Genomic DNA, 56181 nt, shown 5'->3' with positions numbered 1-56181 from the left:
TGCGGGGTGCGGGAGCCGGGGCGGGTGCGGGGGCGGGGCCGGGTCCGGCGGCGGGCGGGCGGCACGTGGCGGTCGCCGGAGCGGGGGACGGGGTAGGACTGCCGGGTGCGGCCGCCGTTCGCCGGGTTCCTGACGTCGGCCTGGCCGCCCATCACCATGAGCGGGTCGAACATCACGATCACGCCCGCCAGGAGCAGGAAGGCGAGCGGCCCGATCATCATCGGCGCGAGGATCTCGGCGGGCGAGTCGCCGGGCGGCGCGGCGTCCGAGCCGTGCAGGTGGACGCTGAGCCCCGCCATGCCCATGTAGTGCATGCCGCTCACGGCCAGGCCCATGACGAGGCTCGCGCCCAGGCTCCACACGAAGCCCCTGACCTGCCCGGCCGCCCAGAGCGCGGCGGTCGCGGCGACCATGGCGATCACCACGGAGGCGGCGACGGTCAGGGTGTTGTACTCCAGCGTCCCGCGAAGACGCATACCGGCCATTCCCAGGTAGTGCATGGAGGCGACGCCGAGACCCGTCACCGTGCCGCCGGTGAAGAGGGCTGTGCCGGTCGCGCCGCGGTAGCCGACGATGAAGATCCCGATGCCGACCATGAGGATGGCGACGGCGAGGCTCGCGAAGGTCAGCGCCTTGTCGTAGTGGATCGGGGCCTCCTCCACGGTGAAGCCCATCATCGCCACGAAGTGCATGGTCCAGATCCCGGACCCGATCGCGGCCGAGCCGAGCGCCAGCCAGCCGGGCCGCCAGGAGTGTGCGACGAGCAGTGATCTGGTCGTGCAGCGCAGTCCGAGCGCCCCTCCCAGACAGGCCATGACGTAGGCCACCACCGGTGTGACGACTCCGTAGCTGAACCCGTCGACCGTGCCCTGCATGCGCGGTAGCCCTTCCGCCTGTTGTGACCAAAAGCCCTGAAAACGTTCCATACACCCCCGGTCGGCGGCCATCTGAAAGGCCGTCGGCTGAGGCAGAGAGTAAAGCTCACGCCGGAACGCACGAACGATTTTCCGGCAAAGAATCGCGTTCCCCACGCGCGGGGTCCTCGACTTTGACGGCTTCGTTCAACCTGTGGCCATCCTGCACCTGTCTCCCGTTGGCCGCTGACTGTCACTCTCGACCGGTCCGCGATCTCACGACGCGAGGAGTACCCGTGTACGCACGCGCTGCCGCCACCACTGTCGCCCTCCTCGGAGCAGGTGCGCTCGTCCTGCCCACCGCCTCCGCCACCGCGCGGCCCCACCCGGCATCGAGCGCCGCCGAGCACCACAGCCCCGTGGTCGTCGCCCACCGCGGCGCCTCCGCCTACGCGCCCGAGAACACGTTCGCGGCGATAGACAAGGCCCGCGACATGGGCTTCCGGTGGGTGGAGAACGACGTCCAGCGAACCAAGGACGGCGAGCTGGTGATCGTGCACGACGACACCCTGAAGCGGACGACGAACGTCGAGGAGGTCTACCCCGACCGGGCCCCGTGGAAGGTCTCGGACTTCACCGCGGCGGAGATCGCCAAGCTCGACGCGGGCAGCTGGTTCAGTAAGAAGTACGCCGGTCAGCGCGTGCCGACGCTGAAGCAGTACATGCGGCGGGTGTCGCACAACCACCAGAAGCTGGTCTTCGAGTTCAAGAAGCCCGAGCTGTACCCGGGCATCGAGAAGCAGGGCCTGCGGGTCCTGCGCGACACGGGCTGGCTCGACAAGCACCACGTCAAGAGCAAGCTGGTCATCCAGAGCTTCAGCGCGGACAGTGTGAAGACCGTGCACGCCCTGCGGCCCGATGTGAAGACCGGCTTCCTCGGCACGCCCGCGGTCGCCGAGCTGCCCGCGTACGCGCGGTTCGCCGATCAGATCAACGCCTCGCACACCACCATCTCGGCCGGTTACGTCTCCGCGCTGCACGCCGTGAAGGGGCCGCACGGCAAGCCGCTGGAGATCTTCACGTGGACCGTCAACGACGCCCCGAGCACGGTGCGCGCGGCGGGCTTCGGCGTGGACGGGATCATCACCAATACGCCCGACGTCGTGCGCAGGGCGCTGCGCGACAGCTGACGCGCGGCCCACTTCCCGGCGGCCCCTTCCCGGCGGCCCCTTCCCGGCCGGTCGCGTTGTCAGTGGCCGCCCGTACCGTGGTCGGCATGAACGCCACTGCGCAGGACCAGCGTGCCGCCGTGTGGACCGTCGTCGACAGCGACATCGGCCCGCTGCTGCTCGCCGCGACCGGCGAAGGCCTGGTCACCGTGGTCTTCCACGCCACCGACGCGGTACGGACGAAGGCCCTGGACCGGCTCGGCTCCCGACTGGGCGCCGAGCCGGTCCACGCGCCGGACTCGCCCCTGCTCGCCGAGCCGATACGCCAGTTCGCGGAGTACTTCGCGGCCGGGCGGCGCGACTTCGAGCTGCCGCTCGACTGGTCCCTGATCTCCGGATTCAACCGCCAGGTGCTGCGCGAGCTCCTCTCCGGCGTGCCGTACGGCTCAGTGGTGGGCTATGGAGACCTGGCCCGCCGCGTCGGCCAGCCGGGCGCGGCCCAGGCCGTGGGCCTCGCGATGGGCGCCAACCCGCTGCCGGTCGTGGTGCCCTGCCACCGCGTGGTGGAGCGCGACGGCGGAATCGGCGGCTTCGGGGGCGGCCTGGAGACCAAGCGCCACCTGCTCGCCCTGGAGGGGGTGCTTCCGCAGCCGCTGTTCTGACCGGAGCCCCGTTCCGGATCTGCCCCGGAGCCCCGTTCCGGGGCAGACCCGGAGCCCTGTTCCGGGCGGGCGACGCCCTGGCACACTGCGTCAGTGACTTCGACCGTCGACGCCCCTGACATACCCACGCCGGAGGCGCTGCCCGCCCTGCGCCGTCGTACGAACGCGGTACTGATCGCCGGCCAGATACTGGGCGGCCTCGGAGTGCCGATCGGCATCACCCTGGCTCCGGCCCTCGCGACCGACGTGAGCGGGACGGAGGCGCTGTCCGGCCTCGCGTCGACCGCTTCCGTGGCGGGCACGGCCGTGCTCTCGCTGCCGCTCGCCGCGCTCATGAACACGCGCGGGCGGCGTGCGGGACTCGTCCTCGCCTATGTGATCGGCGCACTGGGCGCGGGGCTCGTCGTGCTCGCCTCGGTCGCTGGCAGCTTCCCCCTGCTGCTGCTCGGCATGGCTGCCTACGGGGCGGGCTCACTGGCCACGCTGCAGGCGCGGTTCGCGGCGGCCGACCTCGTCGAGCCCGACCGGCGCGGGCGGGCCATCGCGCACGTCATCTGGGCCACGACCATCGGCTCCGTCCTCGGCCCGAACATCTCGGCGCCGGCCAGCCGCGTCTTCACCGACACCGCCATCTCCGAGGAGGCCGGTCCCTTCCTCTTCGCCGCCGGGATCTTCGCGGTCGCCGCGCTGGTGGTGGCGGTGCTGCTGCGGCCCGACCCGCTGCTCACGGCCCGCGCGCTGGCCCCGCAGGAGAGCGGCTCCGCGCAGAGCCGCTCGCTGAAGGCCGGTATCGCCGCGGTGGCCGCATCGCCGATGGCCCGTCTCGCCCTGGTGACGGTGGCCGCCTCGCACACGGTGATGGTCTCGATCATGGTGATGACCCCCGTCGACCTGGGGCACCACGGCGCGAGCCTGCAACTGATCGGCCTGGTCATCAGCGGCCACATCGCGGGCATGTACGCGTTCTCGCCGGTCATGGGGTGGCTCGCCGACCGGTTCGGCCGACTCTCCGTGATCGGCCTCGCGGTGGGGCTGCTCTGCTGCGCCGCGCTGCTCGCCGGCACCGCGGGGGCGAGCCACGGCCAGACGGCAGCGGGCCTCTTCGTCCTCGGCCTCGGCTGGTCCGCGGGCCTGGTCTCCGGCTCCGCGCTGCTCACCGACTCGGTGCCGCAGCCCGCCCGGGCCGCCGTGCAGGGCCTGTCGGACCTGACGATGAACGCGGCGGCGGGCATCGGCGGCGCCGCGGCGGGCCTGATCGTGGCGCGGGCGAGCTACGGCTGGCTCAACCTCGTCGGCGTCTGCGTGCTGCTGCCGATGGCCGCGCTCGCGGTCCGCAGGGCGGTCAAGAAGGCCTGACCGCGCGGCGCGGGCGGGGCTCACGTACTTCCCGATACAGGATCTCAGGGAAGCGTGATGTGGTACGCCTTGCGCAGCGTCTCGTGGACGGTCCAGGTGGTGCGGTCGCCCTCGCGCAGCACGGCGGCGTCGCCCGGACCGATCTCCAGGGTGTCGCCGCCCTCGACCTCGACGGTGGCGCGGCCGCTGACGACCACGAAGAGCTCGTTGGCCTCGGTGTCGGTGACCACACCCGGCGTGATCTGCCAGATGCCGCGCACCTGCTTACCGTCGGCGGACTCCCAGAGCACCTTGCCGGTCACCACCGGGTCGCCGGAGACGATCTGCGCCGGGTCGAGCGGCTCGGCCTCCAGCTCAACGTCCGGAATGTGCACGGCAAAAGACGCAACAGTCTGATCATTCGTGGTCATGGCCGGTCACCCTAGCCGGGGGCCGGGCGACCCCTCGGCGGGGGGCACGTTCGTCTCCACCATTCGTCTCCAGGCCCTCCATGGGTTTGACGGGGCGCGCGGCCCGCCAGGGATGAGGGGGACGGGGGACCCGACAGGACCGTCAGACCCGACAGGCAGGAGGCAGGCCCGTGCTGGTGGTGTCCGACGAGGTGCAGACGGCTGTCGCGGAGCGGCGCCCCGTGGTGGCCCTGGAGTCCACGATCATCGCGCACGGCCTTCCGCGCCCGCGCAACCTCCAGGTGGCCGAGGAACTCGAAGCGCTCGTACGGGACGAGGGCGCCGTACCCGCGACGATCGCCGTCCTGGACGGCGTCCCGCATGTCGGCCTGGACAAGGAGCAGTTGGACCGGGTCGCGAACGAGGACGGCATCCGAAAACTGGGCCACCGCGATCTGCCGCTCGCCGTCGCGACGGGCGCGAGCGGCGCGACGACGGTCTCGGCGACGGCACTGCTCGCCGCGCGCGCGGGCGTACGGGTCTTCGCCACGGGCGGGCTCGGCGGAGTGCACCGGCAGTGGACACGGGCGCAGGACGAGTCGGCCGACCTGGGGTTGCTCGCCCGCACCAGGATCACGGTGGTCTGCGCGGGCGTGAAGTCGATACTCGACGTACCGGCGACGCTGGAGCGCCTGGAGACGCTGGGCGTCGCGGTCGCGGGGTTCGGGACCGACCGCTTCCCGGGCTTCTACCTCGCCGACTCCGGCCACCCGGTGGACTGGACGCTGCGCACGCCGGACGAGGCCGCCGAGGTGATGCGCGGTCAGGACGCGCTCGGCGGCCCCGAGTCGGCGCTGATCGTGGCCAACCCGGTCCCCCGGGGCGAGCAGCTCGAACCCGCCCTCCACGCGCGCGTGCTCGCCGAAGCCCTTGAGGAGTGCGAGGAGCGGGGCATCACGGGGCAGGCCATCACGCCGTTCCTGCTGGAGCAGCTCGTACGGGGCACCGGAGGCGCGTCCCTTGAGGCCAACCTCGCCGCGGTCCGCGGCAACGCGCGCCTCGCGGGACGGATCGCGACGGCCTGGGCCACCGGACGGTGAGGGCGCGGAGCGGTGGCCCGGCCGAGGGAACGGGCGGGCGTCCCGGTGCCCTGCTGGTGGTCGGCGACGTCGTGACGGACATCGTGGCCCGGCACCGCAGGTCACTCGCGCCCGGCACCGACACGGCCGCCGCCATCCGTACCGTGCCGGGCGGCGCGGGCGCCAACGTCGCCTGCTGGGCGGCGCATCGGGGCCGGGCGGACGTACGGCTCCTCGGCCGGGTCGGCGCCGACGCGGCGGCGTGGCACGAGGCCGCGCTCACGCGCGCGGGTGTGCGGCCACGCCTCGTCGTCGATGCCGAGGCGCCGACGGGGACGGTGATCTGCCTGGTGGACGGGGGCGCGGGGGCCGAGCGCACGTTCCTCACGGACAGCGGTGCCGCGCTGCGGCTCTCCCCCGCCGACTGGTCGCCCGACCTGCTCGACGGCGTGGCGCTGCTGCACCTGTCCGGCTACCTGTTCTTCACCGAGCCGAGCCGGGCGACCGCTCGCGCCGCGCTGGCGGCGGCCCGCGCGCGGGGGGTGCCGGTGACCGTGGATCCCGCGTCGGCGGGGTTCCTCGCGGAGACGGGCGTGGAGCGGTTCCTCTCGGCGGTGGACGGGGTGGCCGCGCTGCTGCCGAGCCGGGACGAGGCGGAGCTGCTCACCGGGCTGCCCGACCCGGCGGACGCGGCGTCGAAGCTGAGTCACCGCTTCCCGGCCGTGGTGGTCAAGCTCGGCGCCGAGGGGGCGTTGGTGGCGCGGGACGGGCAGGTCCTCGGCCGGGTCCTCGCGGAGCCCGCGCGGGTGCGTGACTCGACGGGGGCGGGCGACGCGTTCACCGGCGCGTTCCTCGCCGCACGCCTTGGCGGCGCGGGGCTCTGCGAGGCGGCGGCACAGGGGTGCGGGGCGGGGGCGCGGGCCGTGGAGCAGATCGGCGGCAGGCCACCGGCCCCGCCCGCGGTGGCATGACGCCGAGCGGGCGGGCCCGCCCACGGATCGCCGACGGATCGCCCAGGGATCGCCCTGGGATCGCCCACGGGCCGCCACGGACCCCTCCCAGCCGCGTTACGCCTTCCTCCCCCACGTGGAGATCAGCGGCGGCGCCGCCAGGTCCAAGGTGCCCGTCGCCGCGTCCGCCACATGGCGGTCGATGTCCTCGGCCGTGGCGAGGCCCGCCGCGACCAGGTCCGGCCGTAGCTGCTTGAGCGTCGCCGTCTCCAGCTCCGCGCAGGCCGGGGAGGTGAGCGGGAAGTAGACGTCGGACTCCACCCGGCGCAGGCCCGCCTCGCGCAGCAGCCGCGGCAGGCTGCGCCCGTACGCGACGTCCGCCCCGCGCTCCGCGAGCAGCGAGCGCACCCCGTGGCGCAGCCGGTTCGCCAACTCCTGGGCGTGGCCGTACTCGTCGGGGCAGGCCAGCGACTGGAGCGCCAGGTCGGGCTCCTCGATCAGCAGCCTGCCGCCGGGCCGCAGCGCCTTGAGCATCGATGCCAGGGCCCGCTCCCGGTCACTGACGTCGGCGAGGACGAGCCGCGCGTGCACGAGGTCGAAGCCTCCGCCGGGCGGCGGCTCGGTGGCGACGTCGTGGATCCGCACTTCGAGGGGCGAGCGCGCGGCCCGCGTCTGCCATGACGTGTCGATGTCGGTCGCCAGGACCCGGCCCGTCGGGCCGACCCGCTTGGCGAGCCAGGAGATCACGGAGGTGCCGCCCGCCCCGACCTCCCAGCAGCGCCAGCCGGGGCCGATGCCGAGACGTTCGACGTGCCCGAACGTCGTGGGGTCGAAGAGGGCGGCGAAGGCGTCGGAGCGCGACCGCGCCAGGGACTGTCGGGAGTCGGAGAGCTGCCGGGAGTCGGAGAGCTGCCGGTGGTCGGAGAGCTCCCGGGGACCGGCGTACTGCCGGGGGTCGAGGAGATGACCGTCGATTTGCGTCATGCCGCGATCATCCCAGTTGTCCCGCTTGCTCCCGGGAGGCAGAACCGAGCAATCCGGAACGGAGTCCTCCGTTCCCCCAGGCCTTGCCAGGGCGCGGGACCGTCCTGGCAGACTGGCACGCCACGTCCACGGTGCGAGGAGCCCACATGTCGATGGCAGGCAATCTGCGCAAGGTCACCAGCCTGCGCAAGGTCGGTGGCCTGCGCCGGGTCGGCGGTCTCCGCAGGGTCGCCCGCCTGGGCCGCCGCAGCACCCGCGTCGACCTGAGCCATCCGTCCCGCTCCCCGCTCGGCTCCTCGGTGGTGAACTGCGTGACGTACCGGGAGGGGGTCCGTCAACCGCCGCGCCCCAACCTGGTCGAGGCGGTGGAGCGGGTCCGCAGGAGCGGCGACGGCTTCGTCTGGCTGGGGCTGCACGAGCCGACGGAGGAGGAGTTCGCCGACGTCGCCGACCTCTTCGGACTGCACCCCCTCGCGGTCGAGGACGCGGTCCACGCCCACCAGCGCCCGAAGGTGGAGCGGTACGACCAGACGCTCTTCGCCGTGTTCAAGACCGTCTGCTACGTGGAACACACCGAACTGACCGCGACCAGCGAGGTGGTGGACACCGGCGAGATCATGGTCTTCGTCGGCCGGGAGTTCGTCATCACCGTGCGGCACGGCCGGCACGGCTCGCTCGGCCCGCTGCGCGAGGAGCTCGAGGCGTCGCCCGAACAGCTCGCGCAGGGCCCCGCCGCGGTGCTGCACGCCATCGCGGACCAGGTCGTCGACGACTACCTCGCGGCGACGGACGCGGTGCAGTCGGACATCGATCAGGTCGAGACGGACGTGTTCGCCCCGGACGGCGAGCGGGCCGACCCGGGCCGCATCTACCAGCTCAAGCGCGAACTGCTCGAACTGAAGCGGGCGGTGGTGCCGCTCGGCCGCCCGCTCCAGGTGCTCGCCACCCAGCCGATGCGGCTCATCGCCCCGCAGATACAGGCCTATTTCCGGGACGTCGACGACCACTTGAAGCGGGCCACCGAACAGATCGCCGCCTTCGACGAGTTGCTGAACTCGATCCTCCAGGCGCACCTCGCGCAGGTGACCGTCGCGCAGAACGAGGACATGCGGAAGATCACCGCATGGGCGGCGGTCGTCGCGGTGCCGACGATGGTCTGCGGGATGTACGGCATGAACTTCGACCACATGCCCGAGCTGCACTGGCGGTTCGGCTATCCGATCGTCATGTCCCTGGTCGCGACGGCCTGTTTCGCCCTGTACCGCGGCTTCCGCCGCAACGGCTGGCTGTGAGGCCCTGACCTTCAGCCCCGGCCCTGGGCGCCCTTGGCATAGACGCTCTCGACCCACCCGGCGAGCTGGTCGTCGGTGAGGTGGGTGGCCAGATCGGCCTCGCTGATCATGCCGACGAGACGCTTGTTCTCGATCACCGGCAGCCGACGGATCTGGTGGCCCTGCATCTCGCGCAGCACCTCGCCGACGTCGGCGTCCGCGTCGATCCAGCGCGGCGTGCCCTTGGCCAGGTCGCCCGCGGTGATGTGCGCCGGGTCGTGCCCCATGGCCACACAGCCGACGACGATGTCGCGGTCGGTGAGGATGCCGCAGAGCCGTTCGTTCTCGTCGCTGATGGGCAGCGCGCCCACGTCGAGTTCGCGCATCAGCTGGGCGGCGCGGTCCAGGGTCTCGTGCTTGGGGATCCACTGGGCACCCCGGTGCATGATGTCTCCGGCGGTGGTCATCACTACCTCCCGTTGCCGGGCAGTGTCCGGAGCGGCGCGGAGGCGCCGCTGGTCCCGGCGCCCCTCATTCTCGCGGCGCCCGCGGCGGCACGCATCCGGGAGAGGTACGGAGCGGGGCTCAGCCGCTCCACGCCGGGTGGCGCGGGTCGTCCGCCCGTACCACCACGTCCGCCACGGCCCCGGGGTCCACCTCGTCCTCGTACCGCTCGAACGCCGGCAGGGTCCACCGCTCGCCGTCCGGGGTGCGCCGCCGCAGGGCCCCCGGCGAGAGCCGCACGTGCACGGTCAGGTCGAAGGGGAACCAGTGGCCGAGGAGCAGCGGGCCGTGCAGGAGCAGCGCTCCGCCGGGCGGCAGCTCCACGTACGGGGTGCGGGTCGCGCGGTCGGCCACCGGGTCCCACAGATCGGGCAGGACCCGCCCCGTGCCACCGGGATCGAGCGGCCCGAAGACCTCGCGCCACAGCGCGCCCGTGTCGAACCACCCGCTGTAGTACGCCTCCACGTCCTCGCGGCCGTATTCGAGCCGCAGCGAAGCGGGCCGCAGGAACCCCTCCGTGCCGATCACGAGCGCGTCGCGCCCCCGCAGGCGCAGGGCGTCCCCGACCCGCCGCGCCAGTTCCCCGGTGCCGCCCGCCGGAGCCCCGTCGAGGGCCACCCGCGGCCAGGCGCCGCCGTCGGCCGTCTTCAGGTCGATCAGGCGGTCCGCGAGGTGGTCGGCCAGCCGTTCCCAGGTGATCGGTTCGAGTCGCACGGGCCCATGATGCCGGGCGGCGGCCGCGGGCCGGTGCGCATTGACATGTCGCGCATCGACTTGTTGCGCATTGACTTGTTGTTGCGCATTGACTTGTTGCGAATTGACTTGTGGTGAGGCGGCGGGGCACTGCACGATCTATCGCCCGCGCCCTCCGTCCGCCGCCCCTGTCCGCCACTGTCCGCCACTACCCACTACCCACTACCCACTGCAACCGGCCGAGTCCCCACGGGAGTTGTCATGATCGACGGTCCGTACTTCGTGCTCACCGTGCTCGGGGCGCTCGCCTGCGGCCTCGTCGCCGGGGTGTTCGCCGCGTTCTCGACCTTCGTCATGAAGGGCCTTGCGGCGCTGCCCCCGGCCCAGGGCATCGCCGCGATGAACCGGATCAACGTCACCGCGGTCACCCCGGCGTTCATGGCCGTGTTCCTGGGGGCGACGGGGCTGTGCGCCGTGCTCGCCGTGGTGACGTTCGTGCTCTGGCCGGACGAGGGCACCGTCGAGCTGCTGACCGGCAGCGTGCTGTATCTCGTCGGCTCGTTCGGGGTGACCGTCGTGGCGAACGTCCCGCGCAACGAGGCTCTCGCCAAGGTCGATCCGGACAGTGCGGAGGGCGCCGCGTACTGGAGTACGTACGTACGTCAGTGGACCGCGTGGAACCACGTCCGCGGTGTCGCCTCGCTCGCCGCGGCGGCGGCCTTCATCCTCGGGCTGACCTGAGTCGGCCTCCGGGTGCCGGGCACCGTGACCCGACGTACCGTGATAAAAGGCCTTCTCACGGCCGCACGGTCGCAAGGGAGACGGCGATGGCCGACCCCAAGGGCTTCCTCACCACTCCGCGCCGGGAATGGCCGCGCCGCCCCGTCGAGGAGCGGGTGCGGGACTGGGACGAGGTGTACGTTCCCGGCGCGCTGCTGCCCCTCGTCGAGCGGCAGGCGGACCGCTGCATGGACTGCGGGGTCCCGTTCTGCCACGAGGCGTGCCCGCTCGGCAATCTGATCCCCGAGTGGAACGAACTGGTCTCGCGCGCCGACTGGCACGCGGCGGCGGACCGGCTCCACGCCACGAACAACTTCCCCGAGTTCACCGGCCGACTCTGCCCCGCCCCGTGCGAGGCGGGCTGTGTCCTCGCGATCAACCAGCCCGCGGTGACGATCAAGAACGTCGAGGTCGCCGTCGCCGACCGCATCTGGGCCGACGGTCTCGCGCCGCCGCAGGCCCCCGAGCGGCACTCCGGCAAGAGCGTCGCCGTCGTCGGCTCCGGGCCCGCGGGCCTCGCCGCCGCGCAGCAGCTGACCCGCGCCGGGCACACCGTCGCGGTGTACGAGCGGGCGGACCGGCCGGGCGGGCTGCTGCGGTACGGCATCCCCGCCTTCAAGATGGAGAAGCACCATCTTGAGCGCAGACTCGGCCAGTTGACCGCCGAGGGCGTGCGCTTCCGCACGTCGACGGAGGTGGGGCGGGACGTGGGCGCGGCCGAGGTGCGGGCCCGCCACGACGCGGTGGTGCTCGCCGTCGGCGCCACGGCGTGGCGGGAGCTGGACGTGCCGGGACGGGAGTTGGCGGGCATCGAGCAGGCCATGGCCTATCTGCCGCTCGCCAACCGGGTGTGCGCGGGGGATCTCGACGTCTCGCCGCTGAGCGCCGCGGGCCGGCACGTCGTCATCGTGGGCGGCGGTGACACCGGGGCCGACTGCCTGGGCACGGCGGTACGCGAAGGGGCGGCGTCCGTCACCCAACTGGACATCTACGCGCGCCCCGGCGAAGAGCGCGACGAGATGGCGGAGCCCTGGCCGACGTACCCGAAGATCTACCGGCTCACCCCGGCGCACGAGGAGGCCGGGCAGCTGCGGACCGCGCCCGTCGCGGACGCCGACGCACGGCTGTTCGCGGCGTCCACGCTCCGTTTCAGCGGTGACGCGGCGGGGCGCGTGCGGGCGCTGCACCTGACGGAGGTCGACGCGGGGCGGCGCCCGGTGCACGACACGGAGCGGATACTTCCGGTCGACCTGGTGCTGCTCGCGCTCGGCTTCTCCGGGCCCGACCGCCCGGCGGGCGGCCTGCTCGACCAGCTCGGCCTGGACCTCGACGGGCGGGGCGCGCTCGGCCGCGACGCGCACTTCGCGACGGACATGCCCGGCGTCTTCGCGGCCGGCGACGCGGCGCGCGGCCAGTCGCTCGTCGTCTGGGCCATCGCGGAGGGCCGCGCGTGCGCCGCGGCGGTGGACCGCTGGCTGACCGGCTCCACCCGGCTCCCGTGCCCGATCTCGCCGCACGACCGCCCCATGACGCTGTGACGTCGGGGCGCCGCGGCGGACACTCCCCCATGGCCAGAATGAGGACGCCAACCCGCCTGTGTACTACGGGAATACGCACGGCGATGGGATCGTTGCCGGAGATGGCGTGTCACCTGTCGGACCGCACCGCGGCCCTGCCGGTGCCCCGCCGAGATCCTTCGTTCCGCCGTCAGGCGCAGGGCCACCCCCGCGCGTCCCCCCTGTAGGCGGCCGGTCCTGGAGGGTGCCCGATGACGACGCTGCATGAACACCCCTCGTCCCGCGCCATGCCCCCCGCGCCCGTCCCGCTGCACCTGGACGATCCACGGGCCGCGCTCCCCCACCTCGCAGGATCCAAGGCCGCGCACCTCGCCCGGGCCACCCGCGCCGGGCTTCCCGTACTGCCCGGATTCGTCGTCCCGTCCGACTTCGCCGCCCATGGCGCGGACGACGCGCTGCGCCGGGCCTGGGGCGAGCTGTCCGCCGAGGGCGCGCTGGCCCTGGTCGTGCGGTCCTCGTCCCCGCACGAGGACACCCAGGAGTCGTCCCTGGCAGGGCAGTTCGCGTCCGTGCTCGACGTGCGGGGCTGGGCGGACTTCCGTACGGCGGTACGTACCGTCCTCGACTCGGCACGCAGGCCCGACGGCACGACCGCCCCGATGGCCATCCTCGTCCAGCCGATGCTCGCCGCACGCGTCGGCGGCGTACTGTTCGGCGCCGACCCCGTCGAAGGGCGGGCCGACCGGCTCCTCGTGAGCGCGGTACGGGGCGGCCCCGACACCCTCGTCAGCGGCGAACAGCCGGGCACGAACCAGGCGTTGAGCCGCCGCGGACGCCTCCTGCGAACCGAGCCGCCCGGCGCCGAACAGGTCCTGACGGCGGCCGAGCTGCGCCGCCTTGCCCGGCTCGCCCGGCGCGCCCGCGGGGTGTTCGGCGGGCCACAGGACGTCGAGTTCGGCTTCGACGGGGAGAGCGGACGCCTGTTCCTGTTCCAGAGCCGGCCCATCACGGCCATGGCCGCCCGGCCGCCGCGCGGCGCCCGGCTCCTCGGGCCCGGCCCCGTCGCCGAGACCCTGCCCGGCCAACTCCAGCCGCTCGAAGAGGACTTGTGGATCACCCCGATGGCCCGCGGGCTCGCCGCCGCGCTCGACATCGGGGGCGCCGCACCGCGCCGCGTGCTGCGCACGGCCCCGGTGGTCACCGTGGTCGGCGGGTACGCGGCGGCGGATCTGCGGCTGCTCGGCGCCGTCCCGCCGCCGCACCCCTGGCTCGCGCTGCTCAATCCGGCGCCGAACGCCCGCAGGCTCGGCGCGGCGTGGCGGATGGGCCGGTTGACCGCGGCCCTTCCGGGGCTCGCGCTCGACCTCGTGGCGGACGTCGACCGCCGCCTCACCGAGACGCCCTCCCCCACCGGGCTTACCGCGCCCGCCCTCGCCACCACGCTCCGCTGGACCCGCGCCGCCCTCGTCTCCCTGCACGCCCAGGAGGCCCTGTGCGGGGCGCTGCTCCCGGACCCCGGGACCGTCACGGCGGCCGGCGCGGCGCTGGCCGCACTCGCCCGCGGCCGGTCCCTGGGCCTGCCCGACGAGCGTGTCGTGGCGGTGGACCCGGTGGTCCTCGCGCTGCTTCCGCCCCGTCTCGACGAGGACGTACGCCTGCCCGAAGCGGTCACGGCGCGCGGCACGGCAGGGGCACCGACACCGGCACCGGCACCGGTGGCCGCCACGGTCGGCGCGCTGCCGCCGCGTGAGGCCCTGCGGCTGCGGATCCGCTGGACGCAGGAGTTGCAGGTACGGCTGGTCCGCGAGGCCGCGCGGCGGCTCGTGGAGCGGGGTGCGCCGCTCGGCGACGCGGGGCGGGTCGGGTCGCTGCGCTGGGACGAGCTGATGGGCGCGCTGGCGGGTGTGGCGCTGCCCGGGGACGTCGGGGAGCGGCTGCCGCGGTCCGCGTCGGCGCCGCTGCCGGACGCGTTCCGACTCGCGGAAGGCGGCACGGTCGTGGCCGAACGGCCCGCGCGCCGCCGCCGTTTCGCCAAGGGGCCCGCCAAGGAGTCCGTCAAGGAGTCCGTCAAGGGTTTCACCAAGGGGGCGATGGGCGGTGGGACGGCGGCCGGGTGCGGTGGCCGGGGCGTGTCCGGCGGCCGGGCATCCGGCACCGCGTGGGACGGCACCGGCGTACGGCCCCCGGACGCCGTTCTCGTCGTCCGCACCCTCGACCCCGCACTCGCTCCCCTGCTGCCCGAGCTCTCGGGCCTGGTCGCGCAGACCGGCAGCCCGCTCTCCCATCTGGCGCTCCTCGCACGGGAGTTCGCACTGCCCACGGTGGTCGGTGCCACGGACGCGGTACGGCGCATCCCGCCCGGCAGCCGCCTCACCCTCGACGGCACGACGGGTGACGTACGCCTGGATGACGCACCGCTGCCCGCGTCCGGGGCCGGGCCCGAGGTGTCGCGATGAGGCGGCTCGCCTACCTCTTCGGCGGGGCGGCCGCCGCGGGCGCCGCCGTCTACCTGGTCGTCTACCTGTACCGCTGGCAGTGGCAACGGGCGATCCTGTGCGGGGTGCTGCTCCTGGTCGTCGAGGTGCTGCTGCTCGGCGTGACCCTGCTGGGACGCCTCTCGCGCCTGGAGGAGCGCATCGAGGCCCGCCACCCGCACCCGCAGCCAGAACCACAGCCACAGCCACAGCCACAGCCACAGCCACAGCCACAGCAGGACCTTCTCGCGCGCCTGCGCCAGGAACCGGCCGGGGAGACGGGCGGGCAGGCGGGCGCCGCCCGGTTCCCGTGGCTGGACGACCCGGGCAGCCGTACGTACGTCTTCGTACCGGTGCTCATGGTGGCGGGCGTGCTCCTTTCGGGTCTTGCCTGGCTCGTGCAGCGGCTCGCCGCCGCGACCGCGCGGCCCGTCGCCGAACGGCGGCTCGCGGGGCGGCTCGCCGTGCTCGCGGCCCCGCCTCCCGGCACGGGGATCGAGGACCTGCCCCCGGTGCCCGGCCGCGACCGGCGCCGGACGGCTCGGATCGTGGCGGTCGCCACCGTCGGCGCCGCGCTGCTCGCCGGGCTCGTCGTGGGCCTCGCCGAGCTCACCCAGACCCGCGAGGGCCACGCGGACGAGTCGGCGGCGACGTCCGTGCTCCTGCGCGTCGAGATGCGCGGCGGCGACGCCACCCCCGAGCGCCGCACCCTGGCCGCGCACCAGGTCTGGGAGCGCTGCCGGGACTCCACCTCCGCCCCCCTGCGCCACGCGGCCCTCGGCACCCTGGACGACGACCTGTACGCGGGCGTCGTACGCCCCGCCCTCACCGACCACGACCGCATGCGGCTGCGCGGCTGCCTGGAGGACACGGAACTGGACAAGGCGCACCTGACGGTCCTCGGCATCGGCGACACCGACGCCGATGACGACGACCCCGCGGACAGCTGACCCCGCAGACAGCTGATTCCGACGGCAGCTGATTCCGACGGCAGCTGATCCCGCACCGGCCACTGCGGATCTTCAACTCCCTTTTATCCGGGGCCAGTTACTCTGTGAATACACCCGCCCCCTATCCCCGGGTCTCCCCATGGCCGCCGCCCCCGCCGCTCCATCGTTCCCGCTGCCCGCTCCGCCGACCGCTCCCCCACCGCCGGTCCGCCGCCGTCTGCGCCGCACCTGTCTGCGTGTCCTCGCCGGGTGCGCGCTCGGATATCTCGCGCTCTGGGCCACCGGGTCCCTCGGAATCCTCGCGCTCTCCGACTGGGCGCGGAGCACCGGCGCCCAGCCGCGCGGCTCGCTCCGGGCCGAGGGAATCCACCACTTCCGGCCGGTGGACTCGGAAGGAAGGCTGTGGCGCGGGGCCGCGCCCTCGACGGAGGGGTACCGCAACCTCGCGCGGCTGCGCTTCGCGACCGTCGTCGATCTGCGCGCCGAGGACCTGACCCGGGCGCAGCGCGACCAGCCGCGCCGGGCGGGACTGCGTGTCGTACGGCTGCCGATCCGGGACGGGCAGACCCCGCAGCCCGCTCAGGTCGGGCGCTTCCTGCAGGTCGTGCGCACGGCGCCGGGGCCGGTGTTCGTGCACTGCGGCGCGGGCGTGGGGCGCACGGGGACGATGGCCGCGGCCTATCTCGTCCGTACGGGCGAGGACTCGTCGTGGGACGCCGCGCTGCGCAACCTCGCGGTCGGGCCGCCCTCGGTCGAGCAGATCTACTACGCGCTGCGCCTCGACCGCGACCAGGTGCACCAGCCGCCGCTGCCGGTGATCGCGGTCAGCCGCCTCGTGGACGCGCCGCGCAGGATGTGGTCCTGGGTGTGACCCTCGAAGAAGCGTTCCACCAGGCCGTACGCGCCCTCCTCGGCGGAGAGCGGTCGGCCAGCCGGACGGAGGGGGTCAGGACAGCAGGAAGTCCGCCTCGCCCGCCTTCGCCCCCTGGATGAACGCGGTGATCTCACTACGCGTGTAGATGAGCGCGGGACCGTCGGGGTCGGTGGACTGGCGCACGGCGACACGGCCGTCGGCCAGCTTCATGGCCTCCAGGCAGTTGCCGCCGTTGCCGCCGCTCCACGGCTTGTACCAGCCCTCGGTGCCGAGGTCGCCCGCGGGCATTCCGTTGTAGATCCGGGATGATTCCGTGCGGGCCTCGCTCCGTGAGTCGGCGCGGCTGCCCGGTGAACGCGGACCGGCAGGGCGCGTTCCGGCTCGATGTCGGTCCATTGTCACTGCTCCTTGCGGAGGTCCCGGAGGATCTCCTTCGTGCGTTGTGCGGTGGCGGCCTGCGCCGCCATGCGGTCCATGACCTCCAGGTGGGTGGCCACCTCTTTGCGCGCGTCCAGGTAGACGGCGCCGGTCAGGTACTCGCTGTAGACCATGTCGGGCAGCTCCGCCATGGCGAAGCGGAAGAGCACGAACGGCCCGTACGTTCCGGGGTGCGGGCCCGCCGCGAAGGTCGCGATCTGCAGGGTGACGTGGGGCATCTCGGCCGCTTCGAGCAGCCGGTCGATCTGATCCCGCATCACCTCGGCGTCGCCCACGGGCCTGCGCAGGGCGGTCTCGTCCATCACCACCCACAGCCGGGGCGCGTCCTCACGGGTGAGCAGCGACTGGCGTTCCATGCGCAGCGCCACGTACCGCTCTATGTCCGCGGGCCGGGTCTGGCCGATGGCGCCGGAGTGCATCACGGCGCGCGCGTAGTCCTCCGTCTGGAGGAGCCCGGGTACGAAGTGGGGCTCGTAGGACCTGATGAGGCTGGCGGCGCCCTCCAGGCTGACGTACATGCTGAACCAGCCGGGCAGGATGTCGTGGAACCGCTGCCACCAGCCCGGCTTGTTGGCCTCCTCGGCGAGCGTCACGAAGGCTTCGGCCTCGTCGTCCGCGACGCCGTAGGACTTCAGGAGCAGCTGGAGATACGGGATCTTCAGCGCGACCTCGGCCGTCTCCATGCGCCGGACGGTGGCGGGGGCGACGCGCAGGATCTTCGCGGCCTCCTCGCGCTTCAGGCCCGCGCTCTCGCGCAGGTCCTGCAGGCGACGACCGAGAACGACCTGGCCGACGGTCGGCGCGGACCGCGGTTCGCTCACGTCTGCTACCTCCACCTGACTGGCGCGTTGCCTCGGCCCACACCGCACCGCAAGCCGTAGCGAGCAGTGTGCCATGCGCCGTCACGGAGGAACACGCCACTGTGCACATTTCAGAGTGGCCCTTGCCAAGGTGTTCGGGGCGGGGCGATAGTGGAGAGCGTGACTCCGCCCGCGCCGTTACGAACCGAAGCCACCGAAGGCCGTCCTGGCGATCTCGCCGAGGCGTGGCCCGAGGACGCCGAGGTCTGCGTCAGTTTCGCCCTCGCACCACGTCCCGGCTCCGTCGCACAGGCCAGACGCCTGATGCTGGAACAGTTGGACGGGTGGGCGGTGCGCGACGACGACGCCTGCGACGCGGCGGCGCTCGTACTCTCCGAACTGGTCACCAACGCCGTGGTGCACACCGCGAGCAGGCGGATCATCTGCGAGCTCTGCGCAGATCCGGAGAAGCTGCGGATAACCGTACGTGACGAAGGGTGCGGGTCAGGCATGCCGCGCCCGGTGCACAGGGGGGCCGACGAGGAGCACGGGAGGGGACTGCTTCTTGTCGATGCGGTGAGCAGCGCGTGGGGCGTCCACGACGCAGGGCCCGGTATCGGGCTCACGGTGTGGGCGGAGTTGCCGAGGGAGACGTCGGTGTCGACGCCGGCGATTGCGTAGAACGCAGAACGGAACGAACGAACGTGGCAGTGGTGCGGGCGGGGGGCATGTGAGCGCGGGTACGGTACGGCCGTTGGACCTGAACACCTTGGTACGCCTGTCGCGACAACGACAGCGCACAGGGAGGCCGTCAGCGACCTCGCCACTCCCCCGGCTCGATCTGCCCGAGGGCATGACCGAGCCGCTCGGCTGCGACGCGGTGGCGGTGCCCGCGGCCTTCGGGCCCCGGCTGATGGCACGGCTGCCCCGGGTCGGATGCGTGTACGAGGACGGGGCGCGCTGGTGGTGGATCGTGCCCGCGGACTCCGACGTCGCCATGGAGTGGCCCGCGCCGGTCGCCTATTCGGCGGGAGCCGTGGTGCGGGACGCCGACTGCCGTCCGGTGCTGATCAATCGCCCTCCGGACGACGTTCCCTATACCCCGCCGATCCCGCTGTATCTGGCGCTGTGCCGGGTCACGGGGACCACGCCGGGGTGGTCCCGGGCCGTCAGCGCGTAGGCGCTCCGCTGGGTTGGGCGGATACGCGGGCGGATCTTTGGGCGGATCTTTGGGCTGATCTTGGGGTGCGGGTCCGTCTGGGCTGAGCGCGCGGTTCCCCGCGCCCCTTAGGCGCCCCTGGGCCGGGGCCCTTGCGGGCCCTGCCCGTTACGCTGCCGCCGCCAGTGGTTCGGGGACCGTCACCAAGAAGGTGTCCGAGGCCAGGTCCATGACCACCTCCGCTTTCTGGCCCTCCTCGCGGCGGGCCCGTGCGTACTCCTCCGCGGGCCACGAGCCACGCGGTCCGCCCGCCGGGAAGCGTTCGAGCACCGTTCGTCCGTTCGTCATCGTCCCTGTCCCCCGTGTCGTTCCGTGCGCAGTCCGAAGACTCTGTACCGAGGAGAACGCTCGGGACAGCCCCCGGGGATCGCAACGTGACCGAACTGAGACGGAGTTGGGGGATATCCCAGGGTTCTCCCGGAGGGGCGGGTCAGTCCTCGTACTCGTCGTGGAACCGCACCCGCGCGCTGCCCGCGGGCGCCCCGAACACCGACGCCCGCCCCTCGGGCCGCTCCCACTCCTCCTGCCGGCCGAGCGCGGTGAGGTCGAGGAGGCTGGTGGTGGAGCCGAGGCCGTCCAGGCCACGGGCGAACGTCGCGTACGTGTGGAAGACGCGGTCGCCGTACCGCAGGAAGCAGTTGATGCCGGGTACGTCGCGGGGCTCCTCGGGGAACGAGGCCAGGAAGTCGTAGTTGAAGTCGCCGCCGTTCGTCGAATACCAGGGCACCGTCCAGCCCATCCGGGCCTTGAAGGCGAGGAGCTTGGTGAACGGGGCGCGCGACACGGCGACGAAGTTCGTGGCGCGGGCCCGCAGGTGTCCGAGGTGCCCGATCTGGTCGAGGAACCCGGAACAGCTGCGGCACCCCGCGTCCCACTCCGGGGCGAACATGAAGTGGTAGACGATCAGTTGGTCCTTGCCGTCGAAGAGGTCGAGCAAGGTCGCCTTCCCGTCGGAGCCCTCGAAGTAGTACTCCTTGTCGACCTCGACCATCGGCATCCCGCGCCGCTCGGCGTTGAGCGCGTCGCGGGCGCGGGTGGCGGCCTTCTCTTCGGCCAGCAGTTCCTCACGCGCGGCGAGCCACTCCTCGCGCGTGACGATCTCCGGAAGTCCCATGGCGTGTCTCCTCCACCCTTCGGGCACGTACGTCGGCGAAGGGTGGACCGGCGGGGTTCGCGGAACTCATCGCTCGCGGGCGAAGAACTTTCACCCTTCGTACTCCTGGATCCGCCCGCCATGGCTCCGGTCGACCAGTTCGGGCAGCAGGGCGCTCAACTCCCCCACGATGTCCGGCACGTCGAGGGTCAGCAGCCGCCGGTCGCGCATCAGGACCCGGCCCGCGACGATCGTGGTGCGCACGTCGGCGGAGCGCGCGCTGTGCACAAGGGTGGCGGCGAGGTCGTGCACGGGCTGGGTGTGCGGCCCGGTCACGTCGACGAGGACGAGGTCGGCCCGGCGCCCCGGCGCGAGGCTGCCGATCTCGTCGCCGAGCCCGACGGCCCGCGCGCTCTGCAGGGTGGCGTGGTCCAGGGCCTGGCGTGCGGTGAGCCAGGCCGGGTCGCGCTCCACGTACTTCTGGACGAGCGCGGTGAGCGTCATGGACTCCCACACGTCGAGGGTGTTGTTGGACGCGGCGCCGTCGGTGGCCAGGCCGACCGGGACCCCGGCCTCGCGCAGCGCCCGTACGGGGGTGGTGTCCCAGCCGAACTTCAGATAGCCGCGGGGCGCGGAGGCGACGGCGACGCGTCCGCGGGCGCGGCGCAGGACGGGCAGGTCGCGGGCGGTGTCGAGGCCGGTGGCGTGCGCGAGGAGCACATCGGTGTCGAGGAGCCCGGCGCGCTCCAGGATCTCGATGGGGGTACGGCCGTGGCGGGCCAGGCTGTTGTCGGTCTGCTCGCGGTTCTCCGCCGCGTGGATGTGGACCAACAGGCCGTGTTCCCCGGCCAGTTCGGCGGTCGCGGCGAGGTCGGCCTCGTCGACGGTGTAGGGGGCGTGCGGGGCGAGGCAGGTGGTGATGCGGCCGTCGGCGGCGCCCCGCTGCCGGAGCGCGAAGTCGAGGGAGGCGGCCCGCCCCTCGGGCCCCTGCGAGCTGAAGTAGGCCTGGCCGAGTACGGCGCGCAGGCCGCTCTGCCCGGTGGCCGCGGCCACCTCGTCCATGGCGAAGTAGTGGTCGGCGAAGGTGGTGACGCCACCGCGGATCATCTCGGCGCAGGCGAGCCGCGCGCCGAGCCCGACGACGCGCTCGGTCAGGTTGGACTCGACGGGCCAGATCCAGTCGTTGAACCACGCGTGGGCCGGCAGGTCCTCGGCGAGGCCGCGCAGGGCCACCATCGGTGTGTGCGTATGGCAGTTGACGAGCCCGGGGAGCGCGACCGTGCCGCGGCCGTCGATGCGTTCGACGGCGGGGATCTCTTCGCCGGTACCGGTGCCGGTGCCGGTGCCGGTGCCGGTGTCGCCCGCCGTGACCGAGGCGATGAGTCCGTCGCGTACGACGACCGTGGCGTCGTCGACGAAGACGATCTCCCCTCGCGAGTCGTGGGTCAGCGCCGTGCAGCCGGTGACGACGAGGTCGGCGGGGCCGTGCGTGATGAGTCCGGTGGGGCCGGGCGCGGGAGGCGGCGTCATCTCTTCAAGGTAGTGCGAGTGCGCATCCGGCGGCCCTGTCGCGGGGCCGGTTCTGCGGGCACGCTGACCTCACCCGCCGAGCGCCGAGCGGGCCGGGTGAAGGGGACGTACGAGGGAGGCGGTCATGATCATCGGCACATGGAATCTGGAGAACCTCTACCGGCCCGGCGGGAAGTTCGGCCCCAGGGACAAGACCGCGTACGAGGCGAAGCTGGCCTCGCTCGCGGCGACGATCACCGAGTTGCGGCCGAGCGTCCTCGGCGTGCAGGAGGTCGGCGACCCGGCCGCTCTTGAGGACCTGGCGGGCCTGCTCGACGGCACCTGGCACGTCACGCTCTCGCGGCACGCGGACGACCGCGGCATCCGGGTCGGCTTCCTCACCAGCCTGCCGGTCTCCGTCGTCACCGACGAGGACGGCTTCCCGGAACCGCTGCACCCGGTGCAGACCGACGACACCGGCCGCACGACCGCGCGGACGGGGCGCGGGATCCTCGCGGTGACGGTGTCGACCCGGGCGTTCTTCTTCGACGTGGTCGTCTGCCACCTCAAGTCGAAGCTCCTGTCCTACCCCGGCGGCCGCTTCCAGCCGCGCGACGAGGGCGAGCGGGCACGGTTCGGCGCGTACGCCCTCTACCGCCGCGCGGCCGAGGCGACCGCGGTGCGCGCGCTCGCCGACCGGCTGCTGTGGGGCGACGGCCGCGAGCACCGGGTCGCGGTGCTCGGGGACCTCAACGACGAGGTCGGCGCGGCGACCACGCAGATACTGCTCGGCCCGCCGGGCTCCGAGATCGGCACGCCCGGCTTCGACCGGCCCGACAAGGGCGACGCGACACGGCTGTGGGACGTGGCCCCGCTGATCCCGCCCGAACAGCGCTTCTCCCGCATCCACGCCGGCCGCCGCGAACTCATCGACCACGTCCTGGTGAGCCGGGGCCTCCTGGACCAGGTGCGGACGGCGGGCACGGGAGCGCCGGGCGCCGCGGCGGCCGCGCTGCCGTCGGTGGCGGACGAGGATCCGGCGGTACGGAGGGACGCGGCGGGGTCGGACCACGCGCCGGTGTGGATCCGGATCCAGCCCTGACACCGCCGCACACCGCCGCCGGACCGGAAGGGCCTGTGCGTCGCCCCGTTCGGGCCTCAGCCGCGCGGGAGCACGGTCGAGAGGACGCCGGGCAGCGGGTACCAGTCGGCGGACACGATGCTGGCGTGCTTCCCCGCGAGCAGCGCGACCCGCTCGCGGGCCTGGGTCTCGGTCGGCCGCGTTCCGTCGATGGCGGGGGCGACGTTGTGGGCGTCGGTCATGACGACGAGGTAGCGCCGGTCGGCGTACCACCGGGTATCGATGCCGCCGCCCGCGTACGCGGAGGCGTCCCCGTCGAACAGCACGAACCACGGCCGGATCGACGCGTCCGCGTACCGCTCGCGCGGGTCGCCCGCCGCCGCCCCGAGCACGGCGGGGAAGGCGGCGGCCTCGCCGAGGCGCCCTGCGGCGGCGAGATCGCGCAGGTGGGTGGCGTATTCGCGGTCCGTCCAGAGGGTGTCGGCGGGGTTGCCCTGCTCGACGGTGCCGGGGATCAGCTCGACCACGAACTTCCCGGCGAGCTCGGCGCGTGCGGGCCAGCCCTTCTCCCGTACGGCGTCGTCGAGCCCGGCGTGTCCCGCGGCGAGCTGACCGGGGCGGTAGACGGCGTCGCCGAGCACGCCGGTGAGGAGCGCGTCGAGGTCGGCGGGCCCGCGCCCGCGCCTGCCCTGGAACCCGTCCTTCAACTCGACCTTCACGAGGACGGGCCGGTGCCCGGGGTGGGCGTCGTGCCAGCTGCGCATGTCCTTCAGACACCCGGTGAGGCTCTGGTTCCGGGACTTGGTGCGCAGCTCGGCCGGGCTCTGGGCGTTCTCGCAGTTGTTGTCGTTCCCGACGGGGTTGCTGTGGGACACCCGCCATCCGCTGCCGAACACATTGGTCCACACGTCCAGTTCGAGCATCCCGGCACCGGAGTCGAGGGCGTCGGCGAAGTACGGGTACTTCGCCTTCTCGTAGGCGTTGTGGACGCCGACGCCGGTCGTGGCGGAGTAGGCGGATCCGGGCGCGGGGTCGGCCGCGCCGCGCGGGTCCACCGAAGCCCCCGCCGCCCCTCCGGCTCCGGCCCCGCCGAGTGCGCCCCAGCAGACGAGCGCCCCCACCAGCAGACTCCTCACACCCTTGCGCCCCATCCCGCCCACCACCCTCTCGTCATGCTCCGAACAAGTCCCGGGAAACGTAAGGGAATCGAGTGACGCTGGGGAAGACGGCGTCTTACGAAGGGGAGGGGTGGCGGAGGGCCGGTGACGGAGGGCCTGTGACGGAGGGCCTGTGGCAGACGACCGGTGGCAGAGGGGCGGTGCGGTACGGGCCGGTGCCGTACGGGCCTGCGGGTGGGCACCCTAAGCTGCCTCCCGGCACCGCATCGCACCACCCCGACTCACCCCGGCACCGACCCCGACCCCGACCCCGATCCCGACCCCAGGAGCCCGCACCGTGTCCGACCTCGCACCGGAGCACCAGTACCCGGCCCCGGCCCCGTACCCGTACCCCGACAGCCGCCACCCGGACGCGGCTCCCGCGCCGCACGCACTGCTCTCGCCGGTGCTCGGCCTCCTGGGCACCTGGCACGGCCGGGGCCAGGGCGAATACCCGACGCTCCCCGCCGACTTCACATACGCGCAGGAAGTCACCTTCAGCCACGACGGCCGCCCCTTCCTCCGCTACGAGGCCCGTGCCTGGCTGCTCGACGCCGACGGCGCGCCCCTCCGCTCCGCGGCCCAGGAGAGCGGCTGGTGGCGGCTACAGCCGGACGGCCGGGTGGAAGCGCTGGTCACCCAGCCCACCGGCATCGCGGAGATCTCGGTCGGGCACGCGGCCGACGGCACGGTCGATCTCGCCACCCACGAGGTGGCGCTCACCCCCACCGCGAAGGAGGTCACCGCCACCCGTCGCCGCTACACCCTGACCGACGACGACACGCTCACGTTCACGCACGACATGGCGGCGGTGGGCGAACCCTTGCGGCATCACCTCTCGGCACGCCTGCGCCGCAAGGACCCCACGGACCGCACGGACCCCAAGGGCCGCAAGGAGCAGACCGCGCCCGACGCGTGACGCCATGAGCACCGGAACACAAGAAGTGGCAGCACGCGCGGAGCAGGCCACAGCGATCGCGGCGAGCTCCGACGCGGCGGGCGGCGGCTGGCCGGACCTCCCGGGCGACACGGCCCTCACCATCCGCATCCCCGAGGCGAACCCCCTGGTGAGGGCGGGTTTCCCGGCCCACGTGACGGTGCTCTACCCGTTCCTCAACGAGTCCCGCCTCACCTCGTCCACCCACGCCGACCTGAGGAACTTCTTCGCCGCCCGGCCCCCGTTCACGCTGACGTTCGGGGAATTCCGCCGCTACCCGGGCGTCCTCTACCTCCCACCGGCCCCCGACGCCCCCGTACGCGCCCTCACCGAGTCCCTCACGCGCCACTGGCCCGAAGCCGTCCCTTACCGAGGCATCTTCGACCCGCCCCTGGCCCCCCATCTCACCCTCGCGAACCACGAGGGCCCCGAGACCTACCGACAGGCCTACGACGCCCTGGAGTCGGAACTCGCCCCCCACCTACCGCTCACCAGCCACGTGGACACCGTCCATCTGATCGTGACGGACGGTGCGGGAGGGACCTGGCGGGATCTGGCGGCGTTCCGGCTGGGCTGATCCGGGCAAAAGTCTGGTTGGCGGTCATGGACAGCGCCACCATGTGTACATGAACAGCGGCGCTGAAGCCCTGCCTTCGCCACCACCGTTGCCCCCGGCGAAGCGGTACAACGCGGTGCTCAGGCTGTACGACGCCCCGGTACACCGCGACTGGGCAATCTGGGCAACCCTGTTCTGGTGCTTCATGTCGGCGGCGGCCATCGCCACCGACAAGGAGCACCGCGGGCTACCGCCGTGGTTGGACACCCTTCTCGCCTCGATCTTCTTCACGCTCGCACTCGGCGTGCTGCCTGTCTGGGTCCGCCTGCGGAGAAGGCGACGCAGGTGGCAGTCGATCGAGCGCCGCGCGTCCGGGACCGTCCCGGCGGACGGACGTGACGCGGCCGAGGTACGGGGTTCGCGTCCGGCTCCTGATTCGCGTGCGGCTGGTGATGCGACTGCGGTCCGCGACTCGACTGCGGTACGTGATTCGCCGGGCGACCAGCCCGCACCGTACAGCCCTCCTGCGCCGTACGGCTCGCCCTCTTCCGCCGTCCCGCACGTCGCGGCCGTCCCGCGTGCGCCCTCCGGCGCTCTGGCGCGGGCACGGGACGGTCTGCCGCATCCCGTCGCCCGCGCCCTGCGGACCTTTCAGCAGGCGGGCACGGCCAGGGACGAGTACGAAGCGATGCTGGAGGCGGCCGAGCACCTGGGCGTCGCCGTCTGTGTCACGGCGGCGGCGCTCCTCCAGGGCGACTCGCGCGAGGCCGACGCTGCCTCCGACGACAGCCGCCCGGGCCATCCGGACCGCCCGGGCACCCCGCTGCTCGCAGGGATCCAGCGGTCGTGCCTGAGTTCCGGGGCCATGTTCGGCACCTGGACCAGAGGGCTCTTCGCACTCCGGGAGACTGCGGCGCAGAACCATCTTCTGCTCCCCGGCTTCTCGACCGCCCTGCGCTCCCCCGCCGACCCTTCCGGTGCCCGGGACATCGCCGACGACCTGGACGCCCTGCGGGCGGAGCGGAACCGCACCGCGCACGGCGACCGCCCGGTGAGCCAGCCGGAGGCCGCCCTGCGCCTCGCCGAGTTCCGGCCCCTCTTCGAACACGCCGTGGACTCGGCACTGTTCCTGGACGGCCTGCCCTGGCTCTGCACCGTCTCCTGCGAATACCGGCACAGGGAACGAGACTTCCGTGTCGCGGCGCACGCCGTGGTCGGCGACCACCCGATCTTCGAACGCCAGACATACGCGTGGCCCATCCCGGTCGCGAACGACACCTTCTACGTGCTGGGCCCGAACGGGCCCGTGACCTTGTCCCCTTTCCTGACGCACGCGTTCTGCGAGCAGTGCCTGCAGATGGAGATCTGCTACCTCAGCAGGGTGCGCGGCCGCTCCGGAGACGCGACGGTCAAGAGCTTCAACCGGGGGCACGACATCGTGGTGCCCGATCTAGGGAACGACATCCGGTCGTTGCGGTGAGGGTGCCCCTCGTGGGGGCGGTGTGCGTGTCAGTCTCGTTGCGCTGCCATCGGGGATCTACGGACATGCCGAACCGGCAGAGGAAGTAACCCCCTACAGAAGGGATCCGCCCGTGCCCCGCTCGCTCCCCCGCATCTCCCGGCCCCGTACCTCCCGTCCCCGTATCTCCAGGCCTCGCATCTCCGGTACCCGGCTCGCCGTGGCCGGTGCCGTCACCGCGGTTCTTGCCGCGGGTACTCCTGTCGCGTACGCCTCGTTGAACGACGAGCCCCGGTCGGCGTCCTCCGCGGCGCCCGCCGCCTCGACGGTCGAACGCGGCAGGCCCTTCCACGAGACCCGGCTCTTCTTCGGCACCGAACGGCCCGACGGCGGGCCCGCCGTGACCGACAAGCAGTTCATGCGCTTCATCGACGAAGAGGTCACGCCGAGCTTCTCCGACGGGCTGACCGTCCAGGACGGGCGGGGGCAGTGGCGCGACTCCAACGGCAAGATCGAGCGTGAGCGTTCGTACGAACTGATCCTGCTGTATCCGACGGCTGAGACGCGCACGCGGGACGTCCAGATCGAGGAGATCCGCAGCGACTACGAGAAGGCGTTCGCGCAGGACTCGGTGGCGCGGCTCGACGAGCGGACGCGGGTCGATTTCTGAATCGCGGTCAGGTTCTGGCGGGTGGCGGCCGGAGGTGCGGTCGTCATCCGTCGGTACCGTCATCCGTCGCTACCGCCGTCCGGCGCTACCGGTCGGTGGCGTTGTGCACGGTCCCGGCCTGGATCACCGTCGCGTGATACGTGCCGCCACTGATGGTGTTGTTGTACGTGACGCTGCCCGGCTGTGCCTCCGGAGCCGACGCCGGGGCCAACTCGTCCAGCAGCGCCCGCAGTTCGGCGGCTGCCTCCGGGTCCGCCGCGAGCCTGCGACGCAGCCGTGAGCGCCACTCCGCCCGCACGTCGTCCGCGGTGCCCTCGTCCCCGGCGCCACGCGCGGCGACGAGCTCGGCACGCGCCTCCTCCAGCTCTCCGGCGAGGACGTCCTCCTCACCGCCCCTGCCGCGCGAGAAGAACCCGGCGACCCGGTCCCGCGCCTGCGTCCACCCGTCGGTCACCATCTGCTGCACGAGCGCCGTCGCCCCGGCCGCCGCGAGTGCCGTCAACTCCGCGTCCACAGGCCTCCCTCTCCCCCACATCCTCTGCGCGATCTTCTGCGCCTCTGCCCCGCGTCCAAGGCCTTCACCGTAGCGCGGCCCACCGACAATCCACTGGCAGTCGGCCCACGGAGGCTGCAAAGCTGACCCCCCATGAACACCCCGCACGTCCCGCACGCCCCGCACGTCCCGCACGCCCAGGCCTCCGCCGACGGCCCCGCCCTCCCCGTCCCCCGCCATCAGATCCGCGCCCTGCACACCGACACGACGATCACCGTCTACCAGGCGTACGCCCCGGAGATCGGCGTCCCCGCGGCGCGCTCGGGCCGCTTCCCCGACGCCTGGAAGCGGGACCGTATGACGTGGACCATGCCGCGCTCATAGCCTTTTTCCATGACCACAGACGACAAGGACCAGCAGACAGACGCCCGATTACGTCGAGCCTTACGGGCCAGGCAGGCAGCCGGGACGGAGCGGACCAAGAAGCACCGTTCTGACTGGTCAGGCGAGCCCGCAGCAATTTACTGCCGGATCTCGCACGCCAACGATGACGATCAGACAGGCGTAGAGCGCCAAGAGGGCATCTGCCGAGAAGTCGCGGAACGCCTCGGGCTCACGGTCGTGGAAGATCAAGTCTTTGTGGACAACAATCGGTCGGCATGGCAGCGGAAGCGGAAGCGTCCGGGGTGGGACGCGCTTCTCGCCGAGGCCAGCCAGGGCCGTGTCCGCCACGTCCTCACGTACCACCCGGACCGGTTGATGCGTCAGCCGCGCGACCTCGAAGAGCTGCTGCAGATCGCTGACGATCACGACATCACCTTGCACGGACAGGCGAACCGGCGTGATCTCGCGGACCCTGATGACCGGTTCTTCCTGCGCATCGAGGTAGCGCTCGCCTGCCGCTCCAGTGACGACACGTCGCGCCGACTGGTCGATTCAATGATCGACCGAGTGCAGGACGGAATGCCGCACACCGGCAAGCGCCGGTATGGGTACGACAAGACCGGCACAGTGATCATCCCCGAAGAGGCGGCCATCGTTCGAGAGATCTTCACGCGCTACCTCGACGGCGTGAGTCCGGTCCAGCTGGCCAAGGATTTGTACGGTCGTGGCGAGAAGACAGCCCTGGGGCGGACCTGGAGCGCCCCACGCGTTCGAGACATCCTCGACTGCCGCCACGTCGCCGGAATCCGTGTGTTCCGGGGTGAGGAGATCGGGGATGGCGAGTGGCCCGCGATCATTGACGCGAGCGCCGCACCTACCGGGCCGCAGCGTTAGCGACCGGCAACCATCCGAGTAGGTTCTACCTGCTGCGCGGCCTGGTCACCTGCACGGGATGCGGCAAGGTGACGGGCGGTTCGGGAGGAAGCGGAGCCAAGTACGTCTGCCACCACACTCACCGTCTCGACGTACCGCGCTGCAACAGGGCAGTCTCTGCCCCCATCTTGGAGGACTTCGTGACGGAGGCCGCTATCAACCTCCTTGAGCGCCTTGATCTCACCGAAGCGCCGACGCCTTCCGCGCTGTCAGAGGAAGATCAGGCAGCCATCGAGGCCGATCGTCAGGAACTCGACGACCTCAAGGACATGTGGGGAAGCCAGGAGTTGAAGACGCGGGAGTACCGCGAAATGCGCAAGACAGTTGAGGCGCGCATTGCCGAGGTGCAGCGCAAGATGATCGTCCGCCCGACAACGGAGGTTCTTGATGGACTCGTCGGCGCGAATGCCCGCGAGAGCTGGAAGGCTCTGGAGAAAGCCGAGAACTACCAGCGCATGAATGCCGTCATGCGCTTCCTGTTCGCCGCCGTCAAGATCAAAGAGGCCACGAAGCGAGGCCGCCGCTTCGACTACGGCAGGATCGACATTGAGCAGAATCCCATCTGGACCTGACCCGCACAGACGAGGAGGGGCCCTTCATGAGGGCCCCTCCTGTTGTGTCACGCTGCCCGTCTCACTCGATCTTTCCTCCTGACTGGCGGTCTAGAAGCCTGGCCAGGCGTCTCGCCGCTGACGGGCTGATCTTGGTCGAGAACTTCCCACAGACGCGTTCCAGATGACGGGCCATCTCCGCCTCGCGGTTGTGCTTCGTCATCAGTACGACACCTCCCCACAGGCCAGCGCATCGCGGGCAAGCTCGCGGTTGAGTGCGATGTCTTCGGCGATGCCTGCGGCGAAGAGAGCGGCACCAGGGGTATAGCCGGAGCCGAAGTAGCGCCAGGCGGATTCCTTGATCAGGTTCGGGTCGTCGTCCAGAACGGTCCCGCCACGCGCGAAGTCGGCCCGTTCCTCGCGCAGGGCCCCGTACGTGGTCGAGTAGCGGCGGGACTTGGTGAGGATGTGACCCCGGTAGCCGAGCGTGTGAGCCCACGCGCGCAGCCGCAGGGGCGCCAGTTCCACCAGGCCGCCCAGGCGCCAGCAGGTGCCCATCAGGGCCCGGATGTGAGGCGCGACGACAGCAGCCCGGATGTCCGTCAGGCTCCGCACGGCGTGATCGAGTCCGGCCCCCGTGTCGGCGGCGCCCTTGGATACGTATTTGGCCACGTAGGCGGCGACCGCGTCATCGCTAAGACCGCCGTCATCACCGAACGCCTGGATCGGCCGTACATCTAACTGGACACCCAGCAGCAGGAGTTCAGTTCCGTACGCCCCAGATTCAGGCACCCGCACACTGGCCGACGCGGCAGCCGCCCGGACCGCGTCAGTCAGCAGTTCGCCGGTGGCCCAGTCCGGGGGCGGACCGCTGGGGCCGCTCGGACCGTCGAGGCGGACCACGGCATGGAAGTGCACCGCCGCCCGCTTCTGGTACTCGGCGACCTTCGCGAAGGACACCACCAGGTGCTCACCGAGCCGCGAGCGCGGCACCCCGCCAGCGGTCGCCAGGTAGCGGCGCACGCCAGTGGTGAACCGGTCCCAGAGCCGCCCCGCGTGCGCGTGCCACAGGACATGACCCACGTAGTCGTAGCAGTCCGCGCACAGCGGCCGACCCACCAGCGGATCATCCTCACCATGCAGACGGGCGCAGCCGAGCCGACGCCCATGCTCGCAGCGAGGGTCATCGCGACGAGGGCGGCATCGTTCCCCCTCCACAGCCCGATGAACCAGGCCGAAGGAGGGCGCGGTCAGGGTGACGAACAGTCGTGGCCGTTCTCTGACTTGCTCGGGGACGCTCTTGCCGCCGAGCAGGCCGGAGCGCACCAGCTGGAAGGTGTCCCCCGAGTGCTGATACGAGCACGGCTCACAGACCGAGGAACGCCGGTTGCGGCACCACACGGCCAGCCGTTCACCGGGCTCATCGGCCGTCGAGTAGGCGGAGACCGCCTCACCTGTCGTGGCATCCCATGTGGTGGTGGAGCCGGACAGGTGCACCGGATGAGCGCAGCCACCGATGGCTGTGATCTGCTCCAACCAGCGGGAGAACAGTGGGTCACTGACGAGCCTTATAACGTCACGGTCCACCTCTGAGACGGCTTGCATTCGTTGTTCGTGTTCCAACGCCGCATAGCGTTCCTGCGGGCCGGACAGCGATGCGGACAGGTTGGCATTGCGTGTGGTGCTGGCATCGAATTCGGCAGACATAACGCGGCCTCCAAAGCCGGAAGTCGGGATGTAGGTTGCGTGTATCCATGAGCGGTTCTCTCCTCTGCGCTAACGGGGCGCTTAGATTGCATACGCCCAGTCCAGGCGCGTTCAACTTGCCTTTAAATTCTACGACTTGGCACTGCCAATGACCCCCGGATATAGCCCCCGGACGGGGCTCAGGCCAGGCAGTCCGGCGACGGGATTGGCCGTTCCGGGGTCGGAGGGCTCCACGCCTCATCAGCTCGTGCCGCTCCCCTGCTGTGTGCTCCCCGGACGCCGTGATCGGGTCCTGCGGGGCAGGGGTGGCGGAGACTGTCTTCACTTACTCCAGGGCGCGCCTGCGGCGCGCCGGGCGGCTTCGGCCGCACCGGCCGGGCGTGCGGCCTTCGGCCGGTCCCGTCCGCACGGCCACCACCCGGCGACCACAAGCAACCCCACGATGTGAACAGCAACCGCATCCCTGCCGCTGCCCCCATCACGACAGCCAGGAGCGACAACAGGGAGCGGACGGCTTCAGACCGTGAGCCACCTCCTCGCACGAAACCCCGCACCAGACGCCCCAGGGCCCACCGGAGCAGCAACCAGGGTTCACCCAGGCCCTGGCTGGGGCCGACGGCCTCCGATGCTTTAGGCAGCCGCCATGGGGCGAGCCTCGAAGAACAGGGGGCCGATCGGGCTAATGCGGGCAGGCTCCAAGAGACTGCCCGATCCGCTGGCGAGCGTAAGGCCCCCTGTTCACTCGCCCCATGGCAGCTCCCGCCCAAAGCCTCTACGGCCGGCGGCGTGCCCACAGCGCGCCATTACCCCAGCTCAGCCCAGGTACGGCGTCGACCTGTCATCGAGGAAGTGTGCCAGCCGCAACCGCTGCGTGTGATGCATATCGAGCCCCGCCAGCTCTCCGGGGTCGACGAAGCGGAGTGCGGTCGACTCGTCCGACATCGTCAGCTCACCGCCGATCACGCGGGCGCGAAAGCAGACGTTGAACTGCCGCCGGACCTCACCATCTGTGTAGGCGATTACATGCCGGGGATCTGTGTACGTACCGACGAGCCCGGTGATCTCTACGTCCAACCCAGTCTCTTCCTTGACCTCCCGCACGGCCGTGCCGGGCAGGCTGTCGCTCATCTCCATACCGCCGCCCGGCAACGCCCACAGGCCGCTATCAGACCGCCGCTGGAGGAGAATGCGGCCCTTGCCGTCCGTGACGACGGCCGAGGCCGCGACGACGAGACTGTTGGGCTCAGGAGCCGCCGGGTCGTCGTAGTACTCGGTCCGCGCCACTAGCTCACACCTTCCACGGGGCTGGCCGTCTGCCAGACAGCGTCGAAGCTCTCGGCGTAGGTATCGAACATGCCACCTCGACCAGAGCGCCGGAGTTGCCACACCGGGGCGCCGTACGCATTTACACCCCACACATGGGCATTGACCAACGCTTGATCGTCAGCTCGGTATATCGAGTTGTAAAGCGTGGCCCCGTGGGTGCGCAGTTCGATGTTCGGTACCCCGGCCAAGGGGCGATAGTGCATGAGTGCCAGTCGGCACCGAGACTCGATGCCGTGCCCGAACTTCTCTTCGGTGCCCCGCTGCTGAACATTCGGAGATTCCGCGTCACCCAAGGCAATGCGGACCGCACAGCCCGCCTCAGCCCGTTCCTTCAGGAGGTCATTGAGCCGGGGGTACGCCTCATGCAGGAACACCGCCGCGTAGACGAGCACGTCGATCCGTTCACGCGCTTCGGCGAGCAGGTCGACGAACACCGACACGGGCAGGTCGGCCCGCTGGTCGTACAGCGCCACCAGTTCGGGACTCACTGCCCGCGCGGCTCGTGCCTGTCGCAGGGCTGGCCAGAGTGCGTGCACGTCTTCTCCCAAGGTCTCAGCGGCTTTGAGCGCCGTTGCCCGCCTCGGAGTGCGACCCAGATTGACCCAGCGTTCCACCGACTTTGGATCAACCTCCGACGCTTCGGCGAGGCTGGCATGCGTCCAGCCACCCGCCGCCATCACAGCCCGCAGACGTTCGTTCGGCATGGTCAGTGTCACCCCGCACCATTGGACGTTGGTAGGGACGTTCTACACCCCGCGGGACGTCCCAAAGTGGGAAACGTTCGAGGTTCCTACGTCCCAGTGACCAACGCGACGATCCTGCGTACGGAGACATGCGAGGGGACGGCAACGAGATGAGCAAGGCACCAACTCCCCGGACGCAGGAGCGTCCGCCCATCCCAGCAGGCGCGGTCTGCACCCGCTGCAATCAGTCGATCAAGCCCGGCGAACCAGCGGAGGACTACACCCCTGACCGGGCATCAGGTGGCGGGAACACCTTCTACCACCACACTCGCAACTGCCCGGGGCGAGGTGGTCGGCAGTGACCCGAACCGTCTTCCGCTTCGTGCCATTCACGATCACCCAGGACACGACCGCCGAGCCCACTTACGAGGCCGTGTGCGTGTCAGGGGACGGGAAGGAGTGCGGTGAGCGGTCCGACGAATGGATCACGCCGCACCCCGTCGAAGTGTGGATGCGGGATCACATGAAGATCACCGGGCATGCCCGCTACCGCAGAACGTTCGTCGACTACGCGGACGTGACCCGCGCCGACCAAAACCCCGACCACTGAAAAACGGCGAGCAACAGCAGCCGTGAACCGGAAGACCCCACCAGTCATTCATGTTGGTGGGGTCTCGGCATGCAGCAGGGCTACCGCAAACAGCCTATGAAAACGACTTAACATGGACCAAGGTGACGCCCACTTTCAAGGAGTGTATTGCGAACCCCAGTTCGTTACGATGTAAAGCGCACACCCTTAGGGAGTAATGCACTCTCACTCACATCTAAGTTGCATAGCGTGTCTTGCGGGCTCGTTGACCAGCCACATGAAACGAGAACACGAACTCACAACGATCAAATCCCTCAAGGTCCAATCGGCCTTCAAGGCTATAGATGGCTCCAAGAGCGCCGTCTTGACTCACTGTGGCCATCCGGCCAACGGACGAAACATCGCCCACAACGCCTGGGAGGCGCGCATCAGCGATCACTGCAACGTATTCGTCACCACGGGAATCTGTGAACCCCCGTCCGGGAATATTGATAAATGCTTCCCCATTGGGAGATATCTCCGAATCTGAGGAATCAGCAGGCGTTGGATCGCCAGTAAAGGCGACGTTCCATCCCTGCGTGATAGCCCCGAGCATACGACGTGCCCCCTCCTTCGATAGACCTGAACCCCCTGAAGGGAATTTCGCGTCGAAGGCCTCCTCCGCCAGCACTAGATAAAGGCGACCATACCTCTCTTTCGCGTTCGCGACCTCCGACCGATCAGCAAGCCTCTGTGGAAGTAGCGCTTGTGCACCTTTGGCCTTGACGTAAGAGAGACTACCCTTGGCATGAAAAATCCGATTACGAATACGGTTGTGCAGCTCGTCGTAGATATCGTGCACGGGATTTCCGCTCGAAGGAATCGAGAAGCTCTGCAGGTCCACTGACCTTCCTTCGGCCTTCAGTGCTCGCTTGAACCAATCTTCGTCACTCTCAGGTCTTCCATTGCTCTTCAGTAGTTTGGGGTGAAGCCAGCTCAGCAGAGATTCAAGGGCAAGGTATACGTTTCGGCATGCGTCAAAGAGGTCGTCTGTCAGTTCTGACATTCGGTAGTAGCGCATACTCTCTTGCCACTGCGGTGTGTTTTCTGGGTCGGGAGGTTTCAACCGTCCGTCGGGCCCACGCACTTCTGCGGTAACTCTAATGGCTGCGGTGATGGTAGACGAGCACCAGAACCGAATCACCGCTTCCTGCCCTTCACTCCACCAGGCGACGTGACCATTCTCCACATCTTGCAGTGCCAGCGGGGTGCGCCCTTTAAGGGTGAAGATATCCAGCCCTTGGTTCGCCAATTCCGGCGCAATGCCTGTTACTGATTCATAGTTCGAAGCGGCTATTCCGCGAACAGCAACAGCTTTCACCCCCTCACGAACTTCGACCTCTTCGCCTGTCGAGAGCCGAACTGCGCCACTGAACTCCGGTGCTGTCCTGAGCGGATATAGGGCCCCGGGAGTCGTCACGTCTCCAAAAAGAGGAAGCCCTTCGAAGTTGGCCATGAGGGCACCCTAGTCTCCACACCCCAAAAGCGCTCGATTGTCGTGGTGATCGGCAGTACCAAGATCTTGCATCAGTCGTCGATCAACCCGAGCTATCCGAATCCGTCGACGCGGTCCGATGAGGAACATCAGCTCTTCACAGCAGGCGCACGCAGCGTTGACGAGCTGCGGCAGGAGTTGGGCACGGGCAGACGGTTCGGGACGAGAACCTTAAAAAGGTTTACGAGCAAGGCTTGACCTGGATCAAGCCCTCGTTCCTCTGGATGATGTACCGCTGCGGCTGGGCCACGAAGGAGGACCAGCAGACGGTCCTGGCCGTCGAGATCTCCCGCGAAGGCTTCGACAGCTCCCTGCGCGACGCCTGCCTGTCGCACTACACCCGCGGCCTCCACCCCGACCAGGCCACCTGGAAACGGAACCTGCGCCGCTCGTCCGCCCGCGTCCAATGGGACCCCGAGCGCGACCTCCGCCTGAGCCCCCTCCCGTACCGCTCCCTCCAACTGGGCCTGTCCGGCGAGGCGTCCCGGCGCTACGCGGACGAGTGGACGGTCTCGATCACCGACGTCACCGACCTCGCGCGGCAGATCCACACCCTCGTACGGGATACGGACGACCTGGCGGCGGCAGCCCCACTGCTGCCCGCGGAACGGCCCTACCCGGCGGGCGACGAAATCCTGGGCCACCTGCGGCCGTGACCCACCGCGGCCGACCGTGACACGCGCCCGCTACGCCTCCGTCATGCCCGTCAACGCCCCCACCGGGTCCCCGTCCGCCTCACCCTCGGGCCACCAGTCGCCTCCGCCCGGTTCGCTCACGTACGGGTACCAGCGGCCGTCCCTGCCGTAGCGGAGCTGGAGTGTTCCCTCCGCGTCCGTGAGGTGGTTGCGGTCGATCGTCATGCGGGGGAGGTCCGCCGCGACCAGGGCTCCCCGGGCCCGGTCGAAGGGGCCCGCCGGGGGGTCCCAGGGGGATTCCAGGACCGTCAGGCCCGCCTCGCCGCCCTGGCGCCAGGCCGCGGCCGCCCGGGAGAGGTCCGCGGCGGTGCTCCCCACCGACCTGGCCAGTTCGGCGAATTGGCGGCTGAACGTGCGGCGGCCCGTGAGGCCGGGGTGCGAGGCCGCGAGGCGGACCGCGTCGTGCCAGGGAGACGTGGCGGTGAAGGGGTCCGTGCCGGTCATGAGGTAGGCATGGGCGCGCGCTGCCGCGTCCGTGACCAGGAACTCCAGTGCGGTCGGGTCCGGGGCGCCGGGGACGGACGGGAGGGCCGGCGGCTCGCCCGGGTGGGGTGGCGGAGGGAGCGGGGCGGGCAGCGGGGAGCGGTATTCCGTGGCCAGCGCCTCGCGGGCCACGACGCCGGGGAGGACGGGGCCATCGTGTGGGTGGGGCGCGGTGTGGTCCTGGGGCGCGGGGGCGTCCGGAGGCGTGTTGCTGTCCGGTGACGTGTTGCTGTCCGGTGACGTGTTGCTGTCCGGTGACGTGTGGCCGTCCGGCAGCACGGGGCCGTCCGGCAGCATGGAGTCGGAGTCGTCCGGCAGCATGGAGTCGGAGCCGTGCGGCGGGATGGCTGCGGGCCGTGGCTTTCGCCGGGCCGCCCGGAGTTCCGCCGCCGCGGCCTCCGCCGCCTCCACCGCCGACTTCCGCGCGTTCCTGTGGGCCAGCTCGTCCAGCAGGTCCTGTTCCTCACCGCCCCGCAGCAACAGGAGCACGAAGGGGTCGGCGTCCAGGAGACGGGCCGTCTGGTAGGCCAGCGCGGCCGCGTGCTTGCAGGGGTGGCCGCGGTCCGGGCAGGTGCAGGAAGGCGCCATTTCGCGGGCGCCGGGCAGGAGCGGGACGTCGGCGCGGGCCGCCGCGTCGGCCAGGGCGTGCGGCATCTCCTTGTCGAGCAGCGCCGCGATGTGCGCGGGGTCGGTGGCCACCGTGTCCAGGAAGCGGTCCCAGTGTTCGGGGAGCATCGTCCGCAGGCGGATCTCCGCGCGGTAGGGGCGGGGACGGCTGCCGTGCACGTACGCGACGATGCGGCCGGGCGCGACGGTGATCGTGTCGACCGCGCCCTCGCGCGCGTACGTACGGCCGCGGGCCAGGCGGGCCTGGTCCAGGGCACTCTCCTCCAGCGCGTCGGTCCAGGCGTTGCCCCACCAGGAGGTGGCGAAGGGGGTGTGGGGATCGGGGCGGGCCGGCAGCGCGGGGAAGACGCGGCCGCTGCCCATGCGGCTCGTCTCGCTCATGCCGCTGGCCCAGCCCAGACCGCCACCGCGTCGGGCCCCGCCGCTTTGACGGGACCCGCCGCCCGAACCGCCGCCATGCCGGGACCCGCCACCCGGACCGCCCGGACCGCCCGGACTGCCCGGACCGCCCCTCCGAGGGGCTCCCCCTTGGCCATCGCCCCGCCCCGCCACGCCCCGCGCCGTCATGCCGTCCTCCTCAGCGCCACCAGGTCGGCCAGCTCCGCGTCCGACAGTTCCGTGAACGCCGACTCGCCGCCCTCCCCGAGCACCGCGTCCGCCAACGCCTGCTTGGCGACGAGGAGTTCGGCGATGCGGTCCTCGACGGTGCCCTCGGTGACCAGTCGGTGGACCTGCACCGGCTGCGTCTGGCCGATGCGGTACGCGCGGTCGGTGGCCTGCTCCTCGACCGCCGGGTTCCACCAGCGGTCGTAGTGGATCACGTGGCCCGCGCGGGTCAGGTTGAGGCCCGTGCCCGCCGCCTTCAGGGAGAGGAGGAAGACCGGGATCTCGCCCGACTGGAAGCGGTCCACCATCTCCTCGCGCCGCGGGACGGGCGTGCCGCCGTGCAGGAGCTGGGTGCGGATGCCCCTGGACGCCAGGTGCGCCTCCAGGAGACGGGCCATCTCCACGTACTGCGTGAAGACCAGTACCGCGCCCGCGCCCGCGCTCTCCGACTCCGCGAGGATCGCGTCGAGGAGCTCGTCGAGCAGCTCCAGCTTGCCCGAGCGGGGGAGGCCCGTCCGCGTGGTCAGCGCGCCGTCCTTCAGGTACTGCGCAGGGTGGTTGCAGATCTGCTTCAGCGCCATCAGCAGCTTCATGACCAGGCCGCGGCGGGCCATGCCGTCCGACGCCTCGATGCGGGCCAGCGTCTCGCGGACCACCGCTTCGTAGAGGGAGGTCTGTTCGCGGGTGAGGGTGACGGGGTGGTCCGTCTCCGTCTTCGGCGGGAGTTCGGGGGCGATCCCGGGGTCCGACTTCTTGCGGCGCAGCAGGAAGGGTCGGACCAGTCTGGCCAGGCGGTCGAGCGCGTCGTCGTTCTCGCCGGTCCCTGAGGGGTCGCCGCCCTCCACCAGGCGTGCGTGGCGGGCCCGGAACGCCTTCAGGGGGCCGAGCAGGCCCGGGGTCGTCCAGTCGAGCAGGGCCCACAGCTCGGAGAGGTTGTTCTCCACGGGGGTGCCGGTGAGCGCGACGCGTGCCGGGGACGGGATCGTGCGCAGGGCCTTCGCCGTCGCCGCGTGCGGGTTCTTGACGTGCTGCGCCTCGTCCGCGACGACCAACCCCCACTGCTGGGCGGCCAGTTCGGGCGCGGCCGTCCGCATCGTGCCGTAGGTGGTGAGGACGAAGCCGCCGTCGGCGTCCAGGCCCGCGAGGGTGCGGCCCGCCCCGTGGAAGCGGCGCACCGGCACGCCGGGCGCGAACCGCTCGATCTCCCGCTGCCAGTTGCCGAGGAGCGACGCGGGGCAGACCACGAGCGTCGGCGCGGGGTGCGCCCGGTGGAGGTGCAGGGCGATCAGCGTGATCGTCTTGCCGAGGCCCATGTCGTCGGCGAGGCAGCCGCCGAGTCCGAGCGAGGTCATGCGGTCCAGCCAGGCCAGGCCCTTGAGTTGGTAGTCGCGCAGGGTGGCGTGCAGGCCGGGCGGCTGGGCGACCGTGTCGAGGTCGCCCGTCACGCGCTCGCGCAGCCGGGCGAGGGCGCCGACGGGAACGGCGGGCACCCGCTCGCCGTCCACCTCCGCCGCGCCGGTGAGCGCGACCGACAGGGCGTCCACCGGGTCGAGCAGGCCGAGGTCCCGCTTGCGCGCCTTGCGGACGAGCTCGGGGTCGACAAGGACCCACTGGTCCCGGAGGCGGACGACCGGCCGGTGCGCCTCCGCAAGGACGTCGAGCTCCGCGTCGGACAGCGGGGCTTCCTGGTCGCCGAACGCCACCTGCCAGCGGAATTCCAGGAGTTGCTCGGTCTTGAAGAAGTCGAAGTTGTCGGCCGCGGTGCCGGGGGCCGGGCGGACGACGGCGGTGGCGGTGAGGCCCCGGGTGAGCTCCCTCGGCCAGTGGACGGCCACCCCGGCCGCGGCGAGTCGTCCGGCCGCGGCGCCGAGCAGGTCGTACAACTCCTCCTCGCTCAGCGGCAGCACGTCGGGGCGCGGCCGCTGCAGAAGCCTGCCGAGCGGGGGCCAGACGCGGGCGGCGCGGCGCAGCGCGAGCAGCGTGTCGACGCGGGCGCGCGGCCCGAAGTGGTCGGTGCCCGCCCAGAGGCCCGCTACGTCCGTCACGAGTGCGGGGTCGGCGAGGCTGTGCACCTGGACGACGGCGGCGGCGGGGCTCGCGACGGCGGCACGGGGGACGGCCTCGCCGGGGCCTTCCCCGCTCCCGGCCGAGCCCTCCACGGAGTCGCCCGCCCCGGCCCCGGAACTCTCGCCCCCGTCGAACACCTCGTGCGCCCGCAGGTCGAGGCGCAGGGACACGCGCACCCCGGCGTCCATCCCGGCCGCGACCTCGGCCGCCCACTCCCGCGCCCCCGGCAGCCGCTGCGGCTCGCGCGCGGCGAAGGGGGCGCCGACCGCGTGCACGGCGGCAGGAGTACGCGGCAAGGCGTCGACCACCGCGTCGACGAAGGCTCTGACCAGGGCGAACGGCTGCGGCAGCCGCAGCGGCCCGGGGCCGGGCAGCGGTACGGCGTGTGCCTCCGCGGGCAGCGCGGCGGCGATGGCCCGCAGGTGGGCCACGTCGGCCTCGTCCAGCGGTCCCGCCCGCCACGCGTCCAGGTCTCCCGCGGTCAGGCCGGGCAGCAGGCTGCCCCGCGCCGCGAGGTGCAGCGCGTGCCGTGCGGCCGCGGCCCAGCAGGCCGCTGCGGGGTGCGGGCGGTGCGGGCGGTCGGTGCGCAGCAGCAGCCGCACGGCATCGGCGACCGGCAGGAAGAGTGCGGGGACCGTGCGGCCGCGGGCGCCGTTGCCGTGCTTGCGGGCGACGACCAGGTCGCCGCGCGCCCCGTCGGGCCCGGCGGGTCCGACGGGCCCGACGGACTCCGGGAGGTCGCCGCCGTCCGGCCGCCAGAAGGCGATCCGGCCCTGCCGGGGTGGGTCGGCGGGGAGGAAGACGGCAGCGCAGGAGCGTACGAGCAAGGCGTCGTCGGCCTCCGTCCCGCCCGCCGCCCGCGCGCCCGTCTCCGCCGTCGTCACCGCCACCGCCGCCTCACTCAGCCCCAGCTCACGTCACTTGTCCCCCGCGCCCGCCACCCTAGGCGAGACCACTGACAACCCAGGTGCGCCCACGGCAACCGCGCCCCCGCACCCTCTGCGTGAACACTGGAAGGAAAGTTTCCTAACAATAATTCACCCCAAGTTATTGACGCGCACATGCCGCATCGCCAGGATTCCCCCCGAGACGGCCCGGCACCCCCACGCCAACCGAGGAGACGGACATGTCGCCCACCCCACGCGCCATGAACTCCCGCACCACGAAAGCCACCAAGCCCACCAAGCCCGGCAAGGTCAGCAAGCCCGCCAAGTCCGCCAAGTCCGGCAAGTCCGGCAAGGCCGGCAAGGCCCGTATCGGCGTCCCCGTCGCAGCGGGCGCCGCGCTCGCCCTCGTCGGGGGCGCCCTGCTCTGGTCACCGGCCGACGAGGCCGACGCCTCCCCCGCCGCCGCGCCCCGGGCCGGTTTCACGGCCGTCGCCGCGGGCGACATCGCCGAGCAGTGCACCGCGAGCAGCAGCAGCTGCAAGCACCCCAAGACCGCGGCCCTGGTCAAGCAGATCAATCCGTCCTTCGTGATGACCATGGGCGACAACCAGTACGACGACGCCCGCCTGAAGGACTTCCAGAAGTACTACGACAAGACGTGGGGCGCCTTCAAGAGCAAGACGCACCCCGTCGCGGGCAACCACGAGACGTACGACCCGGCGGGCGCGCTCAAGGGCTACAAGTCCTACTTCGGGTCCGTCGCCTACCCCGACGGCGAGAGCTACTACAGCTACGACCAGGGCAACTGGCACTTCATCGCGCTCGACTCCAACAGCTTCGACGACGACACGCAGATCGACTGGCTCAAGGACGACCTCGCCGCCAACTCCAAGAAGTGCGTGGCCGCGTACTGGCACCACCCCCTCTTCTCCTCGGGCGAGCACGGCAACGACCCGGTGAGCCGCCCCGTCTGGAAACTGCTGTACGACAACAAGGCCGAGCTGGTCCTCAACGGCCACGACCACCACTACGAGCGCTTCGCCCCGCAGAACGCGGACGGCAAGGCCGACGCCAACGGCCTCGTCGAACTGCTCGGCGGCATGGGCGGCGCCAACCCGTACAAGATCGAGGACGTCCAGCCCAACAGCCAGAAGCGGATCACCGACACGTTCGGCGTGGTCAAGCTGGACTTCACCGACACCGGGTTCTCCTGGAAGCTCCTCGCCACGGACGGCTCGACGAAGGACACCAGCCCGTCCTACTCCTGCCACTGAGCCCGGCGGGAGCCCTGCGATGTACCTCGCCTCCACCGGCGCGGCAACCAAGGGCGACGCGGCCGCCGGGACCCCGGAGCAGTCCGGGGCCCGGCGCGGCCGCGTCGCGGGACCCGTCCTCGCGCTGGGCGCGGTCAGCCTGGTCACGGACATCTCCTCCGAGATGGTCACCGCCGTCCTTCCGCTCTACTTCGTCCTCCAACTCGGCCTGTCGCCCCTTCAGTTCGGCTTCCTCGACGGTCTCTACAACGGCGTCACGGCGCTGGTACGGCTGGCCGGCGGATACGCCGCCGACCGCGGCGGGCGGCACAAACTGGTCGCGGGCGGCGGCTACGCCCTCTCCGCCCTTTCCCGGCTCGGACTGCTGCTCGCGGGCGGCGCCACCGCCGGGATCGGCGCGGCGCTCGCCGCCGACCGCATCGGCAAGGGCGTGCGCACCGCGCCGCGCGACGCGCTGATCTCGCTGAGCAGCCCGCCCGAGGCGCTGGGCCGCGCGTTCGGTGTGCACCGCGCGATGGACACGACGGGCGCGCTGCTCGGGCCGCTCGCCGCGTTCGCGCTGCTGTGGGCCACCGCGGACGCGTACGACGCCGTGTTCGTGGTCAGCTTCTGCTTCGGGCTGCTCGGGGTGCTGATGCTGGTCGCGTTCGTGCCGGGCCAGCTGGGCGGCCCCGCGCCGCAGCCCGTTCCGCGCGCCACCACACCCACGGTCAGGGCGCTCGGGCTTCTCCGGATCCCGGCCTTCCGGCGCGTCCTCGTCGCGGCCGCGCTGCTCGGGGCGGCCACCATCGGCGACTCCTTCCTCTACCTCCTCCTCCAGCGGCGGCTCGACTTCGCGATCTCCTGGTTCCCGTTGCTGCCGCTCGGCTCCGCCGCCGTCTACCTGCTGCTCGCGGTGCCCGCGGGGCGGCTCGCCGACCGCACGGGACGGCGCGTGCCGTTCCTCGCCGGGCACGCGGCGCTGCTCGGCGGCTACCTCCTGCTGCTCTCCCCCACCGACGGCTGGCCGCTGCTCATCGGCGTACTGCTCCTGCTCGGCATCTTCTACGCCGCCACCGACGGTGTCCTGATGGCCCTGGTCGCCCCCGTGGTCGCTCAGGAGCGGCGGGCGAGCGGCATGGCCGTCCTACAGACCGGCCAGGCGCTTGCCCGGCTCCTCGCCGCCGCGGGGTTCGGGGCGGCCTGGACGCTGTGGGACGTCGGCACCGCGCTGACCTGCGCGGTGCTCGCCCTGACCGTGGCGCTCGCCGGCGCGGCCGTCCTGCTACCGCCCTCCGAAAGGCGCCCATGACCCCGCCTCCCGACACCCGCCGCCCCCTCGGCCCCCGCCACCCCCTCGGCTCCCTCCGCTCCCGGATCGTGGCCGTCTCCGCGGCCGCCGCCGTCCTCGCGGGCGTCGCCGTCACGTACACCCTGCACGCCGCGCAGCGCGCCGAATCGGCCGACGCCACCTCGGAGTTCGGCCTCGGCCGGGGGCACCTCTACTTCCGTAACACGGAGGGCGGCACGGGCCGGGTCGCCCGCCTGCCCCTCCCGGCCGCGCCGTCCCGCACGCCGTCCCGCACCGCCGCCCGCACCGCCACCCGCACCACCGGCGGCCCCTCCTGCGAGCGGTTCTACGCCGCCGCGGGCACCGGCCTGTGCCTGCAGCGCCGCGCCGGGATCCCGCCGAAGTCGTACGCCGTCGTCCTGGACGGCAGACTCCGCGAGAAGCGCCGCATCGCGCTCACCGGGATCCCCGACCGGGCGCGCGTCTCGGCGTCGGGCCGGATGCTGTCCTGGACGATGTTCGCCACCGGCGACTCCTACGCGGGCTCCTCCTTCTCCACCCGCACCTCGATCCTGGACACCCGCACCGGCTACCTGATCAAGAACATGGAGGAGATCCCCCTCACCCTCGACGGCCACCGCTACCACGCGCCCGACGTCAACTACTGGGGCGTGACCTTCACGAAGGACGACAACCGCTTCTACGCGACGGTCTCGACCAAGGGCAGGACATACCTCGTGCGCGGCGACATGAAGAAGTGGGCGGCCACCGCCCTACGCTCGAATGTCGAGTGCCCTTCCCTCTCCCCCGACAACACCCGCATCGCCTTCAAGAAGCGGGTACGGAAGGGGACTCGGGACCCCTGGCGGCTCCACGTCCTCGACCTCCGCACGATGCGGGAGCACCCCCTCGCCGAGCGGCGCAGCGTCGACGACCAGGCGGCCTGGCTCGACGACGGCACCCTCGCGTACGCCCTGCCGGGCCGGGACGGGCGCAAGCAGGACATCTGGTCGACGCCCGCCGACGGCACGGGGAGGCCCACGCTGCGGGTACGGGGCGGGAGTTCACCGGCGGCGGTGCGCTGACCAGGGTTCCTGAGACCCCGAGCCCGTGAAGCGGGCCCGTGAAGGCTCTAGGGCCGGGCCCGGCGGGCGAGGTCCAAGGCGTATTCCGGCCACCACTGGCCTGCCTTCGGTCCGCCGCGGCACGTGCCGTCGGACTCGCCGGGGCGTTTGATCCACAGGTAGGCGTCGAGGCCGGGGTCGCCGGTCTGTGACGTGGGTGGGCGGCCGAGGGCGCGGCCCGGTGGATTACACCAGGCCTGGTCGCCCGCGTAGGGGCCGTTGCCGTTGCGGCTGCTGTCGACGACGAAGTGCTTGTCGCCGCCGAGCTCCTTGGCGAGCCGGTGTCCGTAGGCGGAACTCACCTGGTCCGTCTGGTGGTTGGATACGTTCAGCGCGAAGCCGTCGGCCGCGGCGATCCCGGCGCGGCGCAACGGGCCGACAAGGCGTCGCTCGTCGGGGATCCAGCCCGCGTTCCCCGCGTCGAGGTACACCTTGGTGTGCGGGTTGCGTTTGAGGCGCTGGACCGCGTGGGCGAGCAGCGCGTACCGTTCGGCGGCAGCCGCGCTCGCGCAGCCCGCCACCAGCTGGGCGACGGCGTCCGGTTCCACGATCACGTACGCGTCCCGGGTGCCGAGCCCCGAGGCCAACTCCTCCGTCCACCGGCGGTAGTCGGCGGCGTCGCGCGCGCCGCCCGAGGAGTACGCGCCGCAGTCGCGGTGCGGAATGAAGTAGGCGACGAAGACCGCCGTGCGCCCCGCCTTCGCGGCCGCCTCGGCGTGGGTGCGCGCTACAGAGCCGGCGTCGTCCCCGAACAGCCAGACGGCCTGCGGCTGCCCCGCGATGCGCTGGACGAGCCGGGCGTCGGCGGTGCGGCCCTCCCGCTGCCACCGCGCGACCTGCCGGGCGGCGGCGCTGTCCGGGTCGACCCAGAAGGCGGGGGTGGCCGGGTCCGTGGGCGCCGCGCCGTCCGCCGCCACGCCGCCCGACGGCGCCTCGCTCAGCGCACCCAGGAGGAGAGCGGCGGCAAGAGCGGTCCGGGAGAGCGTGGGACGGGGGCGCGGGACACGGCTCCGAAGGGCGAGGCGGAAAGGCTGTGGAGACACCGGGCGGCTCCAGTCGTTCGACGTGACGGCGCCGGTGGTCTCCGGCGCATTCCCGGAAGTGTGCGGTCGTCACGCCGCGGCGGGGGCCGGTCCCCGGCCGGGGCGCGGCAGTTCACCCGGAAGATCACTCGTACGGCGGTCTCTCGCCTCGTCCCAAGATCCTCAAGTGCGGTCTCCCGGCCGGGGTTTGACGCACGCACGCGCGCTCGGTTCTCGGTTCTCGGTTCTCGGTTCTCGGTTCTCGGTCCAGCACCCCGCACTCGGGTCAGTCCGCCCGCGCGTTCCGCATCCGCCCGTACGCGTACACGCAGCCCGCCAGCGCCAGATCGGAGAGGAGCATGAAACCGATCGAGTACGAGCCCTTCGCACTGTAGATCGCGCCCATGACCAGCGGCGGCACGAAGCCGCCGAGGCCGCCCACCGCGCCCACGATGCCGGTGACGGAGCCGACCTGCGGCTGCGGGGTGACCTGGGAGACGAGGGCGAAGACGCTGCCGCTCGCGGTGCCGAGGCCCGCCGCCATGGCCAGGAAGCAGATGGTGCCCATCGGGTTCAGCTTCGGGTCGAAGGCCTGCATGACGGCGAAGAGCGCGACCACCGCGAGGGCGGCCGTGGTGACCGTCGCCGGGTGGACCCGGTCGGAGAGCCAGCCGCCGACGGGCCGGAAGATGACGGTGACCAGCGCGAAACCGGCCGCCTTGGTCCCCGCGTCGGTGGGCGAGAGGTCGTACCAGGTCTTCAGGTACGTGGGCAGGTATACGCCGAAGGCAACGATTCCGCCGAAGCCGATCGCGTACAGGGCGGACAGCTCCCAGGTCACGCGCAACCGGCCCGCCTGCCCGAGGCGGGTGGTGAGCGAGGTGGTGGGCACGGGCCGGTCGGGGCGGTCGGTGATGAGGAAGAAGGCGAGCACCGCGAAGGCGGCGAGCCCGATCGCGACGACGATGAACGGCAGGTCCACGCCGTGCTCGGCGATGCGCGGGGTGAAGTATCCGGAGAGCGCCACACCGCCCATGCCCATCCCGAAGACGCCGAGCGCGAAGCCTCTGCGGGCGGGCGGGAACCAGGAGTTGACCAGCGGGATGCCGATGGCGAACGTCGTGCCGCCGAGGCCGAGCAGGAAGCCGACACCGAGCATCGCGAGGTAGCTGTTCCTGGCCGGGATGATCAGCAGCACCGGGACGATCGTGAGCGCCGAGACCAGCGGGAACATCAGCCGCGCGCCGTAGCGGTCGGTGAGCGCGCCGACCGGGACCCGGCCGAGCGAGCCCACGATCACGGGCACGGCGACCAGCAGGGACTGCTCGAAGGAGCTGAGCCCGAGGCGGTCCTTGAAGTCGCTGCCGAGCGGCGCGACCAGATCCCAGGCCCAGAAGGTGAGCGTGAAACCGATCGTCGCCACGGCCAGATTGCGGTAAGCGGCGGCGGAGGGCTTGGCTGCGAGGGTCTCGTCCACGCTCTCACGCTAGGAATCACCGTCCGGCGCGGCTCACTCTGCTGGGCCGTTCGGGTGCAGTCCCGCCTCGAAGGCGGCGGCGCTCAGCACCTCCCGCAGCATCGCGGGCGTCAGCCGTCCCGTGAACGTGTTGCGCTGGCTGACGTGGAAGCAGCCGAAGACGTCGAGCGGCTCCCGGCCCCGGCCACCCGCCAGGGTCACGTGCGCCCCGTGCCCGAACGCCGGGCGCGGCTTCGGGAGCTGCCAGCCCGCCGCCGCGAAGGCCGGAAGGGCGGCCTGCCAGCCGAAGCCGCCGAGGACGACCACCGACCTGAGCGTCGGGGCGAGCAGGTTCAGCTCGCTCACCAGCCAGGAGCGGCAGGTGTCGCGCTCGCCGACGGTGGGCTTGTTGTCGGGCGGGGCGCAGTGCACGGGCGAGGTGATGCGGGTGCCGTAGAGGGTGAGGCCGTCGTCGGCGCTCTCGGCGGTGGGCTGTGAGGCGAGCCCGACGTCGTAGAGCGCCGGGTAGAGGAACTCGCCCGAGCGGTCGCCGGTGAACATCCGCCCCGTGCGGTTGGCGCCGTGCGCGGCCGGCGCGAGGCCGACGATCAGGAGCGCGGCGTCGGGCGGCCCGAAGCCGGGCACGGGCCGCCCCCAGTACTCCCAGTCGGCGAAGGCGGCGCGCTTGGTGCGCGCGACCTCCTCGCGCCAGTCGACGAGGCGGGGGCAGGCCCGGCAGCCGGTGATCCGTTCGTCCAGCTCGTCCAGCTCGTCCAGTTCATTCAGTTCGTTCAGTTCGTTCGGTTCATCCAGTTCGCTCAGGCCGTCCATGCCCTCCACCGTACGTACGCGCACGTCCGCACCGCGTCCGGGCACCCGGCACCCGGCACCCGGCACCCGGCACCCGGCACCCGCTCAGGTCAGCACGGCGCCCAGCGCCACGAACCCGCAGATGAGCACCGCGAGGACGGCAAGGAGCGGCCACACGAACCGCAGGTACTTGTCGTAGCCGACCTTCGCGAGCGCCACACCGCCGATGGTCACGGCCGTGGTCGGCACCCACAGGTTCATCCAGCCGCTGGCCGCCTGCCAGGCCGTGACGACGACCGCGCGCGAGACTCCGGCGAAGTCGGCGAGCGGGGCGAGGATCGGCATGGCGAGCGTGGCGTGGCCGGAGGTGGAGGGGATCAGGAAGGCGAGCGGCAGGTTCACGAGGAAGACGATGACCGCGAAGAGCCCGGACGACGTGCCCTTCACGATGCCCTCGATGGAGTGGAGCACGGTGTCCGTGATCTTCGAGTTGTTCATGATCGTCGTGACGCCGCGGGCGAGCAGGATGACCAGGGCGGGCGAGACGAAGTCGGCCGCGCCCTGGATGATCGTCGAGCTGAGCTGCTGCTCACCCATGCGCGCGACCAGGCCGACGAGGACGGCCGCACACAGGAAGAGGGCAGCCAACTGCGGGAAGGACCAGCCGAGTTCGAAGCCGTACGGTGTCGCGTCGGCCTTGCCGGTGAGCGCACTCGACCAGGGCACCACAGAGAAGATCATGAAGGCGAAGACCAGCGCCGTGGCGATGAGCACCGCCTTGTGCAGCCGGGTCAGCTCGGGCGCCGCACCGGTCTCGGCGGCCTGCTCACGGTCCCGGTCGCCCGGCAGGAAGCCGGACAGGGAGCGCTCCGGGTCTCGCCGTACGCGCTTGGCGTACCGCACGACGTACGCGACCGTGACCCCGGTCAGCACGATCCACATGGCGAAGCGGAGCACGATGCCGTCGCCGAGCGAGATGTCCGCCGCGGACGAGGCGACGCCCGTCGCGAAGGGGTTCACGGTCGAGCAGAGCACCCCGACGCCCGCGCCGAGGATGATCGCGCCGACGGCGGTCATGCGGTCGTAGCCGAGGGCGAGCATCAGCGGCACGATCAGGCCGTAGAAGCCGAGTGTCTCCTCGGCGAATCCCTCGACCGTGCCGAGCACCGAGAAGACGACCATGACACCGGCGATGAGCAGCGCGCCGCGCTCGCGCAGCCGGTGGGCGAGCCGCCCGATACCGCGGTCGAGCGCCCCGGTCGCGAAGACGACGGTGATGAAGGCGCCGATGGCGAGCACGAACAGGAATACGCCCGCGCTGCCGTACAGCGAGCCCGCGTTGTCGGGCGCGACCAGCGAGGTCTTCTCGTCCTGGATGCCGTAGAGGCCGTTGACGGGTGACAGGAAGAGGTCGTTGAGGCGGTCGACGAAGGACTGTCCGGAGTCGACGCGGTGGTAGGTGCCCTCGACGGGGGCGCCGGAGCCGTTGCGGTCGTACTGCCCCGAGGGGATGAGGAAGGCGAGCAGCCAGACGGCGACGGTGACGACCGCCAGGACGGTCAGGGCGCTGGGGAAGGTGAACTTGCGCTTCCCGGCCGGGCTTTCGGCCGGGCCCCCGCTGTCCCCACCGGCGCCGCTGCCTCCGCCCCCTACCGGCGTCTCGGTCGTCCTCACGCGGCCCCGCCTCCCGCCCGCTCGAAGCCATCGGCGTACTCCCGTACGAACGCGCACAGGGCGACGACCGTGTTGCGCAGCTCCGAGAAGAGGACGCGCTCGTTCGGGGCATGCAGATTGCACATGCTGTCCTGCGCCCCGAAGAGCAGCACCTCTGCGCCGGGCGCCGCCTTCGCGAGCCCGTTGACCAGCGGAATCGACCCGCCGGTCGCCACGTACGAGGCGTCCTGCCCCCAGCCCTCCCGCAGCGCGTCGAGCGCGGCGCGGTAGGCGGGCCCGCCGGTGGTGGCCTCGTAGCCGGGCCCGGTGTCGCCGGGCGTGACGGTGAGCGGGACCCCGAAGGGCCTCAGCGAACGCAGGTGCTCGACGAGCCCGTCCCGCGCCTCCGCCGGGTCCTGCCGCGGATGGAAGCGGAGATTCAACTTGGCTCGGGCGTACGGCACCACGGCGGACGCGGCATGCTCCACGCTCGGCGCGTCCAGGCCGATGACGGTGATCGCGGGCCCGCTCCACAGCCGCTCGCCCAGGCTGCCGCTGCCGACGAGCGGCACACCGTCGTGTACGCCCGCGAGCGAGCGGAACTCCTCCTCGGTGTACGACGTGCCGCCCCACTCCTCGCGCCTGAGCCCCTCGACGGCAACGTCCCCGTGGACGTCGTGCAGGGTGGCGAGGGCCTTGAGCAGGACGAGCAGCGCGTCGGGCGCCGCCCCGCCGAACTCCCCGCTGTGGCGCGGCTCGTCGAGAGTGCGCACCTCGACCACCACCTCCGCGGCGCCGCGCAGACCGGTGGTGAGGGTGGGGGTGCCGGGGCGCAGGTTGCCGAGGTCGGCGATGACCATGGCGTCGCAGGCGAACCGCTCCGGGTCGGTGGGCGGGTAGCCGTCGAAGGCGCTGCCGTACTCCTCCTGCCCCTCGATGACGATCTTCACCCCGACCGGCGGCCGCCCCTCGTACGCCCGCACCATGCCGAGGTGCGCGATGACGTTGGACTTGTCGTCGGCGATGCCCCGGGCGCGCAGGCCGCCCTCGACGGGCGTCGGCTCGAAGGGCGGGGACTTCCAGAGGGCCTCGTCGCCGGGCGGCTGTACGTCGTAGTGGCCGTAGAGAAGGACGGTCGGCGCGTCCGGCGAGGGGGGCGGGATCTCGCCGTAGATCACCGGGGCGGTACCGGGCAGGTCGAGGCGCTCGACGTGCGGCACCCCGGCGTCCCGCAGCAGCCCGGCCACCAGGTCGTGGGCCTCCTCCACGGGACCGGCGGGGAACCCGGGAAACGCGATCGAGGGGATCGCGGCGAGCCGCTCCAGGTCGGCGCGGAGCCCGTCCATCAGAGCATCGACGGTGGCTTCGAAAGACGTCATGGGCAGCACTCCTGGGAGTCGCGTGTCATGTCCGGAATCATCCCGAATTATCGGCGTCTCGGGTTGGCGGATTCCGGACGGCTCGCCGGGAGCGGGGAATGCCGCACCGAAGCCGGTCTATGGTCGACGCATGGCTTCGGAGACTTCAGGGGACGGCCCGGTGGGCGGGGGCTCGGTGCGCGTCGACAGCTGGATCTGGTCGGTCCGCCTCACCAAGACCCGCTCGGCGGGGTCCGCGGCGTGCAAGGGCGGCCACGTCAGGGTCAACGGCGACCGCGTCAAGCCCGCGCACGGCCTGCACGTGGGCGACGAGGTACGCGTGCGGCAACCGGGCGGCCAGGAGCGGATCGTCATCGTGAAGCGCCTCATCCGCAAGCGCGTCGGCGCCCCGGTCGCCGTCGAGTGTTACGTGGACAACTCACCGCCGCCCCCGCCCCGCGAGGCCGTAGCCCCCGCGGGCATCCGCGACCGCGGCACCGGCCGCCCGACGAAGCGGGACCGCCGCGAACTGGAACGCCTACGGGGAGCGGACCACAGCTAGCCCTGCCCCAGTCCGCGCCACGAAGGCGCCCGCAGCGGCTTCAGGGGCGCGGGGAACTGCGCGACCGGCCACAACGGACCCGCAGCAAAAGACCGACCGAGGCGACCTCAGGGGCGCGGGGAACTGCGCGAGCAACCACGACGCACCCGCAGCGAACGACGGACCGGGTCACCCCCACACGCCCCACGCCCCACGCCTCAGCGGCCAGCGACCGGCACGGCCCGCACCCAGATCCCGTCCTCCGTAAGGTACTCGTCGACCTTCAGCCCCGCCTCCGCGAGCGCACCCTCGAACTCCTCCGTGGTAAGCGGCCGAGCCCGGAACGTCTGAGTCCACGTGGCATCCGGAAAGACGTACTCCGCGAGCACCTCGTTCACCCCGTCACCGACCGGCGTCGCCGACACGATCCGCACCGTGTAGCCGGAAGGATCGACCCGCTCCCTCGGCAGATTCGTGTGGTAGTCCGCCCCTTCCCGCTGGATCAGCACGCAGCCGCTGTCCGTGACGTGCTCCCGGCAGGCCCGCAGCATGCGACGCCGGACCTCCCGGTCGCCCTCGTGCACGAGGAACGACGCGAACATCACCACGGAGAACTTCTCGTCCAGGTCGAGCTTCTCGATGGGGCTCTGCACCCTGCGCACCCCGCCGCCGAGCGCGGCGACCTTCTCCAGCATCTCGGGGGACTCGTCCACGGCGGTGACCCGGAAGCCCCGTTCCAGGAGCGGACGCGTCACCCGGCCCGCCCCGCAGCCGAGTTCCAGGATGTGCGCCCCGGCCGGGATCGCGCCCTCGATGATGTCCGGCTCGTCCCCGACGGACAGCCGCGTGTACAGCTCGACCGCGCAGCCGTCCGGCGTGATCGCGCCGGGCCCCGTCCCCTCGTACCCCTCACGCATCTTCAGGCTCATGTCCTGCCCAACGAAGCGCGCTCCGGCGGCGTTCCCGACGCCCTCACGGCCCCCGCCGCCTACAGCGGGAACCAGCCATGCCCTCCGTACCAGTGCCCACCGGCCCGCAAATGGTCGCCCACGGCCCTCTCCACCCCGGTTCGCCTGGGCAGTTGGGCCACGGGGAGGTCCCGGGCACCGAAGACGAAGGCGACGGGGTCACCGTCCTCCGGCTCCCGCCCGTAACCGTCCGCAAGACGGAATCGCTCCTGGAAGCGGACGATGTTCGAGTCCGCGGGCAGCCGGGTCCTCAGCTGCGGATCGAGCAGCCAGGAGTGGCAGACGGCTGTCTCATACCGATCCTCGGGGAAGTGCCGCGCGAAGAACTCCCGCGCCATGGAGACGGACCGCTCGCAGGCCGTCGGCGTCAACGGCCCCCCGAAACCGGTGATGTGGAGGTTCAGGCAGGGGTCCCCCGGCCCCGCCGCGTGCCCGGCCGCACGCGTCGCGCCGCCCATCCGCGCACCGAGCACGGCGCGCTGGAACTGCAACCGCCCCAACTGGTAGAGCTCGCCCCGGAAGTGCAGGCCGGGCCAGTCCGGCACGACGAGGCCGCGACTGCCGTACGCCCTGCGGTGCACCGCCATGTGGCGGCCGAGGTCGGCGAGCGTGCGGCGTGAGACGTCGTCGGTGATGCCGCGGTCGCGGTGGTACGCGCGCACGTGCGCCAGCACCGCCACGTACACGTACACGAAGAAGCAGCGGCCGAGCTCGCCCCATGCCTCGGGCAGCGCCGGCACCCGGCCCCCGCGCCCGACCGTCCCCATGTCGCGCACGACGGCGTCCACGCAGCGGTCGAGCAGCCACCGGGCCTCCGCGTCGGCCCACAGCCGGTCGCGCAGCGCCACGAGGGCGTTGATGTCCTCGTGCGGCACGGCGAGGTCGAGCAGTACCTCCGGGAGCTCGTCGGCGTCCGGCAGCACCGCCCGGACCGCCGGCTCCCCGGCGTCCTCCAGCTCACCGAGCCATGCGGCGAGCCCGGCGTCGGCCCTGAGCGCTTCCAGCACGTTGCCACCCTCTTTATCCTTAAAAGGAGGAGATGACCTCTCATGATGCGCACAGGCAGTGAACCGCTGACCGCACGCAGTCCGCTGCGCATGCGCTTCTGGTTCAGCGTATGGGGCCTGGTCTGGGCGGGCTTCGGCACCGTCGCCTTCGCGCTCGTCGGACGGGCGGGGTGGGCGGTGGCGTGCGGGGTGCTGATGCTTGTGGTCGCCGCCGACCTCGCGTGGGTCGTCCACCGGCTGCGCCAGGGCCCGCACTACCAGCCGGGCAAGGACGTCCCGCCGTACGAGCCGCCGGGCACCCGCTAGCCCCCGAGCGCTAGCCCGCGGCCCCTGGATCCCGCCCCTGTCCCTGGCCCTGTCCGTCCGCGCCGTCGAACCGGGCCGCCGCCAGATACTCCGGCTGCGGGTCCAGGGCGGCCGCGAGGCGGAAGTGGCGGCGCGCCTGTTCGGGCTTGGTGGCGCGCTCATAGGTGCGGGCGAGCGCGAAGTGCGCGAAGGCGTTGTCCGGCTCACGCTCCAGGACGATGCTGAACTCCAGCTCGGCGGCGCGCAGTTGCGCGGCGGCGAAGAAGGCGCGCGCCCGCAGCAGACGGGCGGCCGTGTTCTCGGGATGGGCGGCGATGACGGTGTCGAGCAGCTTCACCGCGCCCCGCGGATCCCGCGCGGCCAGGAGCTGCTCCGCCGCACGGAAATCGATGACATGAGTCTCCGGACTGCTTTCGGGCACACCGGACTCCTTCCCTCGCTCACCCGCCTCAACGCCCGCCACACCCCCGCCTATTCCGGTCCCGCCGGGAGGCCCGCAGGCCCTATCCCGCAGGGAGGCCCGCAGGCCCTAGGCGCGCGCCCTGCGCGCAAGCTCCGCCCAGACCTCGCCGACGCGTTCCGCGAGGCCGTCCAGCGGGCCGTCGTTGTCGATCACGATGTCCGCGATCTCCAGGCGCTTCTCGCGGGTGGCTTGCGCGGCCATCCGCGCGCGGGCGTCCTCCTCGCGCATGCCGCGCAGCCGCACCAGCCGGTCCAGCTGGGTCTCGGGGCTCGCGTCGACGACGACCACGATGTCGTACAGCGGGGCGAGGCCGTTCTCGGTGAGGAGAGGCACGTCGTGGACGACGACCGCGCCGTCGGGGGCGGACTCTTCGAGCTCGGCGGAGCGGACGCCCACCAGGGGGTGCACGATCGAGTTCAGGGCGGCCAGCTTCTCCGCGTCGGCGAAGACGACCGCGCCGAGGGCGGGCCGGTCCAGCGAGCCGTCGGGGGCCAGGATCTCCGGTCCGAAGGCCTCGACGACGGCCCCCAGACCGGGAGTTCCCGGCTCCACCACCTCACGCGCGATCTTGTCCGCGTCGATCAGAACGGCACCGGACGCGACAAGCAGCCGCGAGACTTCACTCTTGCCGGCGCCGATTCCGCCGGTCAGGCCCACCTTCAGCATGACCGGCAGCTTAGGGCCTGCCCGGCGGACCGCAGCAAGGCCCCGGCGTCACGCGTCGCCCTCCCGCTCGGCGAGGAAGCGTTCGAAGTCGCGGCCGATCTCGTCGGCGGAGGGGATGTCCAGCGGCTCGGCGAGCATGTTGCCCCGGTCCTGGGCGCCGGCCGCCGCGTCGTACTGGTGCTCAAGGCCCTGGATCAGCGCGACCAGCTCCTCGTCGCCCTCCTGGATCTGCCGGTCGATCTCGGTCTGGGTGCGGTGCGCCTCGGTGCGCAGACCGTGCGCGACGCTCGGCAGCACCAGACCGGTCGCGGCGGTGATCGCCTCCAGGACAGTGAGGGCCGCGTCCGGGTAGGCGGAGCGGGCGATGTAGTGCGGGACGTGCGCGGCCACGCCGAGCACGTCGTGCCCGGCCTCCAGGAGGCGGTACTCCACCAGGGAGGCCGCGCTGCCTGGCACCTGCGCCTCGTCGAAGGGGCTGCGGTGGCCGGGGATCAGGTCGGTGCGGTTGCCGTGCGGTGTGAGGCCCACGGGGCGGGTGTGCGGGACGCCCATGGGAATGCCGTGGAAGTTCACGGACAGGCGCACGCCCAGCCGCTCCACGATCTGCTTGACGGCCGCGGCGAAGCGCTCCCACTCCACGTCGGGCTCGGGCCCGGCGAGGAGCAGGAAGGGCGCGCCGGTGGCGTCCTGGACGAGGCGGACGTCGAGCGTCGGCACCTCGTAGTCGCTCCATCGGTCGCGCCGGAAGGTGAGCAGCGGGCGGCGGGCACGGTAGTCGATGAGCCGGTCGTGGTCGAATCTCGCCACCACCTGCCCGGGAAGGCTGTCCGTGAGCCGCTCGACGATCTGGTCGCCGGTTTCGCCCGCGTCGATGTATCCGTCGAAGTGGTAGAGCATGACCAGTCCGGCCGACTCCTGGGCGAGCGCCATGTCGACCACGGCGAGGCCCTTCGGCTCCCATGCGTACAAACCCTGCGGATCAAGCACTGTGACCGCTCCTCCTCGTGTTCACAGGAAAGAACACGCTCGGGCACACAGTCATTCCCGGCCACGCCGTCTCCGTCGGTGTTCGTACGCCTGAACTCCCTTACCCGGCCCCTACCTTGGCCCACTCCGGACACCTTGACCCACCCCGAACCAAGAAGCGGGGGGGGGGGCGCGGCGGGGGGGCGGGGGGGTCGGGTGTGCCGGTCATCGGGGGGTGCTACCTGCGGGGGGGTCGGGGGCGGCCGCGGTGATGGGTGCGGTGGTGGGTGCCGGGTCGGGCTCCTCG

General features: G+C 71.8%; 54 protein-coding genes and 2 pseudogenes (1 of these 56 only partly in view). 28 read left to right on the top strand and 28 right to left on the bottom strand.

Translation table 11 applies throughout. The annotated features are described in order from the left end of the window. Positions 1-875: the 5' portion of an MHYT domain-containing protein gene (locus ABZ953_RS23585; RefSeq protein ID WP_361727019.1), read on the bottom strand. The gene continues 10 nt to the left of window position 1, outside the view; only the first 875 of its 885 coding nucleotides appear in the window; its start codon is at positions 873-875; its stop codon lies beyond the left edge, outside the window. 275 nt (positions 876-1150) lie between these two features. On the opposite strand from ABZ953_RS23585, the gene ABZ953_RS23580 reads away from it, so the two are divergent. The 3 genes from ABZ953_RS23580 (at position 1151) to ABZ953_RS23570 (ending at position 4041) form a co-directional block, all read left to right on the top strand. Beyond that, positions 1151-2044: a glycerophosphodiester phosphodiesterase family protein gene (locus ABZ953_RS23580; RefSeq protein WP_361727017.1), complete on the top strand. Its 894-nt coding sequence runs from the start codon at positions 1151-1153 to the stop codon at positions 2042-2044. Positions 2045-2130: 86 nt separating this feature from the next. Then, positions 2131-2685, top strand: a complete 555-nt coding sequence (locus ABZ953_RS23575; RefSeq protein ID WP_361727015.1) for a methylated-DNA--[protein]-cysteine S-methyltransferase — start codon at positions 2131-2133, stop codon at positions 2683-2685. 93 nt (positions 2686-2778) lie between these two features. Continuing rightward, the gene (locus tag ABZ953_RS23570; protein ID WP_361727014.1) at positions 2779-4041 is read left to right on the top strand and encodes an MFS transporter; all 1263 of its coding nucleotides are present in this window, start codon (positions 2779-2781) and stop codon (positions 4039-4041) included. Positions 4042-4085: 44 nt separating this feature from the next. On the opposite strand, the gene ABZ953_RS23565 is transcribed toward ABZ953_RS23570, so the two are convergent. Then, complete coding sequence (locus tag ABZ953_RS23565; RefSeq protein WP_361727012.1) at positions 4086-4451, bottom strand: cupin domain-containing protein; 366 nt, start codon at positions 4449-4451, stop codon at positions 4086-4088. A gap of 170 nt (positions 4452-4621) precedes the next feature. Here ABZ953_RS23565 and ABZ953_RS23560 point away from each other — a divergent pair, with 170 nt between their 5' ends. Then, the gene (locus ABZ953_RS23560) at positions 4622-5530 is read left to right on the top strand and encodes a pseudouridine-5'-phosphate glycosidase (RefSeq protein WP_361727010.1); all 909 of its coding nucleotides are present in this window, start codon (positions 4622-4624) and stop codon (positions 5528-5530) included. Continuing rightward, on the top strand, positions 5527-6480 hold the full coding sequence (locus ABZ953_RS23555; protein ID WP_361727008.1) for a PfkB family carbohydrate kinase: 954 nt from the start codon (positions 5527-5529) through the stop codon (positions 6478-6480). Before ABZ953_RS23560 ends, ABZ953_RS23555 begins: the two co-directional genes overlap by 4 nt. Before the next feature lie 96 nt (positions 6481-6576). On the opposite strand, the gene ABZ953_RS23550 is transcribed toward ABZ953_RS23555, so the two are convergent. After that, entirely contained in the window at positions 6577-7443 is an 867-nt protein-coding gene (locus ABZ953_RS23550; protein ID WP_361727006.1) for a methyltransferase domain-containing protein, read from the bottom strand. A 146-nt stretch (positions 7444-7589) separates the two neighbouring features. On the opposite strand from ABZ953_RS23550, the gene ABZ953_RS23545 reads away from it, so the two are divergent. Then, positions 7590-8735, top strand: a complete 1146-nt coding sequence (locus ABZ953_RS23545) for a magnesium and cobalt transport protein CorA (RefSeq protein WP_361727004.1) — start codon at positions 7590-7592, stop codon at positions 8733-8735. Between the two features lie 11 nt (positions 8736-8746). On the opposite strand, the gene ABZ953_RS23540 is transcribed toward ABZ953_RS23545, so the two are convergent. Continuing rightward, positions 8747-9181 carry a CBS domain-containing protein gene (locus ABZ953_RS23540; protein ID WP_361727002.1) on the bottom strand — a complete coding sequence of 145 codons (435 nt, stop codon included), beginning with the start codon at positions 9179-9181 and terminating at the stop codon, positions 8747-8749. A gap of 118 nt (positions 9182-9299) precedes the next feature. Further along, on the bottom strand, positions 9300-9932 hold the full coding sequence (locus tag ABZ953_RS23535; protein WP_361727000.1) for a uridine kinase: 633 nt from the start codon (positions 9930-9932) through the stop codon (positions 9300-9302). Between the two features lie 240 nt (positions 9933-10172). Here ABZ953_RS23535 and ABZ953_RS23530 point away from each other — a divergent pair, with 240 nt between their 5' ends. The 5 genes from ABZ953_RS23530 to ABZ953_RS23510 all read left to right on the top strand — a co-directional run bounded on the left by ABZ953_RS23530 (position 10173) and on the right by ABZ953_RS23510 (position 16503). Next, positions 10173-10652 carry an anthrone oxygenase family protein gene (locus ABZ953_RS23530; protein WP_361726998.1) on the top strand — a complete coding sequence of 160 codons (480 nt, stop codon included), beginning with the start codon at positions 10173-10175 and terminating at the stop codon, positions 10650-10652. Between the two features lie 86 nt (positions 10653-10738). After that, positions 10739-12229, top strand: coding sequence for a glutamate synthase subunit beta (locus ABZ953_RS23525; RefSeq protein WP_361726996.1), 1491 nt, complete (start codon positions 10739-10741; stop codon positions 12227-12229). Positions 12230-12459: 230 nt separating this feature from the next. After that, positions 12460-14664, top strand: a complete 2205-nt coding sequence (locus ABZ953_RS23520) for a PEP/pyruvate-binding domain-containing protein (protein ID WP_361726994.1) — start codon at positions 12460-12462, stop codon at positions 14662-14664. After that, complete coding sequence (locus tag ABZ953_RS23515; RefSeq protein ID WP_361726993.1) at positions 14661-15632, top strand: hypothetical protein; 972 nt, start codon at positions 14661-14663, stop codon at positions 15630-15632. Before ABZ953_RS23520 ends, ABZ953_RS23515 begins: the two co-directional genes overlap by 4 nt. Positions 15633-15771: 139 nt before the next feature. Next, positions 15772-16503, top strand: a complete 732-nt coding sequence (locus tag ABZ953_RS23510; RefSeq protein WP_361726991.1) for a dual specificity protein phosphatase family protein — start codon at positions 15772-15774, stop codon at positions 16501-16503. 75 nt (positions 16504-16578) lie between these two features. On the opposite strand, the gene ABZ953_RS23505 is transcribed toward ABZ953_RS23510, so the two are convergent. Beyond that, positions 16579-16902, bottom strand: a complete 324-nt coding sequence (locus tag ABZ953_RS23505) for a DUF397 domain-containing protein (RefSeq protein WP_361726989.1) — start codon at positions 16900-16902, stop codon at positions 16579-16581. A gap of 2 nt (positions 16903-16904) precedes the next feature. Continuing rightward, on the bottom strand, positions 16905-17765 hold the full coding sequence (locus ABZ953_RS23500) for a helix-turn-helix transcriptional regulator (RefSeq protein ID WP_361726987.1): 861 nt from the start codon (positions 17763-17765) through the stop codon (positions 16905-16907). A 159-nt stretch (positions 17766-17924) separates the two neighbouring features. Between ABZ953_RS23500 and ABZ953_RS23495 the strand changes: the two genes are divergently transcribed. Both ABZ953_RS23495 and ABZ953_RS23490 read left to right on the top strand, forming a co-directional pair. Continuing rightward, entirely contained in the window at positions 17925-18425 is a 501-nt protein-coding gene (locus tag ABZ953_RS23495; RefSeq protein ID WP_361726985.1) for an ATP-binding protein, read from the top strand. Positions 18426-18474: 49 nt separating this feature from the next. Continuing rightward, entirely contained in the window at positions 18475-18924 is a 450-nt protein-coding gene (locus tag ABZ953_RS23490) for a hypothetical protein (RefSeq protein ID WP_361726983.1), read from the top strand. Positions 18925-19071: 147 nt separating this feature from the next. On the opposite strand, the gene ABZ953_RS23485 is transcribed toward ABZ953_RS23490, so the two are convergent. The 3 genes from ABZ953_RS23485 to ABZ953_RS23475 form a co-directional block, all read right to left on the bottom strand. Further along, positions 19072-19251: a hypothetical protein gene (locus tag ABZ953_RS23485; RefSeq protein ID WP_361726981.1), complete on the bottom strand. Its 180-nt coding sequence runs from the start codon at positions 19249-19251 to the stop codon at positions 19072-19074. A 142-nt stretch (positions 19252-19393) separates the two neighbouring features. Beyond that, on the bottom strand, positions 19394-20077 hold the full coding sequence (locus tag ABZ953_RS23480; RefSeq protein WP_361726979.1) for a DUF899 domain-containing protein: 684 nt from the start codon (positions 20075-20077) through the stop codon (positions 19394-19396). A 90-nt stretch (positions 20078-20167) separates the two neighbouring features. Beyond that, positions 20168-21586 (bottom strand): amidohydrolase, encoded by a 1419-nt coding sequence (locus tag ABZ953_RS23475; RefSeq protein WP_361726977.1) that lies wholly within the window; start codon positions 21584-21586, stop codon positions 20168-20170. Between the two features lie 124 nt (positions 21587-21710). Here ABZ953_RS23475 and ABZ953_RS23470 point away from each other — a divergent pair, with 124 nt between their 5' ends. Beyond that, positions 21711-22667, top strand: coding sequence for an endonuclease/exonuclease/phosphatase family protein (locus tag ABZ953_RS23470; RefSeq protein ID WP_361726975.1), 957 nt, complete (start codon positions 21711-21713; stop codon positions 22665-22667). Positions 22668-22723: 56 nt separating this feature from the next. Here the strand turns inward: ABZ953_RS23470 and ABZ953_RS23465 are convergent, their stop codons facing one another. Further along, positions 22724-23782 carry a phosphatidylinositol-specific phospholipase C domain-containing protein gene (locus ABZ953_RS23465; protein WP_361726973.1) on the bottom strand — a complete coding sequence of 353 codons (1059 nt, stop codon included), beginning with the start codon at positions 23780-23782 and terminating at the stop codon, positions 22724-22726. Between the two features lie 319 nt (positions 23783-24101). On the opposite strand from ABZ953_RS23465, the gene ABZ953_RS23460 reads away from it, so the two are divergent. The 4 genes from ABZ953_RS23460 to ABZ953_RS23445 all read left to right on the top strand — a co-directional run bounded on the left by ABZ953_RS23460 (position 24102) and on the right by ABZ953_RS23445 (position 27425). Next, positions 24102-24722 carry an FABP family protein gene (locus tag ABZ953_RS23460; RefSeq protein WP_361726971.1) on the top strand — a complete coding sequence of 207 codons (621 nt, stop codon included), beginning with the start codon at positions 24102-24104 and terminating at the stop codon, positions 24720-24722. A gap of 25 nt (positions 24723-24747) precedes the next feature. Beyond that, on the top strand, positions 24748-25317 hold the full coding sequence (locus ABZ953_RS23455; RefSeq protein ID WP_361726970.1) for a 2'-5' RNA ligase family protein: 570 nt from the start codon (positions 24748-24750) through the stop codon (positions 25315-25317). A gap of 49 nt (positions 25318-25366) precedes the next feature. Next, complete coding sequence (locus ABZ953_RS23450; protein WP_361726968.1) at positions 25367-26776, top strand: hypothetical protein; 1410 nt, start codon at positions 25367-25369, stop codon at positions 26774-26776. 163 nt (positions 26777-26939) lie between these two features. Continuing rightward, positions 26940-27425: a DUF3574 domain-containing protein gene (locus ABZ953_RS23445; RefSeq protein WP_361727361.1), complete on the top strand. Its 486-nt coding sequence runs from the start codon at positions 26940-26942 to the stop codon at positions 27423-27425. Between the two features lie 85 nt (positions 27426-27510). Here the strand turns inward: ABZ953_RS23445 and ABZ953_RS23440 are convergent, their stop codons facing one another. After that, a complete protein-coding gene (locus ABZ953_RS23440) occupies positions 27511-27939 on the bottom strand; it encodes a hypothetical protein (RefSeq protein ID WP_361726966.1) in 429 nt (142 codons plus the stop codon). A gap of 132 nt (positions 27940-28071) precedes the next feature. Between ABZ953_RS23440 and ABZ953_RS23435 the strand changes: the two are divergent. From ABZ953_RS23435 to ABZ953_RS23425, 3 genes and pseudogenes are all read left to right on the top strand, one after another. Continuing rightward, positions 28072-28284, top strand: a pseudogene (locus tag ABZ953_RS23435) (DUF4291 family protein); the annotation flags it as partial. 27 nt (positions 28285-28311) lie between these two features. After that, a complete protein-coding gene (locus ABZ953_RS23430) occupies positions 28312-29196 on the top strand; it encodes a recombinase family protein (RefSeq protein ID WP_361726964.1) in 885 nt (294 codons plus the stop codon). Positions 29197-29375: 179 nt separating this feature from the next. Further along, positions 29376-29807: a hypothetical protein gene (locus ABZ953_RS23425; protein ID WP_361726962.1), complete on the top strand. Its 432-nt coding sequence runs from the start codon at positions 29376-29378 to the stop codon at positions 29805-29807. A 201-nt stretch (positions 29808-30008) separates the two neighbouring features. On the opposite strand, the gene ABZ953_RS23420 is transcribed toward ABZ953_RS23425, so the two are convergent. The 3 genes from ABZ953_RS23420 to ABZ953_RS23410 form a co-directional block, all read right to left on the bottom strand. Beyond that, positions 30009-31391: a replication initiator gene (locus tag ABZ953_RS23420; protein WP_361727359.1), complete on the bottom strand. Its 1383-nt coding sequence runs from the start codon at positions 31389-31391 to the stop codon at positions 30009-30011. A gap of 915 nt (positions 31392-32306) precedes the next feature. Beyond that, entirely contained in the window at positions 32307-32777 is a 471-nt protein-coding gene (locus tag ABZ953_RS23415) for an NUDIX domain-containing protein (RefSeq protein ID WP_361726961.1), read from the bottom strand. Continuing rightward, positions 32777-33523, bottom strand: coding sequence for an XRE family transcriptional regulator (locus ABZ953_RS23410; protein ID WP_361726959.1), 747 nt, complete (start codon positions 33521-33523; stop codon positions 32777-32779). Before ABZ953_RS23410 ends, ABZ953_RS23415 begins: the two co-directional genes overlap by 1 nt. A 337-nt stretch (positions 33524-33860) precedes the next feature. On the opposite strand from ABZ953_RS23410, the gene ABZ953_RS23405 reads away from it, so the two are divergent. After that, positions 33861-34112, top strand: coding sequence for a hypothetical protein (locus ABZ953_RS23405; protein ID WP_361726957.1), 252 nt, complete (start codon positions 33861-33863; stop codon positions 34110-34112). A gap of 214 nt (positions 34113-34326) precedes the next feature. On the opposite strand, the gene ABZ953_RS23400 is transcribed toward ABZ953_RS23405, so the two are convergent. Further along, complete coding sequence (locus tag ABZ953_RS23400) at positions 34327-35586, bottom strand: hypothetical protein (protein ID WP_361726955.1); 1260 nt, start codon at positions 35584-35586, stop codon at positions 34327-34329. A gap of 206 nt (positions 35587-35792) precedes the next feature. Here ABZ953_RS23400 and ABZ953_RS23395 point away from each other — a divergent pair. Continuing rightward, a pseudogene (locus tag ABZ953_RS23395) lies at positions 35793-36281 on the top strand (DUF4291 domain-containing protein); the annotation flags it as partial. A 30-nt stretch (positions 36282-36311) separates the two neighbouring features. Here the strand turns inward: ABZ953_RS23395 and ABZ953_RS23390 are convergent. Together ABZ953_RS23390 and ABZ953_RS23385 are read right to left on the bottom strand one after the other, a co-directional pair. Further along, on the bottom strand, positions 36312-37811 hold the full coding sequence (locus ABZ953_RS23390; RefSeq protein WP_361726953.1) for an SWIM zinc finger family protein: 1500 nt from the start codon (positions 37809-37811) through the stop codon (positions 36312-36314). A gap of 182 nt (positions 37812-37993) precedes the next feature. Beyond that, positions 37994-40930 (bottom strand): DEAD/DEAH box helicase, encoded by a 2937-nt coding sequence (locus ABZ953_RS23385; protein ID WP_361727357.1) that lies wholly within the window; start codon positions 40928-40930, stop codon positions 37994-37996. Positions 40931-41229: 299 nt separating this feature from the next. On the opposite strand from ABZ953_RS23385, the gene ABZ953_RS23380 reads away from it, so the two are divergent. The 3 genes from ABZ953_RS23380 to ABZ953_RS23370 are packed head-to-tail and all read left to right on the top strand — an operon-like array spanning position 41230 to position 44619. Next, positions 41230-42264, top strand: coding sequence for a metallophosphoesterase (locus ABZ953_RS23380; RefSeq protein ID WP_361726951.1), 1035 nt, complete (start codon positions 41230-41232; stop codon positions 42262-42264). Positions 42265-42283: 19 nt separating this feature from the next. Next, the gene (locus ABZ953_RS23375; protein ID WP_361726949.1) at positions 42284-43555 is read left to right on the top strand and encodes an MFS transporter; all 1272 of its coding nucleotides are present in this window, start codon (positions 42284-42286) and stop codon (positions 43553-43555) included. Beyond that, the gene (locus ABZ953_RS23370) at positions 43552-44619 is read left to right on the top strand and encodes a hypothetical protein (RefSeq protein WP_361726947.1); all 1068 of its coding nucleotides are present in this window, start codon (positions 43552-43554) and stop codon (positions 44617-44619) included. Before ABZ953_RS23375 ends, ABZ953_RS23370 begins: the two co-directional genes overlap by 4 nt. 47 nt (positions 44620-44666) lie before the next feature. Here ABZ953_RS23370 and ABZ953_RS23365 read toward each other — a convergent pair whose 3' ends face one another. From ABZ953_RS23365 to ABZ953_RS23345, 5 genes are all read right to left on the bottom strand, one after another. Then, positions 44667-45599, bottom strand: a complete 933-nt coding sequence (locus ABZ953_RS23365) for a glycoside hydrolase family 6 protein (protein WP_361727355.1) — start codon at positions 45597-45599, stop codon at positions 44667-44669. A 367-nt stretch (positions 45600-45966) separates the two neighbouring features. After that, positions 45967-47157 (bottom strand): MFS transporter, encoded by a 1191-nt coding sequence (locus ABZ953_RS23360; protein WP_361726945.1) that lies wholly within the window; start codon positions 47155-47157, stop codon positions 45967-45969. Positions 47158-47190: 33 nt separating this feature from the next. Further along, positions 47191-47913, bottom strand: a complete 723-nt coding sequence (locus ABZ953_RS23355) for a uracil-DNA glycosylase (RefSeq protein ID WP_361727354.1) — start codon at positions 47911-47913, stop codon at positions 47191-47193. Positions 47914-48051: 138 nt separating this feature from the next. Next, positions 48052-49509 (bottom strand): Na+/H+ antiporter NhaC family protein, encoded by a 1458-nt coding sequence (locus ABZ953_RS23350; RefSeq protein WP_361727352.1) that lies wholly within the window; start codon positions 49507-49509, stop codon positions 48052-48054. Between the two features lie 107 nt (positions 49510-49616). After that, complete coding sequence (locus ABZ953_RS23345; RefSeq protein ID WP_361726943.1) at positions 49617-50978, bottom strand: M20/M25/M40 family metallo-hydrolase; 1362 nt, start codon at positions 50976-50978, stop codon at positions 49617-49619. Between the two features lie 130 nt (positions 50979-51108). Between ABZ953_RS23345 and ABZ953_RS23340 the strand changes: the two genes are divergently transcribed. Further along, positions 51109-51519 carry an RNA-binding S4 domain-containing protein gene (locus ABZ953_RS23340; RefSeq protein ID WP_361726941.1) on the top strand — a complete coding sequence of 137 codons (411 nt, stop codon included), beginning with the start codon at positions 51109-51111 and terminating at the stop codon, positions 51517-51519. 197 nt (positions 51520-51716) lie between these two features. On the opposite strand, the gene ABZ953_RS23335 is transcribed toward ABZ953_RS23340, so the two are convergent. Further along, positions 51717-52427, bottom strand: a complete 711-nt coding sequence (locus ABZ953_RS23335; RefSeq protein ID WP_361726939.1) for a methyltransferase domain-containing protein — start codon at positions 52425-52427, stop codon at positions 51717-51719. 59 nt (positions 52428-52486) lie between these two features. Continuing rightward, positions 52487-53389: an acyltransferase domain-containing protein gene (locus ABZ953_RS23330; RefSeq protein WP_361727350.1), complete on the bottom strand. Its 903-nt coding sequence runs from the start codon at positions 53387-53389 to the stop codon at positions 52487-52489. 129 nt (positions 53390-53518) lie between these two features. On the opposite strand from ABZ953_RS23330, the gene ABZ953_RS23325 reads away from it, so the two are divergent. Further along, positions 53519-53779 (top strand): DUF6343 family protein, encoded by a 261-nt coding sequence (locus tag ABZ953_RS23325; protein WP_361727348.1) that lies wholly within the window; start codon positions 53519-53521, stop codon positions 53777-53779. A 10-nt stretch (positions 53780-53789) separates the two neighbouring features. Here the strand turns inward: ABZ953_RS23325 and ABZ953_RS23320 are convergent, their stop codons facing one another. The 3 genes from ABZ953_RS23320 to ABZ953_RS23310 all read right to left on the bottom strand — a co-directional run bounded on the left by ABZ953_RS23320 (position 53790) and on the right by ABZ953_RS23310 (position 55895). After that, positions 53790-54200, bottom strand: coding sequence for a tetratricopeptide repeat protein (locus tag ABZ953_RS23320; RefSeq protein ID WP_361726938.1), 411 nt, complete (start codon positions 54198-54200; stop codon positions 53790-53792). A gap of 108 nt (positions 54201-54308) precedes the next feature. Continuing rightward, positions 54309-54908, bottom strand: coding sequence for a dephospho-CoA kinase (coaE, locus tag ABZ953_RS23315; RefSeq protein WP_361726936.1), 600 nt, complete (start codon positions 54906-54908; stop codon positions 54309-54311). Between the two features lie 48 nt (positions 54909-54956). Next, positions 54957-55895: a PAC2 family protein gene (locus ABZ953_RS23310; RefSeq protein WP_361726934.1), complete on the bottom strand. Its 939-nt coding sequence runs from the start codon at positions 55893-55895 to the stop codon at positions 54957-54959. Between the last annotated feature and the right edge of the window lie 286 nt (positions 55896-56181).

Source organism: Streptomyces sp. NPDC046465, assembly GCF_040646035.1.
Lineage (GTDB): Bacteria > Actinomycetota > Actinomycetes > Streptomycetales > Streptomycetaceae > Streptomyces.
The sequence above is the reverse complement of the archived record's forward strand: the minus strand, read 5'-3'. Positions and strand labels throughout refer to the sequence as shown.

Bases quoted from the DNA above. Each gene is read 5' to 3' on its own strand.
- ABZ953_RS23510 (WP_361726991.1), top strand. From the start codon at position 15,772: ATGGCCGCCGCCCCCGCCGCTCCATCGTTCCCGCTGCCCGCTCCGCCG.
- ABZ953_RS23390 (WP_361726953.1), bottom strand. From the start codon at position 37,811: ATGAGCGAGACGAGCCGCATGGGCAGCGGCCGCGTCTTCCCCGCGCTG.
- ABZ953_RS23505 (WP_361726989.1), bottom strand. From the start codon at position 16,902: ATGGACCGACATCGAGCCGGAACGCGCCCTGCCGGTCCGCGTTCACCG.
- ABZ953_RS23370 (WP_361726947.1), top strand. From the start codon at position 43,552: ATGACCCCGCCTCCCGACACCCGCCGCCCCCTCGGCCCCCGCCACCCC.
- ABZ953_RS23375 (WP_361726949.1), top strand. From the start codon at position 42,284: ATGTACCTCGCCTCCACCGGCGCGGCAACCAAGGGCGACGCGGCCGCC.
- ABZ953_RS23340 (WP_361726941.1), top strand. From the start codon at position 51,109: ATGGCTTCGGAGACTTCAGGGGACGGCCCGGTGGGCGGGGGCTCGGTG.
- ABZ953_RS23550 (WP_361727006.1), bottom strand. From the start codon at position 7,443: ATGACGCAAATCGACGGTCATCTCCTCGACCCCCGGCAGTACGCCGGT.
- ABZ953_RS23480 (WP_361726979.1), bottom strand. From the start codon at position 20,077: ATGGGACTTCCGGAGATCGTCACGCGCGAGGAGTGGCTCGCCGCGCGT.
- ABZ953_RS23575 (WP_361727015.1), top strand. From the start codon at position 2,131: ATGAACGCCACTGCGCAGGACCAGCGTGCCGCCGTGTGGACCGTCGTC.
- ABZ953_RS23485 (WP_361726981.1), bottom strand. From the start codon at position 19,251: ATGACGAACGGACGAACGGTGCTCGAACGCTTCCCGGCGGGCGGACCG.
- ABZ953_RS23345 (WP_361726943.1), bottom strand. From the start codon at position 50,978: ATGACGTCTTTCGAAGCCACCGTCGATGCTCTGATGGACGGGCTCCGC.
- ABZ953_RS23545 (WP_361727004.1), top strand. From the start codon at position 7,590: ATGTCGATGGCAGGCAATCTGCGCAAGGTCACCAGCCTGCGCAAGGTC.
- ABZ953_RS23400 (WP_361726955.1), bottom strand. From the start codon at position 35,586: ATGGCCAACTTCGAAGGGCTTCCTCTTTTTGGAGACGTGACGACTCCC.
- ABZ953_RS23450 (WP_361726968.1), top strand. From the start codon at position 25,367: ATGAACAGCGGCGCTGAAGCCCTGCCTTCGCCACCACCGTTGCCCCCG.
- ABZ953_RS23520 (WP_361726994.1), top strand. From the start codon at position 12,460: ATGACGACGCTGCATGAACACCCCTCGTCCCGCGCCATGCCCCCCGCG.
- ABZ953_RS23515 (WP_361726993.1), top strand. From the start codon at position 14,661: ATGAGGCGGCTCGCCTACCTCTTCGGCGGGGCGGCCGCCGCGGGCGCC.
- ABZ953_RS23565 (WP_361727012.1), bottom strand. From the start codon at position 4,451: ATGACCACGAATGATCAGACTGTTGCGTCTTTTGCCGTGCACATTCCG.
- ABZ953_RS23325 (WP_361727348.1), top strand. From the start codon at position 53,519: ATGCGCACAGGCAGTGAACCGCTGACCGCACGCAGTCCGCTGCGCATG.
- ABZ953_RS23470 (WP_361726975.1), top strand. From the start codon at position 21,711: ATGATCATCGGCACATGGAATCTGGAGAACCTCTACCGGCCCGGCGGG.
- ABZ953_RS23430 (WP_361726964.1), top strand. From the start codon at position 28,312: ATGACCACAGACGACAAGGACCAGCAGACAGACGCCCGATTACGTCGA.
- ABZ953_RS23475 (WP_361726977.1), bottom strand. From the start codon at position 21,586: ATGACGCCGCCTCCCGCGCCCGGCCCCACCGGACTCATCACGCACGGC.
- ABZ953_RS23540 (WP_361727002.1), bottom strand. From the start codon at position 9,181: ATGACCACCGCCGGAGACATCATGCACCGGGGTGCCCAGTGGATCCCC.
- ABZ953_RS23530 (WP_361726998.1), top strand. From the start codon at position 10,173: ATGATCGACGGTCCGTACTTCGTGCTCACCGTGCTCGGGGCGCTCGCC.
- ABZ953_RS23335 (WP_361726939.1), bottom strand. From the start codon at position 52,427: ATGAGCCTGAAGATGCGTGAGGGGTACGAGGGGACGGGGCCCGGCGCG.
- ABZ953_RS23380 (WP_361726951.1), top strand. From the start codon at position 41,230: ATGTCGCCCACCCCACGCGCCATGAACTCCCGCACCACGAAAGCCACC.
- coaE (WP_361726936.1), bottom strand. From the start codon at position 54,908: ATGCTGAAGGTGGGCCTGACCGGCGGAATCGGCGCCGGCAAGAGTGAA.
- ABZ953_RS23420 (WP_361727359.1), bottom strand. From the start codon at position 31,391: ATGCAAGCCGTCTCAGAGGTGGACCGTGACGTTATAAGGCTCGTCAGT.
- ABZ953_RS23525 (WP_361726996.1), top strand. From the start codon at position 10,739: ATGGCCGACCCCAAGGGCTTCCTCACCACTCCGCGCCGGGAATGGCCG.
- ABZ953_RS23410 (WP_361726959.1), bottom strand. From the start codon at position 33,523: ATGCCGAACGAACGTCTGCGGGCTGTGATGGCGGCGGGTGGCTGGACG.